The sequence below is a fragment of the Roseateles sp. genome (assembly GCF_039929605.1).
GTDB lineage: Bacteria > Pseudomonadota > Gammaproteobacteria > Burkholderiales > Burkholderiaceae_C > Pelomonas.
Map to the genome: position 1 here is coordinate 56578 of NZ_JBDSQX010000019.1, position 48411 is coordinate 104988.

General features: G+C 67.4%; 47 protein-coding genes and 4 pseudogenes (1 of these 51 only partly in view). 20 read left to right on the forward strand and 31 right to left on the reverse strand.

The window, feature by feature from the left end; all coding sequences use genetic code 11:
• From ABIS05_RS03150 to ABIS05_RS03190, 9 genes and pseudogenes are all read right to left on the reverse strand, one after another.
• Window positions 1-433: the 5' end (the start) of an N-6 DNA methylase gene (locus tag ABIS05_RS03150; protein ID WP_348011226.1), read on the reverse strand. It extends 2573 nt beyond the left edge of the window; only the first 433 of its 3006 coding nucleotides appear in the window; it begins with the start codon at window positions 431-433; its stop codon lies beyond the left edge, outside the window.
• A complete protein-coding gene (locus ABIS05_RS03155) occupies window positions 414-707 on the reverse strand; it encodes a hypothetical protein (protein ID WP_348011228.1) in 294 nt (97 codons plus the stop codon). The genes ABIS05_RS03150 and ABIS05_RS03155 overlap by 20 nt, the downstream gene beginning before the upstream one ends.
• A 594-nt stretch (window positions 708-1301) precedes the next feature.
• Window positions 1302-1532 carry a DUF433 domain-containing protein gene (locus ABIS05_RS03160; protein ID WP_348011229.1) on the reverse strand — a complete coding sequence of 77 codons (231 nt, stop codon included), beginning with the start codon at window positions 1530-1532 and terminating at the stop codon, window positions 1302-1304.
• Between the two features lie 478 nt (window positions 1533-2010).
• Window positions 2011-3681 (reverse strand): annotated as a pseudogene (locus ABIS05_RS03165) (GH39 family glycosyl hydrolase).
• Between the two features lie 4 nt (window positions 3682-3685).
• A complete protein-coding gene (locus tag ABIS05_RS03170; RefSeq protein WP_348011230.1) occupies window positions 3686-3826 on the reverse strand; it encodes a hypothetical protein in 141 nt (46 codons plus the stop codon).
• A gap of 128 nt (window positions 3827-3954) precedes the next feature.
• Entirely contained in the window at window positions 3955-5622 is a 1668-nt protein-coding gene (locus tag ABIS05_RS03175) for a glycoside hydrolase family 5 protein (RefSeq protein ID WP_348011231.1), read from the reverse strand.
• 72 nt (window positions 5623-5694) lie between these two features.
• Entirely contained in the window at window positions 5695-5835 is a 141-nt protein-coding gene (locus ABIS05_RS03180; RefSeq protein ID WP_348011232.1) for a hypothetical protein, read from the reverse strand.
• A gap of 8 nt (window positions 5836-5843) precedes the next feature.
• Complete coding sequence (locus tag ABIS05_RS03185) at window positions 5844-7451, reverse strand: glycoside hydrolase 43 family protein (RefSeq protein WP_348011233.1); 1608 nt, start codon at window positions 7449-7451, stop codon at window positions 5844-5846.
• 74 nt (window positions 7452-7525) lie between these two features.
• On the reverse strand, window positions 7526-9100 hold the full coding sequence (locus ABIS05_RS03190) for a glycoside hydrolase family 43 protein (RefSeq protein ID WP_348011234.1): 1575 nt from the start codon (window positions 9098-9100) through the stop codon (window positions 7526-7528).
• Between the two features lie 884 nt (window positions 9101-9984).
• On the opposite strand from ABIS05_RS03190, the gene ABIS05_RS03195 reads away from it, so the two are divergent.
• The gene (locus ABIS05_RS03195) at window positions 9985-10512 is read left to right on the forward strand and encodes a hypothetical protein (protein ID WP_348011235.1); all 528 of its coding nucleotides are present in this window, start codon (window positions 9985-9987) and stop codon (window positions 10510-10512) included.
• A 62-nt stretch (window positions 10513-10574) separates the two neighbouring features.
• Here the strand turns inward: ABIS05_RS03195 and ABIS05_RS03200 are convergent, their stop codons facing one another.
• The 3 genes from ABIS05_RS03200 to ABIS05_RS03210 are packed head-to-tail and all read right to left on the reverse strand — an operon-like array spanning window position 10575 to window position 13721.
• Complete coding sequence (locus ABIS05_RS03200) at window positions 10575-12962, reverse strand: glycoside hydrolase family 3 N-terminal domain-containing protein (RefSeq protein ID WP_348011236.1); 2388 nt, start codon at window positions 12960-12962, stop codon at window positions 10575-10577.
• 58 nt (window positions 12963-13020) lie between these two features.
• On the reverse strand, window positions 13021-13293 hold the full coding sequence (locus ABIS05_RS03205) for a DUF2164 domain-containing protein (RefSeq protein WP_348011237.1): 273 nt from the start codon (window positions 13291-13293) through the stop codon (window positions 13021-13023).
• Window positions 13294-13298: 5 nt separating this feature from the next.
• Window positions 13299-13721 carry a hypothetical protein gene (locus tag ABIS05_RS03210; protein ID WP_348011238.1) on the reverse strand — a complete coding sequence of 141 codons (423 nt, stop codon included), beginning with the start codon at window positions 13719-13721 and terminating at the stop codon, window positions 13299-13301.
• A gap of 11 nt (window positions 13722-13732) precedes the next feature.
• Here ABIS05_RS03210 and ABIS05_RS03215 point away from each other — a divergent pair, with 11 nt between their 5' ends.
• On the forward strand, window positions 13733-14059 hold the full coding sequence (locus tag ABIS05_RS03215; RefSeq protein ID WP_348011239.1) for a hypothetical protein: 327 nt from the start codon (window positions 13733-13735) through the stop codon (window positions 14057-14059).
• Here ABIS05_RS03215 and ABIS05_RS03220 read toward each other — a convergent pair.
• Window positions 14047-14325: a DUF2277 domain-containing protein gene (locus ABIS05_RS03220; RefSeq protein ID WP_348011240.1), complete on the reverse strand. Its 279-nt coding sequence runs from the start codon at window positions 14323-14325 to the stop codon at window positions 14047-14049. The two genes, ABIS05_RS03215 and ABIS05_RS03220, sit on opposite strands and share 13 nt — an antisense overlap.
• A gap of 14 nt (window positions 14326-14339) precedes the next feature.
• The gene (locus tag ABIS05_RS03225; protein ID WP_348011241.1) at window positions 14340-14513 is read right to left on the reverse strand and encodes an oxidoreductase-like domain-containing protein; all 174 of its coding nucleotides are present in this window, start codon (window positions 14511-14513) and stop codon (window positions 14340-14342) included.
• A 35-nt stretch (window positions 14514-14548) separates the two neighbouring features.
• Between ABIS05_RS03225 and ABIS05_RS03230 the strand changes: the two genes are divergently transcribed.
• On the forward strand, window positions 14549-15004 hold the full coding sequence (locus ABIS05_RS03230; RefSeq protein WP_348011242.1) for a hypothetical protein: 456 nt from the start codon (window positions 14549-14551) through the stop codon (window positions 15002-15004).
• Window positions 15005-15030: 26 nt separating this feature from the next.
• Window positions 15031-16737 (forward strand): GH39 family glycosyl hydrolase, encoded by a 1707-nt coding sequence (locus ABIS05_RS03235; protein WP_348063212.1) that lies wholly within the window; start codon window positions 15031-15033, stop codon window positions 16735-16737.
• Here ABIS05_RS03235 and ABIS05_RS03240 read toward each other — a convergent pair.
• Window positions 16727-17101: a hypothetical protein gene (locus ABIS05_RS03240; protein WP_348011244.1), complete on the reverse strand. Its 375-nt coding sequence runs from the start codon at window positions 17099-17101 to the stop codon at window positions 16727-16729. The two genes, ABIS05_RS03235 and ABIS05_RS03240, sit on opposite strands and share 11 nt — an antisense overlap.
• 82 nt (window positions 17102-17183) lie before the next feature.
• Here ABIS05_RS03240 and ABIS05_RS03245 point away from each other — a divergent pair, with 82 nt between their 5' ends.
• The 7 genes and pseudogenes from ABIS05_RS03245 (at window position 17184) to ABIS05_RS03275 (ending at window position 22527) form a co-directional block, all read left to right on the forward strand.
• A complete protein-coding gene (locus ABIS05_RS03245; protein ID WP_348011245.1) occupies window positions 17184-18413 on the forward strand; it encodes a helix-turn-helix domain-containing protein in 1230 nt (409 codons plus the stop codon).
• A 47-nt stretch (window positions 18414-18460) separates the two neighbouring features.
• Window positions 18461-19108, forward strand: a pseudogene (locus ABIS05_RS03250) (hypothetical protein).
• Between the two features lie 76 nt (window positions 19109-19184).
• Window positions 19185-19376: pseudogene (locus ABIS05_RS03255) on the forward strand (DUF899 family protein); the annotation flags it as partial.
• Window positions 19377-19494: 118 nt separating this feature from the next.
• Window positions 19495-19710, forward strand: a complete 216-nt coding sequence (locus ABIS05_RS03260) for a hypothetical protein (protein WP_348011273.1) — start codon at window positions 19495-19497, stop codon at window positions 19708-19710.
• Window positions 19711-19797: 87 nt separating this feature from the next.
• Complete coding sequence (locus ABIS05_RS03265; protein ID WP_348011246.1) at window positions 19798-20964, forward strand: patatin-like phospholipase family protein; 1167 nt, start codon at window positions 19798-19800, stop codon at window positions 20962-20964.
• Window positions 20961-21698 carry an acetoacetate decarboxylase gene (locus ABIS05_RS03270; RefSeq protein ID WP_348011247.1) on the forward strand — a complete coding sequence of 246 codons (738 nt, stop codon included), beginning with the start codon at window positions 20961-20963 and terminating at the stop codon, window positions 21696-21698. Before ABIS05_RS03265 ends, ABIS05_RS03270 begins: the two co-directional genes overlap by 4 nt.
• Before the next feature lie 46 nt (window positions 21699-21744).
• On the forward strand, window positions 21745-22527 hold the full coding sequence (locus ABIS05_RS03275; RefSeq protein ID WP_348011248.1) for a 3-hydroxybutyrate dehydrogenase: 783 nt from the start codon (window positions 21745-21747) through the stop codon (window positions 22525-22527).
• Between the two features lie 538 nt (window positions 22528-23065).
• Here ABIS05_RS03275 and ABIS05_RS03280 read toward each other — a convergent pair.
• On the reverse strand, window positions 23066-23752 hold the full coding sequence (locus ABIS05_RS03280) for a glutathione S-transferase family protein (RefSeq protein WP_348011249.1): 687 nt from the start codon (window positions 23750-23752) through the stop codon (window positions 23066-23068).
• A 366-nt stretch (window positions 23753-24118) separates the two neighbouring features.
• Between ABIS05_RS03280 and ABIS05_RS03285 the strand changes: the two genes are divergently transcribed.
• Window positions 24119-24958: a hypothetical protein gene (locus tag ABIS05_RS03285; protein ID WP_348011250.1), complete on the forward strand. Its 840-nt coding sequence runs from the start codon at window positions 24119-24121 to the stop codon at window positions 24956-24958.
• A gap of 250 nt (window positions 24959-25208) precedes the next feature.
• Here ABIS05_RS03285 and ABIS05_RS03290 read toward each other — a convergent pair whose 3' ends face one another.
• The 3 genes from ABIS05_RS03290 to ABIS05_RS03300 form a co-directional block, all read right to left on the reverse strand.
• Window positions 25209-25541 (reverse strand): DUF86 domain-containing protein, encoded by a 333-nt coding sequence (locus ABIS05_RS03290; RefSeq protein WP_348011251.1) that lies wholly within the window; start codon window positions 25539-25541, stop codon window positions 25209-25211.
• 23 nt (window positions 25542-25564) lie between these two features.
• The gene (locus ABIS05_RS03295) at window positions 25565-25849 is read right to left on the reverse strand and encodes a nucleotidyltransferase family protein (RefSeq protein WP_348011252.1); all 285 of its coding nucleotides are present in this window, start codon (window positions 25847-25849) and stop codon (window positions 25565-25567) included.
• Between the two features lie 183 nt (window positions 25850-26032).
• A complete protein-coding gene (locus ABIS05_RS03300) occupies window positions 26033-29659 on the reverse strand; it encodes an L-glutamate gamma-semialdehyde dehydrogenase (protein ID WP_407074856.1) in 3627 nt (1208 codons plus the stop codon).
• 87 nt (window positions 29660-29746) lie between these two features.
• Between ABIS05_RS03300 and ABIS05_RS03305 the strand changes: the two genes are divergently transcribed.
• Window positions 29747-30217, forward strand: a complete 471-nt coding sequence (locus tag ABIS05_RS03305; RefSeq protein WP_348011253.1) for an Lrp/AsnC ligand binding domain-containing protein — start codon at window positions 29747-29749, stop codon at window positions 30215-30217.
• Window positions 30218-30331: 114 nt separating this feature from the next.
• Window positions 30332-31426, forward strand: coding sequence for a protein adenylyltransferase Fic (gene fic, locus ABIS05_RS03310; protein ID WP_348011254.1), 1095 nt, complete (start codon window positions 30332-30334; stop codon window positions 31424-31426).
• A gap of 33 nt (window positions 31427-31459) precedes the next feature.
• Here the strand turns inward: fic and ABIS05_RS03315 are convergent.
• A pseudogene (locus ABIS05_RS03315) lies at window positions 31460-32050 on the reverse strand (dienelactone hydrolase family protein); the annotation flags it as partial.
• A 192-nt stretch (window positions 32051-32242) separates the two neighbouring features.
• Between ABIS05_RS03315 and ribA the strand changes: the two are divergent.
• Window positions 32243-32851, forward strand: a complete 609-nt coding sequence (ribA, locus tag ABIS05_RS03320; protein ID WP_348011256.1) for a GTP cyclohydrolase II — start codon at window positions 32243-32245, stop codon at window positions 32849-32851.
• Window positions 32852-32861: 10 nt separating this feature from the next.
• On the opposite strand, the gene ABIS05_RS03325 is transcribed toward ribA, so the two are convergent.
• Both ABIS05_RS03325 and ABIS05_RS03330 read right to left on the reverse strand, forming a co-directional pair.
• On the reverse strand, window positions 32862-33257 hold the full coding sequence (locus ABIS05_RS03325; RefSeq protein WP_348011257.1) for a VOC family protein: 396 nt from the start codon (window positions 33255-33257) through the stop codon (window positions 32862-32864).
• A gap of 10 nt (window positions 33258-33267) precedes the next feature.
• Entirely contained in the window at window positions 33268-33789 is a 522-nt protein-coding gene (locus ABIS05_RS03330) for a DUF1697 domain-containing protein (protein ID WP_348011258.1), read from the reverse strand.
• A 136-nt stretch (window positions 33790-33925) separates the two neighbouring features.
• Here ABIS05_RS03330 and ABIS05_RS03335 point away from each other — a divergent pair, with 136 nt between their 5' ends.
• Window positions 33926-34174, forward strand: a complete 249-nt coding sequence (locus ABIS05_RS03335; RefSeq protein WP_348011259.1) for a hypothetical protein — start codon at window positions 33926-33928, stop codon at window positions 34172-34174.
• A 66-nt stretch (window positions 34175-34240) separates the two neighbouring features.
• A complete protein-coding gene (locus ABIS05_RS03340) occupies window positions 34241-35056 on the forward strand; it encodes a tRNA-uridine aminocarboxypropyltransferase (RefSeq protein WP_348011260.1) in 816 nt (271 codons plus the stop codon).
• On the opposite strand, the gene ABIS05_RS03345 is transcribed toward ABIS05_RS03340, so the two are convergent.
• Window positions 34977-35756 (reverse strand): helix-turn-helix transcriptional regulator, encoded by a 780-nt coding sequence (locus ABIS05_RS03345; protein WP_348011261.1) that lies wholly within the window; start codon window positions 35754-35756, stop codon window positions 34977-34979. The genes ABIS05_RS03340 and ABIS05_RS03345 overlap by 80 nt on opposite strands.
• A gap of 111 nt (window positions 35757-35867) precedes the next feature.
• Here ABIS05_RS03345 and ABIS05_RS03350 point away from each other — a divergent pair, with 111 nt between their 5' ends.
• Window positions 35868-36188, forward strand: a complete 321-nt coding sequence (locus ABIS05_RS03350; protein WP_348011262.1) for a DUF2834 domain-containing protein — start codon at window positions 35868-35870, stop codon at window positions 36186-36188.
• Between the two features lie 21 nt (window positions 36189-36209).
• On the opposite strand, the gene ABIS05_RS03355 is transcribed toward ABIS05_RS03350, so the two are convergent.
• The 3 genes from ABIS05_RS03355 to ABIS05_RS03365 form a co-directional block, all read right to left on the reverse strand.
• Window positions 36210-36362 (reverse strand): hypothetical protein, encoded by a 153-nt coding sequence (locus tag ABIS05_RS03355; RefSeq protein WP_348011263.1) that lies wholly within the window; start codon window positions 36360-36362, stop codon window positions 36210-36212.
• 81 nt (window positions 36363-36443) lie between these two features.
• Window positions 36444-37856, reverse strand: a complete 1413-nt coding sequence (gene dacB, locus ABIS05_RS03360) for a D-alanyl-D-alanine carboxypeptidase/D-alanyl-D-alanine-endopeptidase (RefSeq protein ID WP_348011264.1) — start codon at window positions 37854-37856, stop codon at window positions 36444-36446.
• Window positions 37857-37972: 116 nt separating this feature from the next.
• The gene (locus tag ABIS05_RS03365) at window positions 37973-38905 is read right to left on the reverse strand and encodes an ornithine cyclodeaminase family protein (RefSeq protein WP_348011265.1); all 933 of its coding nucleotides are present in this window, start codon (window positions 38903-38905) and stop codon (window positions 37973-37975) included.
• 214 nt (window positions 38906-39119) lie between these two features.
• Between ABIS05_RS03365 and ABIS05_RS03370 the strand changes: the two genes are divergently transcribed.
• A complete protein-coding gene (locus ABIS05_RS03370; RefSeq protein WP_348011266.1) occupies window positions 39120-41981 on the forward strand; it encodes a TonB-dependent receptor domain-containing protein in 2862 nt (953 codons plus the stop codon).
• Between the two features lie 71 nt (window positions 41982-42052).
• Here ABIS05_RS03370 and ABIS05_RS03375 read toward each other — a convergent pair whose 3' ends face one another.
• The 4 genes from ABIS05_RS03375 to ABIS05_RS03390 form a co-directional block, all read right to left on the reverse strand.
• Window positions 42053-43189, reverse strand: coding sequence for a hypothetical protein (locus tag ABIS05_RS03375; RefSeq protein ID WP_348011267.1), 1137 nt, complete (start codon window positions 43187-43189; stop codon window positions 42053-42055).
• The gene (locus ABIS05_RS03380; protein ID WP_348011268.1) at window positions 43186-44448 is read right to left on the reverse strand and encodes a D-amino acid dehydrogenase; all 1263 of its coding nucleotides are present in this window, start codon (window positions 44446-44448) and stop codon (window positions 43186-43188) included. Before ABIS05_RS03380 ends, ABIS05_RS03375 begins: the two co-directional genes overlap by 4 nt.
• Window positions 44449-44557: 109 nt before the next feature.
• Window positions 44558-45751, reverse strand: coding sequence for an amino acid aminotransferase (locus ABIS05_RS03385; protein ID WP_348011269.1), 1194 nt, complete (start codon window positions 45749-45751; stop codon window positions 44558-44560).
• Window positions 45752-45807: 56 nt separating this feature from the next.
• The gene (locus ABIS05_RS03390) at window positions 45808-46917 is read right to left on the reverse strand and encodes a DUF2332 domain-containing protein (RefSeq protein WP_348011270.1); all 1110 of its coding nucleotides are present in this window, start codon (window positions 46915-46917) and stop codon (window positions 45808-45810) included.
• A 57-nt stretch (window positions 46918-46974) separates the two neighbouring features.
• On the opposite strand from ABIS05_RS03390, the gene ABIS05_RS03395 reads away from it, so the two are divergent.
• Window positions 46975-47658 (forward strand): Crp/Fnr family transcriptional regulator, encoded by a 684-nt coding sequence (locus ABIS05_RS03395; protein WP_348011271.1) that lies wholly within the window; start codon window positions 46975-46977, stop codon window positions 47656-47658.
• Here the strand turns inward: ABIS05_RS03395 and ABIS05_RS03400 are convergent, their stop codons facing one another.
• On the reverse strand, window positions 47659-48147 hold the full coding sequence (locus ABIS05_RS03400; RefSeq protein WP_348011272.1) for a glutathione peroxidase: 489 nt from the start codon (window positions 48145-48147) through the stop codon (window positions 47659-47661).
• Between the last annotated feature and the right edge of the window lie 264 nt (window positions 48148-48411).

Sequence of the window (48411 nt, forward strand, 5' to 3'; positions counted from 1 at the left end):
GCGGCGTCAGTTCGCGCCCGCCATTGAGGAGCTTGCGCACGCTCAAGGGATCCTCGCCGTCAATCACCGCATCCACAGTGGGCGCCTGCCCCTCGGCATAGAAGCCCACGCGATAAACAGTCATCGTCCCGGGGCGAACGACAGCTAAGTGACCTGCATCGGCACGGCAGGCCAGCGACCGCATCAGCTGGACGATAGACGCGTCCGCACCCTGCGGTGCCGGAACGCTGCTTCGCACCACGTACAGGGCGGCCTTACCCGAGACTTCGACTACGCCTTCCAGCGAAGCCCTTCCATCGCCGGTGGGATCTTGCGACGCGGACAGCAGGTCCATGTACCGCAAATGACGTGCGGACGGACTCTCCTGGAAATCTACGAACGCCTCGGCGGGAACGCCAAGACGCTCTGCTGCGCTAACTTGCGCGGCGGCCACGGATGGGGTCCCTTACAGGCAGTTGGTTCACGGACACCAGCCCCAGCGCGAGCTCGCGCTGCACGGGCATCTGCAGGCCGATGAACGCGTAAACATCCTTCCAAACTGGCTCGGGATCAATCGAGATGGATACGCCTCCTGCAGGCTCGATGGCGGCCTCCCAGACGCCTTCGTTGACCCGATTCAAGAAGAGTCGCGCGGCGGGCGAGTTGAGAGATGAAGGTCGGTTCACGTGGTCGTACAGCGATGCAGAGAAACGCGCGATCGTGGTCACCGGCAAACCCATGCCTCGGTGTAACAGTGCGACCAAGCTAAAAAATGCCAAGTCCGTGATAGCGAACCGTCGTGCAGTGCGCGCTTGCGTGAGCGCTTGATCGAAGGGCGGGAGCACGCTCAACCAACGCTGCAAGTCCGTCCGGGTCAAGCCGATAAGGCTCCGGACGTGCATTGCGGTGAACTGAAGCCCTGCCATCCGGGCATTCTAGGCAGAGCTGCATCTAGTTTGAAGCAGCTCTGAGCGCTTTAACGTGTAATGTCGTGCGGCAAGAGGGGGTCTACGTCGGTTCTGGCGCGGGCGTTTTTTGGTTCATGACGAGCCGCCAGTGGTCGCTTGAACTTCGGTTCTGGGGTGACGGAGCTCTGGGCAAGGACATCAGCAACGGGCCGGACTGAGCCACTCACCCTCTCCCGCGAGCGATGGTTGGTAGGCCGCAAACCCCGCCGACCAAGTCGAAGGACTGCTCTCGATGCTGGGCAGTCGGTCTATGCCTTCATCGCCGACGGGAGGTGAAGGCTGCAGCGGCCGTTCCGGCCGAGGCCCGCGAACGTCTGAATTCAGCCTCAAAACGGTGGTTCTAGTGCAGGAGCTTCACGCCCCAGCCGGCAGGCGCAACTCCCGGCTCTCGCGCTCGGCCGCATAGGCCAAGCAGGCCAGGATGTCCGCCGTGGTCAGCTCCGGGTAGTCGCTGACGATCTGCTCGGGCGTCTGGCCCAGGGCAAGCCAGCCGAGCACGTCACCAACTGCGATACGCAACTCGCGGACACAGGGCCGCCCTCCACGGCGTTGGGCGTCGATGGTGATCAAAGGGTCTGCAGCCATGGCGCCAATGCTCGCACAAGCGCCCGGGGTCCGCATCAATTCACCGCTGCTGCGGCTTGGCTGCGACCGCCTGAGAGCCACTCGTTGCCGCCGCCACCGTGCCAGTTTCCGGTGCGAAGCAGTCGGGCCGTGCTGCCAGTGTCCACCGACAGGTTTTCATGGCTGCGGTCGTTCGAGCCCCCCACCGCGAACGTCTCAGATCAGCCTGACGCTGCGTCGCACGGCTTTCTCTGACAGGCCTCTGATGCTTCGACTCAAGCGCTAAGACAACGCTGAACAAGTCCCTCGCGCGCAGCGCATCGCGGGGACTTATTCGGCGTCGCCCTAGCGCCAAGACCCCGCCCCCCTAACGATCAAACCGTGCGGGCCATCGGCAGACACGGCCAGGGCGTGGGTCTCTTCGCTCAAGACGCCCAGGGGAGTGGTCGCCAGCACTGGAAGTTCCTGGGGAGCTTCGTGATGCAAGCGGCACAGTGGTTCAGCGTTTGCCCGGGTCTAGCGTCAGCAGGACGATGTCGTTGCTGCGCATCGGCACAGTGAAGTTCAGCAGGCCGTTCTTGCCGATGTTGACGGTACGCTTTACTTCGGGAAGGTCGCGGGTCAGTGACTGCAGCTTGGCAAGCTGCGCCGCATCGAGGTTGACGGGCGAACCCATCTCGAGGTAAGCGGTGTAGGCGTCGTTGGTCTTGTAGCCGACGCGGCGCAGCTCGAGCCGATAAGCGCCCGGCTTCAGGTTTCGCAGCGCAAGCTTGAGCGCCGGCGCCGGGCCGTTGGGCACCGGCTTGGCGAAGAACACACCGTTAGCGGTGGTCTTCTGGTCGGGATGCTGCCAGTCCCATGCCACGACGGCCGTTTTGTCGCCGTCGACCGTGGCCAGTACCTTGTCGTCGGCGCTTGGGATCTCGGTGCCGCGCAACGCGTTGAGGTACTTGTATGCGAACCAAGTCGCCTTGCGCAGGCCATCGCGTGTCATCAAGCCGAAGCCGCCATGGAAGGCGCGGGGCGGCGGGCCTGGCTCCTCGAACAGGTCGCTGTAGGTCCAGTAGCTCATCGCCTGCGCATAGCCTCGCGTGGCGCGCAGCTTGGTCAGGATCCACGGCGCGCTGATGTAGCTGTCGTGCACCTTGTCGTACGGGTTGTAGCTGGTGCTCCACTCGGTGAGGTACAGCGGAATGCCGGGGAACGGCGAGGCTTCGATCTCTTTGCGATTGCGGCGCACGTCGCCGACGATCGCATCCGGGTTCGGATCCAGGATGCGGTCCGACTTGCCGAACTCGTCGAGGAAGCCTTCCGTGACACCGTAGGTGTGGGTGGTGACGAAGTCGACCGGCACGCCTTCCTGTTTGGCATAGGCCAGCAGCTCGGGCACCCAGAAAGCGCCGGCCGTGGCAGGGCCACCGACCTTCAGTTCGGCGTCCACCTTCTTGAGCGTGCGCGCAGTGTTGGCGTACAGCTCGAAATAGGCCTTCTGGTCGGCCTTTTCCCAGAAGCCGTCGAGGTTGGGCTCGTTCCACACTTCGAACGGCCACTTGCGCACTTCTTCGATGCCATAGCGCTGGATGAGGTGGCGCGCGAAGGCGTCGATCAACTCAGTCCAGGGCCCCGGCTGCGGGTGCGAGGTGTTGCCCTTCTAGTAGAAGATCTTCAGGTCGGAGGTCTTCATCACGGCGGGTGTGAAGCCGAGCTCGATGAAGGGCTTGACGCCACTGGCCAGCAGGCCGTCGTAGAGCTTGTCGATGCCGGTCCAATCGAACAGCAGCTTGTCGCCGTCCTTCTTCACCGTGCCGTAGACGTCGTGAAAGATGTCGTGGAAGCGCACGTAGCGAAAGCCCAGTTCGTCCGCCGCCGTCTTGAGTTGCGCGATGTTTTCGGGGCGGCCGGTGGTGCCCGGGTAGTCCGCGCCCACAGAAAGGTCGAAGAAGCGGTCCATGGGCTGGGTGGCTGCCGCGCGGTCCAGCGTCACCGCGCGAGCGGCGGGCGGTGCGGCGAGACTCGCGGTGCTCAGGCTGAGCGAAAGGAGCGTCGCCGCGAGGCTGACAACGCTTCGGGGCAGGGAAAGGGATGTGTTCATTGGAGGATTTCGGAGGACTTCGGAAGAGAGGGGCGGCAGGCCCGGCGCCAGAAGCTGGACGCCAGCCTGCCGAACCATGCGCTCAGTTGCTGTAGAGGAAACCGCGGCCGTTGCCGCTGATGTAGATGCGTCCGTAGATACCGACGGTGATGTCCGTGGAAGCGAGCCCGTCGGACTCGACGCGCAGGACGAGCGCGCCCGTCTGGCCCGCGCGACTGCGCACGCCTGATAGGAACCATGATCATGAAATCATCAACCGCAAGCAACGTGCCCACCCCGGTCCGGAATCGGCCAAGGAATTCAAAAAGAAGGCCCGCCAGGCGGCGGGCCTTCGGACCCACTCAAAGGGAATTACAGACCCGAAATCGGAGCAAGCTCGGAATTGCCTAGCACGGAGTCAAGCAGGTACCAGTCCAGGACCTCACCGGTCGTCTCGTGGAAGAGGTCGTGTTGGATTACCCAGGCCGTGCCACTGAACCCAAGGCTGGCGATCTTATTCTGCACGTACTTGTTCCAGTGCGTGGTTGACCGGTAGTTCTGGTCCTTGTATGAGCCGGTCAGGCCGAGGCTCGCCGGCTTTACCCCAGCGCGATATTCGCCGATCAGCACGGGGATACCCCGGTCCGTGAAATACTTCATCTTGGCGAGCTGAGTATCAATGAGGCTTTCGTCACTTCCCGCCTTGACATTGCGATTCGTGAACTGGTTGCTCACTTTATAGTTATATCCCCAGAAGGCGCTCCAAGTCCCCCACGACTCATCTGTATCCATCAAGGTGTAGTCAAAGGGATCATAAAAGTGCACTTCGACCACCCGCTTATTCGCCGGATCCGTAGGTAGATTCTTTCCAAAGTTAAGCGTGTTATCGATATTGGTGTTCGGCCCTTGGATGACCAGCCAGCGAACAGCATTGCCGCCGCCGTTGGCGCGCATCGCGTTGATCCAATTCTGCTGGTATTGGTAGAGCACATTGGTCTTCGCCTGGGTTGGCGCGTCAGGTTCGTTGGCAACAGCGAAGGCCAATTTGTCGCTGTCGTACCATTTGAAGGTGTTCGCAACCTGGGTCCACATGTTGATCAACTTGGCGTTGATCGCAGAGTCGTAGGAGTTGAAGCCGTTGCGTTCGAACCAGCCAAGGTCATAGTGGTCGTTGATGATGACGTACAGGCCATCGGCAAGGGCCCAGTCGACCGTCTGCTTGACCTGGGCCATGAACGCGGGATCGATCGTTCCGTTGGTGGAATGGATATCCCACCCAACTGGTATGCGCAGGGTCTTGAACCCCCTATCCCTGATGGAGTCGATCAGCGCTTTGGTCGGCGCCGCCGCTCCTGGCCAGAATGCTTCGAGGGTGTTTCCCAGGTTGATACCGGGATTCGGAAAGACTTGGGTCTGCGCGCTGGGCACGGTGATCACGAACGCCTGGGTGGTCTTGGCGCCGCAGGCGTTGGTGTAAGTGGCGGTGGCCGTGCAGCTGGCGGCGGGCGTGATCAACTGCTCGCGGGCCGAACCCGACGTGCCGCAGCCGCTCCAGCTCCACGAGCCGCCGTTGATCGGCTGCGGGCCGAGGATGGCGGAGTTGCCGGCAGTGACCGTGGCCGATGACGTCTGCGTCCAGGAGCCGTTGGCGCTGATCCACGGCGACACAGCGGTCGGCGCGCAACTGGTGCCGCGTGTGGCGCTGGCCGAGCCGGAGTTGTAGCTGCCGGCGCTGGTCGTGAACTTGACCCAGTACCAGTAGGGCGTGCCGGTGTTGGCCGCGGCGTCGGCGTAGGTCCTGGCGCTGGTGGCTGGCACGGCGATGCGGGTGCGGCCGGCGGGGTCAGCGTCGGTGTCGCGGTAGACCTCCAGGCGCGTGACGGTGCCGTTCACGGTCCAGTTGAGCTGGTTGTTGTTGGCCGAGCCGCTGGCGCTCAGGCAGACGGTGGCGCCGCCGCCGCTGCCGCAGCTTTGCGCCTGCGCGAGTGTGCCTGCGCTTGCTCCGAAAGCAAGGAGCAGTGCTGGTATCAAGGTTCTCATGTTCTACCTTTCTAGGTGAAGGTGCTCGGCCGGTTGTCTCCTCCGGACTCGAGCGTTATGGAAGGACGCAGCTCAGTACATGGGCTTACATCCCGACAACTCGATGGATTGGGGTGGCAGCTTCAGCACCAGGCCTTGCGGGCCGGGCTTCGCGGAGAACAGTGCCGGCACGACGGCCTGCGGCTGCTGGAATATGTTGTGGGTGAGGCGCACGGTGAAGATCAGCGGGAGCTTCCGGTTGGCCCGATGCGGTAGTAGTCAAAGTCCACACGGCCGCCGGCGGTCTTGGTCGAATAGAAGAAGAGGCCGTAGCGATAACCCATGAAGTGCGTTGGGTAGGAATAGGTCAAGCGCGAGGGGCGTCCGATGGGTGTCCAGGATTTGCCGTCGAGGCTGTAGGAGAAGCGGGCGACCTCGGGTGCGGGATCAAACTCGCTTTCGACCTTGAGGTGAACGGTTTTGCCAGACAGGGGAATGGACGCGATTTCCTCTGGCTTATCGGAGTCGGCGCTCACCATGACGAGCGACCTGACGCCGTCGGTCATCCTGACGCCGACAAAACCGTACTGTTTCTGGAAGACCGTGAGGCCGGCCACATCGCCGTTTTTCATGCCGCTCACATCGATGCTTGTCGTGGCGGAACTGGCAGGGCCAAAGGTGCGCTGGGTGAGGGTATTCGTCGCCTCGGGCAGCGTGGAAACGATTCGGCTGGTCATGAGGCTCAGGTAGCCCGGACGCTTGGTGAGCGACCAGTCATTGGGCCGCGGGTTGTGATTCCATTGCCAGGCGAGGGGCAGTGCAGGGTCGCCGGGCTGGCGGTCGAATTCGTCAGAGGCGACGATGCCCGAGGCGCCGGAGACGCCCTGCACGCCTGCGGGAATGTCGAGCGTCATGGGCACTTTGCCGTTGTCGCCGAGCACCGGCCAGCCGTCCTTCCAGGTCACGGGGACGAGGTAGGGAATGCGACCGACGGCACCGTTGCCCTTGAAGAGATAGGCAAACCATTTGCCGTCCGGGGTGTCGATGAGGCCGCCCTGGGCGATACCGCGGTCATCGAGCGCGATGCGACCCTCGTAGGGCCCGTCGATGGTGTCGGCGCGGTGGACGATGACGCTGGGCGCCCAGCGGCTCCCGGGCGAGGCGATGTTGAAGAGGTAGTAGCGGCCGTTGATCTTGGAAAGATGCGAGCCCTCGCCATTGAGCCCGCCCAGGTCGGAGCCGAAGATGGTGTTGACGTTTTCGATGAGGACCTTGTTCACACCGCCCGGCTTGATGCCGGAGAGATCGGATTTCAGTTCGACGAGCGTGATGCGACCGCCGCCGTAAACCATGTAGACGCGACCGTCGTCGTCGAAGAACAGGCTGTGGTCATGCAGCACGGGCTCGAAACTCGTCTCTTTCCACGGGCCGCGCTCGGGATCGCGCGTGCTGAAGATATGGGTGCGTCCGCTCGTGTAGGAGAAGGTCGAGGCATAGAACACGCCGTCGTGGTAACGCAGGCTGGGGGCCCAGGAGCCGGCAGCGTAGGCGTTCTTGCCGTTTTCCAGGCGCAGAGCGTCGTTGTCGGCAAGGGTGTCATAGGCGTAGGAGGCCATGCGCCAGTTGACGAGGTCCGTCGACTTCATGATCGGCAGGCCCGGGCTCATGTGCATCGTCGTGCTGCTCATGTAGTAGGTTTTTCCTACTCGGATGATGGCGATGTCCGGGACGTCGGCCCAGATCAGAGGGTTGTGGGCAAGGCCCACCTGCGCCTCCTGGCGGGCCGGTGCCGCAGAAACGGGCTCTGACATGACGGCGGTGAGGACGAGGGCGATCAGGAGGGAAAACATCGAGCGGCTCATGGGGCGGGCGGGTCCGGCTGTCCGGGTTTGGGTTCCAAGTTGCTTGTCTGCGGAAGTCATGCTTAGCGCGCGTAGAGCGCAAACGCGAAGTCCGCAGGGCGGCCGCTTTCCTTGTCCTTCAGCGGCCGGTCATCGAGGGTCGCCTCGCCGTCGGCATAGACGTCGCTGCGGCTGGCGCGCAGGTTGATCGTCAGCGCGTCTTTCTGGCCCTGCAGCGCCAAGGCGTAGCGGCGACCGGCCTGCAGCACGACGGACGGATGGGCGTTGAAGTCGAAGCTCAGCAGCCCGGCGCCTTGCGGCCGGTAGGCGATGGCCAGGCCCTCGCCGGCGCCGAGCAATTCGGTGCCCGCCTCCACGTCTCGCAGCGACAGGCGCAACGTGTGCGTGGCGTCTGTACCGTGGCCGTCACCGGCGTACAGGCTGAGCCGGCCCAGCGGGATGTCGGCGCGCGGTACGAAGGTTTGCACCAGGCGGCTGGCGCCGCCGTCGCGGTTGAAGCCGATGGGCTCAGGTGTCTGATCGAAAGGCCGGGTGACCGAGGCCAGCGCCGGGCTGCCCGGCCAGGTCTCGGGATAGCCCTGGGCGAACTGCTGGACGGCCACGCGCGGGTCGGAGCGGCCTGGGTCCGCCGGCGCCGGTACCTTGCCCTTGGGCGGCTGGGGCGGCTTGCTGATGCCCGCCTCGGTCTGCGTGACGGGCCACATGCGGCCGTCGGCGTCGTAGTGGAGGTACTCCATCGCCACGGAGCGGCGGGAGGTGGCGCCGGTCTCGCCGTCCAGGCTCAGCGCGGCATTGTGATAAACGAGATAGGACTGGCCCTTGAAGTCGTCGATGACGCCCGCGTGGATGGTGAAGCTGTTGGGTACCGAGCCGGTCAGCAGGCCCTGGTAGGTCCACGGGCCGCGCGGGCTGGGCGCTGTGGCATAGGACAGGTGCTCAAAGAGACCCTGGTGCGCCATGGACGCGTAGGTCATGTAGTACGTGCCCTTGCGCTTGGACAGCCACGGTCCCTCGGTGTAGTTGGGCAGTGCAATCTTCTCGATGGGGCCGTCCAGCTCGGTCATGTTCGATTTGAGCTTCGCCAGGTAGAGCACCGGGTTGCCCCAGGCGAGCCAGGCGGTGCCGTCGTCGTCGATGAAGACGGTCGGATCGATGTCGCTCCAACCGTAAGGGCTGGGCGTTGACGCATCGGTAATCAACGCCGAGCCGCGCGCATCCTTGAACGGGCCCAGCGGGTTGTCGGCCACCGCCACGCCAATGGCCTTGCCTTGGTTGGTGTTGTCGTGCTGCACGGTGGCGTAGAAGTAGAAGCGGCCGTTGCGCTGCACCACCTGCGCGGCCCAGGCATCGCTCACCGCCCACTTGAAATCGGTGGGCTTCATGAAGGCGCCGTGGGCGGTCCAGTGGCGCAGGTCCTTGGACGAATAGGCCAACCACTCCTTCATGAGGAAGAAGTCGTTGCCCTTGGCCTCGTCATGGCCTACGTAAAGGTAAACCGTGTCGCCCACGACCAGCGGTGCGGGGTCGGCGGTGAAGCGGTCGCGCAGCACGGGATTGGCGCCTGGCGCCGGTGCGGCGGCGCACGTGGCGGCCGCGCAGTAAAGAACCGTGTGTTGGAGCAGTCTGGCGAGGCGCATGGCTAAGTGAGAACCTTCAATTCGGTTGTTTGCGGGTGCGCACCGGGGGATTCATGGGAATGGCGGCGACGTTCATCGCATGGCAGGGAAATGCAGAGCCAGGGCACGGCCCTGGTAGTCGGGGGCCAGAGCCTGTGCGACCAAGTGCAGCGGTCGCAACTTCCCGGCGGCATTGAGCGCCGACGGGTGTTGCGCGGCTTGGCGCGTCGGCAACGTGAGCGTGCTTGCTGAAGTGCAGGACCCGCAAGTTGATCGCGTGATGGACATGACGGTCGGATGCTCGCTAATTGATTCGGCGCCGAATCAACGGTTCAAAATGAATGCGGTCTTACCGCTGAGGGCAATCTTAGATTGTTCGACAAACGAACAATCTAGGGAAACACCTAGCAACCGCCGCACCGACCGCTCACGGGACGCTCGGCGGCGCACCTCCGAGCCCCGACAGGGTCCGCCCGGAAACGGTTTCGACGGGCAGAACAACGTCGCGAGGAGCTGGGTAACGATCCAGGCAGAGCGCCACGGGACACCTTCTCAGGCCGCTCGTGACAACGTTCGCTCCGACGTCTCGACGGCAGGGACCTTGCCAGCAATTTGCAGATCCACCTCCGACCACCCGGCGGCGGACGGCGGATCGGTTCTTGGTTTTCCCTAATTAGTCCGAGCGTCGAACAATCTACGATGCTGGCGCGGCACAGCCGCAATCATTTTTCTCAAATGATTCGGCGTCAAATCAAAGGCTTACCCGTAGGCGTTCTATGTCCTCATCCAGCTTGAAAACGATTTTCTCTGCGGCGGAAGCCCCCATGCCGCCAATGGGCCGGAGCGGCTGGCACTGCCTTGGCCCCGCAACGACCGAAGCAGGATGCTTGGCGAATGCGAAGCTTATGGCTGAGCGCCTCTTGCCGTTTGGCTACGACATCGCCATGGTCGGGCCCCAGTGGTATGTATCGCAGGCGTCAGCTTCGGGCTGCCGACTGTTTGCAGCGTTGGAACTGGATGCCCATGGCCGACCGCAGCCCGCAGCAGACCGGTTCCCCAGCGCAATGGAAGGGCTCGGCTTCGCTCCGCTCGCATCTCAGGTCCACCGTCTCGGCTTGCGTTTCGGTGTGCACTTGATGCGCGGTATCCCCCGCCAAGCGGTCGGGCGAGGTCTGCCGATCGCTGGCAGCCCATGGCGTTGCGATGAGATCGCCAACCCAGCCTCGGCCTGCTCCTGGACCACCGACATGTGCGGCATCAAGCCCGAACACCCGGGCGCTTTTGATTGGTACCGCGCCTGGTTCGCTCAGCTCGCAGCATGCGGCGTAGACGCGGTCATCGTCGACGACCTTGCGTCATCGAGCGGACAGGCTGAAGAAGCCTTGATCCGCCGCGCGATCGACGCCATCGGCCGCCGCATCGAATTGGCCTAGTCGCTCAGCCCATCGTCGTCGTATCCAGCGGCTGCTGGGCCTGCTAACTCATGAATTCGCCATCAGGCCGCCACCGTCAGCGTGACGTGCTTGAGATCAACGCTGTTGGGGCCGACCATCATGGTGAAGGTTCCCGGCTCGACGATGCGCTTCATGTCCAGGCCGTAGAACTGGAGTTCTGCTGGCGTGATCGTGAAGGTCACGGTCCGCTTCTCGCCAGGCGCCAGCGTCACGCGGGCGAAGCCCTTGAGTTCCTTGACGGGGCGAGTCACCGATGAAATGTCATCGCGGATGTAGAGCTGGACGACCTCGTCGCCCGCGCGCTTGCCGGTGTTGGTGACGTCCACAGAGACCGTCACGCTGTCGGCCGGCCCGATGGTCGCCTTCGACAGGCGCGGCTCTGACAGCGCGAACGCGGTGTAGCTGAGGCCGAAGCCGAAGGGATAGAGCGGCGTGTTGTCGCTGCCGAGGTAGCCGCGGTTGGCCGTCGGCTTGGCGTTGTAGTACACGGGCAGCTGCCCCACATGGCGAGCGATGCTGATCGGCAGCTTGCCACCAGGATTGGCGCGCCCGAACAGGATGTCAGCGGCCGCGTGGCCGGTCTCCTGCCCGAGATACCAGCCCTCGATGATGGCGTTGGCCTTGGCGTGCAGCAGGTTGATAGCCAGCGGTTTGCCGTTGAGCAGGAAGACGACCGTCGGCTTGTTCAACGCAAAGATGGCGGCGGCCAGGTCGTTCTGCTGGCCGATGAGCTCCAGCGAGTCCCGGTCGCCCAGGTGGGTGTCCGACCACGCCTCGCGGGTGGTCTGCTCGTTGTCGCCCAACACCATCACGATCGTGTCTGCCGTCTTGGCCGCCTCGACCGCCTCGGCAATGAGGCGGGCATTGACCGCCGGGTCGATGAAGCGCACCTCGTCCGTCTCCCACTCGCGCTTCTCGGTCAATCGAACCGCTTCGCGGTATTCGAAGGCGAAGCCCTGGGACTTCGCTTCGCCGGCCAGCGCGTCGTGGATCGACACCACGTGGCGGGGAATGTCGGAGTAGCCGCCGATGGGCGTGTCTTTGGCGTGCGTTCCGAGGAGCAGAAGCTTGCCGACTCGTCCGGCATCCAGCGGCAGCACCCCGTCGTTCTTCAGCAGCACGACCGATCGCACCGCCGCTTCGCGCGCCAGCGCTACCGCGTCGGGTGTGGCGGTCAGGCCGTCCGCCTTGCTGGCATCGACGTAGGGGTCTTCGAACAGTCCGGCGAGGAACTTGAGCTCCAGGATGCGCCGCACGACCACGTCGATCTCGGCCTCTTTGATGCGACCGGCCTTCACCAGATTGACGAGCTCGGGGAAGCCGCCGGCGTCCGGGGTTTCGATGTCGACGCCAGCCGTGAAGGCGCGGTAGGCCGCCTCCGTCATGTCAGGCACCAGCCGGTGGCGCGCCACCAACTCCCTGATCGCGAAGTAGTCCGAGACCGTGACGCCCTTGAAGCCCCATTCATCGCGCAGGATGGTCTTCAGCAGCCACGGGTTGGCATGTGAAGGGACGCCGTCAATCTCGTTGTACGAGGGCATGACGGCGGCGATCGGCGTCTCGCGGATGATCTTCTCGAACGGCGGGAAGAAGACTTCGCGCAACACCCGCTCCGAGATCTGCGCCGGCGCGGTATTGATGCCGCGCTCGGGCTGGCCGTGCCCCGTCATGTGCTTGAGCGTCGCCAGCACCTTGCCCGGTGCGAGCTTGCGCTCGGTGCCGGAGAAGCCGGTGACGGCCGCCTTGCCCAGCACGCCCATCAGGTAGGGGTCTTCGCCGAAGGTCTCCTCCACGCGGCCCCAGCGCGGATCGCGGCAGACATCGACCACCGGCGCCAAGGCGAGGTTGGCCCCTCGCGCCCGCATCTCCCGGGCGCAGACCGAATAGACCCTTTCGAGCAGCGCCGGGTCGAAGGAGGAGGCCAGGCCGATCGCCTGCGGGAAGCAGGTCGCGCCGCGCGCCGCGTAGCCATGCAGGCTTTCCTCGTGCATGAACAGCGGAATGCCCAGACGCGTACCTTGCACGGCCCAGGCCTGCGCGGCATTGACGTAGGCCGCCGTCTCGGCCGCTGTGCGGTTGGCCTGGGCGGCATCTGCGCCGGCATTCGTATTGCCCACGCCCTTGCGGTCACTCGGGCGGGCAAGCATGCCCAAACCGTGCGGCAGGGCCTGCGCGGCCCGCGCCGCGTCGAAGTCGCCGTGTTCGTTCTGCACACGGTTCTTGCCGATCCAGATGCACATCATCTGGGCCACCTTCTCCTGCAGCGTCATGCGGGAGAGCAGGTCGTTCACGCGCAGCTCCACCGCTGCGGCAGCTCGCTTGTAGAGCGGCTGATCGGGCGGGGCCGCCACCGCATGGCCTGCCGTGGTGAGGCCGACAGCACCGACACCTTGGACAAAATTGCGACGCGTCATACCGGCAGTACTCATGGGGATCTTTCGTGGCTGTTCAGTCTGGGCGCGCACCAGCGCCCGGAGCCGCATCAGTTCACCGCCGCTGCGGCTTGGCTGCGCGCCGGCTCCAGTACTGGAAGGCGCCCTCATGCACTTCCACGTCCACCTCGGCGACCCGCTGGCCGAGCCGCTCCTGCACCTCGGCCACGGCCTGGTTGTAGACCAGTGGCGCGATCTCTTCGAGGAAGAAGCCGAGCAACGCGCCGGCCGCGAGGTTGCCGACATGCTCGTCCAACTCGGCCTCCAGGTAGCGCTGCAGCGACGCGACAGCCTGCTCGCGTTCGGGCCGTTCCAGCTCGATGGCCATGGCGCTTACTGACTGGCAGCGGAAGCCGGGGGGGTGGGCACGGGCACCACGACGCCGGGCGACAACGAGATCTCGTCGACCAGCGTGACGCCGGTGACGAAGTAGCGCGTCTCGCCGAAGCAGGAGCCGGGCAGGCCGACCTTCTCTTCGTAGTGCAGGTTCACGCGCCGGCCCATGAGCTTGTTGATGGCCTGGGCCGTGGCCTCGTCGTGCACGGTGAAGAAGAACTTCTCCACGCTGGCCGTGCCGGGCAGCGACACCAACGCCTGTTCGCCCTCCCAGGTCTTGCAGACCCAGCCCTTGCGCGAGAACTTCTGCACCCAGCCGGCGCGCTCGCCATCGGAATAGCTCCAACGCCAGGCAAAGACGAACCAGGCCGTGACGAGCAGCAGCAGTGCGACCGGGGACAGGGCAATCTTCAGGCGCATGACGGTGTGGGTTGAGCGAAGGCGCGGCGATTGTGCGCGACGGCACGGGCACTATCGCCATCGCATTCACACAAAAAATGAATGCGCACAGCCAAAGGGGAACCATGACTATCACGTTGTCGGTTGACGAACCGGTGGCTGACCAGGCTGGACCCGCAGCGTCCGCCATGGGCAAAAGCCTGAACCCAGCAGTGCGGAACTCCCTGGAAACGCTGGCGGGTGCCGAACAGCGGGCGGCTGAGCTGCGCGAGTTCGAAGCCTCGGCGCTGGCCACGCCGGGTCGCCTGGGCGGCTGGCGCTTCAATCACGACCAGGCCAATGCGCCTCAGCTGTCCTGACGGCCGAAGCGCTCCGCCGATCTCGCCTTGGCCCTGGCGGCCTCGACCTCGCGGTTCTTGGGTTCGGCCGCCGTCACCAGCGACGCGATCAGCGCGCGCGCCTCGTCGGCGATGGCCGCCACCGCATGGTCGAACGCCGCCGCGTTGGCTTGCGACGGCACGTTGAAGCCGCTGAGTTTGCGCACGAGCTGCAGCGCCGCGTCGCGGATCTCCAGCTCTGTCGCAGGTGGCTCGAAGTTGAAGAGGGTGCGGATGTTGCGGCACATGGTGCTGGCCTTTCTCAGCGGGCTTCGGGGTGCCGCTCCCGCCACGCCCGCAGCGCGCGGCGGTACTCGTCCATCGCCAGGTCGTGCAGGTCGAAGATGCAGGGGTCGCAGCCGTTGCCGCAGCAGGCATCCAGGTCGGGCTGGTGCGGCGGCTGGGGCATGGGGTCGAGTTCGGGCGCGGCAGTCATCGGTGTGGATTTTCAACGCAGCGAAGATGGCGGCCATGACGTTTGCCATCAAGGCCGAAATCCTCGACCCGCAGGCCACACACTTCGACTTCCCCGCGCAGAAGACGATGTACGGCGGCAAGCGCATTGCCGTGGGCGACGTGGTCTACCTGTTCGCCAGCGAGAACGAGGGCGGCGCGGGGCTGGTGGCACGTGGTGTCGTCACATCGGCTGAAGCCACGCCGCGCAAGCCCGGCCCGGAGCGGCAGACGCCGCGCGTCAGCATCACCGTGAAGCGCACGACGCTCGCGAAACACCGCCTCGGCCGCGCGGAACTCAAGCCGTTTGCCGACTGGAAAAACTGGGAGAGCGACCGCCCCGAGACGGAGTTGAACTTCAAGTTCTACCGCCAGGCGACGAACAAGATCGTCGGCCTGTCGGCGGCGGCAGCGGCCTTCCTGGAGCTGCGCTCATTCGCTTCAGTGAATGGCTGCGCGCCCGCCGCGACGTGAATGCCGTTCCTAAACTCGGCCGCCCCTTGCTTACCCTCAACGCCATGACGCTCAAGCCACTGCCCCGCACACTCGCCCTCGTCATGGCCGGCCTGATGACCGCTGCCGCTCAGGCCCAAACGATGGAGCCATTCCCGGTGCACATCGATGTGGATGCCGGCCGCACCGTGGGCGAGCTCAAGCCCATTTGGCGCTTCTTCGGCGCCGACGAGCCCAACTACGCGACGATGAAGGACGGCCGCAAGCTGATGAAGCGGCTGGGCGATCTGAAGCCGGGCGCCGTCTACTTCCGCACCCACAACCTGCTGAACACCGGCGACGGCACGGCGGCCTTCAAGTGGGGCAGCTCGAATGCCTACACCGAAGACAAGGACGGCCGGCCCATCTACGACTGGACCGTCACCGACCGCATCCTCGACAGCTACCTCGAACGCGGCGTGCGGCCCTACCTGCAAATTGGCTTCATGCCGCAGGCCTTGTCCAGCGCCCCGGGCGGCACGCCCTACCAGCACAGCTGGCGGCCGGGCTTTGCCTACGACCTGATCGCCGGTGGCTGGAACGCCCCGCCGAAGGACTATGCCAAGTGGGGCGAGCTGGTCTATCAGTGGACCAAGCACTGCGTGGAGCGCTATGGCCGCGAGGAAGTGCTGCGCTGGTACTTCGAAGTCTGGAACGAGCCCAACGGCCCGGCCTACTGGACCGGCACGCAAGACGAGTTCAACAAGCTGCACGACCACGCCATCGCTGCCGTGCGCCGCGCCCTGCCAGAAGCCCGCGTGGGCGGGCCGGACGTGGCGGGGTCGGGCGGCGCCTTCATGGACGCCTTCCTGAAGCACATCGTCAGCGGCACCAATCACGCGACGGGGCAGATCGGCACGCCGACCGACTTCCTCGCCTTCCACGCCAAGGGCAGCCCGCGCTTTGTCGACGGCCGTGTGCAGATGGGCATGGCGACCCAACTGAACGGTGTCGCCAACGGCTTCAAGAAGATCGCCGCGGTGCCCGAGCTGAAGGGCAAACCCATCGTCATCGGCGAGAACGACCCCGAAGGCTGCGCCGCCTGCCCCGGCCCTCAGAACGCCTACCGCAACGGCACCATGTACTCCAGCTACACGGCGGCCAGCTACAAGCGCATCTGGCAGCTCGCCGAGCGCCACCAGGTGAACCTGGAGGGCGCACTGACCTGGGCCTTCACGTTCGAAGACCAGCCCTGGTTTGCCGGCTACCGCCAGCTCGCCACCAACGGCGTCGACCTGCCGGTGCTGCAGGTGTTCCGCATGTACGCGGCGTTAGGGCCGACGCAGGTGCAGGCCACGAGCGACGCCGAAATGCCGCTGGACGAGCTGCTGGCCAACGGCGTGCGCGGCCGCCCCGACGTCGGCGTGCTGGCCACTCGCACGCCCGACGGCAAGGTCGCGGTGATGGCCTGGCATTACCACGACGACGACGCCGACGGCCCGGACGCGGCGGTCAGCCTGCAACTGTCGGGGCTCGGGCCGCAGGCGACGCGCACGGTGACGCAGCTGCGCGTCGACAAGACCCATGCGAACGCCTTCACCGCCTGGCAGGCGATGGGCTCGCCTCAGGCGCCGGACGCGAAGCAGTACGCGCAGCTGGAGGCGGCTGCGGTGATGGCGCCGGCCAGGCTGCCCGCATTGGCCGTGGCCAATGGCAGCGCGGCGCTGAACTTCATGCTGCCGCGTCAGGGTGTGACGCTGATCGTCATCGAATAGCCACTGACCGGCGGCGGCGCAGCACGTCCGCGCGGGCTTCCAGCGTACGCAGCTCGCGCTCGTATTCGTCTTCCTTGATCGCCTCGATGCGCGCGTGGATCTTGCGCAGTTCATCGAGCGGCTTGGACGCCGCCTGCACCTCGGCCGGCTGGCGTTCGGCCAGCTCAAGCAGCAGCTTGGTGATGACGCCGAGCTGGTCGCCGTAGCTGGCCACGTCGAAGGCCTGGGCCTCGATGCGCGCGTTGCCGGAGCGGGGTTTGATGCCCGCAAAAAACAGGTCGAGGCTGGGCTCGATGTCCTGCGCCACGTCGCCGCTGAAGGGCAAGCGCACCTGCGGCGCCCAGAACCAGAAAATCGGAAACATCGTCTTCTCCCTGCACGCCGAACAGCAGGCATGTGGGGGCATGGTGGCCGAGGCTTGTTGCGGCAGCAAGTTAGCCTTGGGGATGGACTCGCTGATCTCCGCCGCTGCCCGGGCGCTTGCCGCCGGCGATGCACTGCAGGCGCTCAAGCGCGTGGCGCTGCGTGACGACCCGCCCGCGTTGGCCTTGCGCGGCATTGCGATGGCGCAGCTGGGCGAGCTGGCACGGGCGCGCGAGCTGCTGCTGCGGGCAGCACGCGGCTTTGGTGCGCAGGAGGCGATGGCGCGGGCGCGTTGCGTGGTGGCCGAGGCCGAAGTGGCGTTGGCCATGCGTGACTTTGCCGAGTCGCCAAGCGCACTGGACGCCGCCCGCGCCACGCTGGAGGCGCGCGGCGACCGGGCCAATGCGCTGCAGGCGCGCTTGATTGCGGCGCGGCGCTGGCTGCTGCTGGGCCGGCTGGACGAAGCCGCCGCGTTGCTCAACGGCATCGACACGCAAGGCCTGCCCGCGCTGCCGACAGCCGTGGCCGCGCTCGCCCAGGCCGAGCTGGCGCTGCGCTCGCTGCGCATGGCCGATGCGCAGGCCGCGCTTGACACCGCCGAAGCGGCGGCCCGCGTCGCCGGCATCCCGGCGCTGCAGGCCGAGGCCGCGCAGGCCCGTGCCGTGCTGGACCAGCCGGCCGCACGCCGCGTCGGCAACGGCGAGCCGCAGGCGCTGCGCCTGCACGAGGTGGCGGCGCTGCTGGACTCGGGCGCCCTCGTCGTCGACGCCTGCCGCCACGCGCTGCGTGCGGGCGACACCCGGCTGCCGTTGGCCACGCGGCCCATCCTGTTCACGCTGCTGCGCGCACTGGCCGAGGCCTGGCCGGGCGACGCGGGCCGCGACGAACTGATCGCCCGCGCCTTCCGCCTGCGTCATCCGCAGGACCTTGATGAGACGCACCGCGCCCGGCTGCGCGTGGAAATCGGCCGGCTGCGTGCGCTGCTGAAAGGCCTGGCCGACATCGAGGCCACGCCGCGCGGCTTTGCGCTGCGGCCGGGGAGCGGGCGCGAAGTCGCCGTGCTGGCGCCGCCCATGGACGGCGATCAAGGCGAGCTGCTGGCGCTGCTGGCCGACGGCGCGGCGTGGTCCACCTCGGCGCTGGCGCTGGCTTTGGGTGCCAGCCAGCGCACCGTGCAGCGCGAACTCGCCGAGCTGGACGCGTCGGGCCGTGTGCGTGCCATCGGCCAGACGCGGGCGCGCCGCTGGCTGGCGCCGCCTCTGACTGGTTTCACGACGATCTTGTTACTCCCCGCTGCGCTGCCGCTTGCGTAGATTTGCGGTCATGCGCTGAACCCGGCGCGCTTTAACGGAGCCCCGCAATGAACCCCAAGACCCAGCCTGCCGAGATCGTCCGCGAGTACGGCCCCTTCGACGGCGTCGACAAGATCGCCGGCGTGACGCACGACGGCGAACGCGTCTGGATGGCCACCGGCGCGGCCCTCGTCGCCTTCGACCCGGTCAGCGGCGAGCCCCGGCAGCGCATCCCGCGCGCCGCCGACGCCGGCACCGCCTTCGATGGCCGCTACCTGTACCAGATCGCCGAGGCCCGCATCGACAAGATCGACCCGGCCAGTGGCAAGGTCGTCGCCTCCATCCCGTCGCCCGGCCAGGGCGGCGACTCGGGCCTGGCCTGGGCCGAGGGCAGCCTGTGGGTGGGCCAGCACCGCGAACGCAAGATTCATCAGATCGACCCCGAGACCGGCGCCATCCGCCGCACCATCGAATCCAACCGCTTCGTCACCGGCGTGACCTGGGTGGACGGCGAGCTCTGGCACGGCACCTAAAAAGGCGACGACAGCGAGATCCGCCGCATCGACCCGGCCAGCGGCGCCGTGCTGCAGAGCCTGGAGATGCCGGCCGGCACCAACGTCAGCGGCCTCGAATCCGACGGCGCTGAGTTGTTCTACGCCGGTGGCGGCGGCAGCGGCAAGGTCCGCGCCGTGCGCCGCCCGAAGCGCGCAGTCTGAGTTTTCCCTAATGCGACGACCGCCCGGTACCCGGGTGGAGCCGCCGCATGCCTGTCTCTCAACCCAAGGAGCACCGATGACCACCACCACCACTCACCCCGTCGTGACCCGCGACCGCTGGATCGCCGACCGCAAGCACCTGCTCGCCCACGAGAAGGACCTCACCGCCCGGCAGGACCGCCTCGCCGCCGAGCGCCGCGCCCTGCCCTGGGTGCGCATGGACACCGACTACATCTTCGACACCGTCGACGGCCCGCGCCGCCTGAGCGAGCTGTTCCAGGGCCGCCGCCAGCTGCTGGTCCAGCACTTCATGCGTCAATGGCCGCGCCACCATCACGGTAGATGCCGCCTTGCTCGCGCCCAGCGCCGTCGAAGGCAAACCGCCGTTGCTGGGCCTGATCATCGACATCGACGAGGCCTACACGCAATGCTCCAAGGCCTTGCTGCGCTCGCAGCTGTGGGATCCGGCGCGCTTTGTCGACCCCGCCACGATGCCGACGGGCGGCCAGGTATTTCGTGCCTTGCAGGGCGAGGCGTTTGACGCTGAGGCATACGACCGCGAACGTGCGCAACGCTATGCGCGGCGGGCGGGGTTCTATTGACGGTGGCGTTGGGTGGCGCGGGGGAACTCAGGCATTGCGTCTGCCCATAATCCCTTGGCACGCTTCTGCCACCTCTGAGCCGACACCATGAAATCAAACCCCGTACCACCCACGGTGCGCCGCACCGAAGAATGCATCCTCGTCCTGCAGGGCGGCGGCGCACTCGGCGCCTACCAGGCGGGCGTGTACGAGGCCATGCGCTCCATGTACGGTTTGTTTGATTGGGTGGCCGGCATTTCCATCGGCGCCATCAACGCGGCGCTGATCGCCGGCAACCCCTTCGAGCACCGAGTGGCGCGTTTGCGCGAGTTTTGGGAGCTGGTGAGTTCGATGCCTGGCGCGCCAGCCTACGGGCCGTCGATCGTCGGCCGCGAATTCCTGAACGACGCCGTGGCCAACCAGGCCATGCTCTTCGGCGTGCCGGGCTTCTTTTCACCGCGAGTCCCGCCGACGCCGTTCCAACCGAACGGCACGCCTGGGGCTATCAGCTTCTATGACACCACACCGCTGCGCCGCACGCTGGAGCGGCTGGTCGATTTCGACTTGCTGAACTCAGGAGCCACGCGCCTGTCGGTCGGCGCCGTGAACGTGCGCACCGGCAATTTCGAATACTTCGACACCGCACACCAGCGCCTGGACGTGCGCCACATCATGGCCAGCGGCGCGCTGCCGCCGGGCTTCGCGCCGGTGGAGATCGACGGTGAGCACTATTGGGACGGCGGCATCGTCTCCAACACGCCGCTGCAGTACGTGCTCGACCAGCCGGGCAAGAAGAACCGCGTCGTGTTCCAGGTCGACTTGTTCTCCGCCCGCGGCGCCTTGCCGACCAACATGTCGGAGGTGACGGAACGCGAGAAGGACATCCGCTTCTCCAGCCGCACGCGCATGAACACCACCGTGCAGCTCGACCGCCAGGTCATCGCCCAGGCGGCGCGGCGGTTGATCGCGAAGCTGCCCGCCGAACTGCGCCGCGACCCCGACGCGCTCAAGCTCGCCGGCCTGCGCTGCGAAGCGGCCGTCGACGTGGTGCACCTCATCTACCGCAGCAAGCACTACGAAGGCCAGTCCAAGGACTACGAGTTCTCGCGCCAGTCGATGCAAGAGCACTGGGATTCGGGCAAGGCGGACATGGCACACACCTTGCACGACGTGCGCTGGCTGGAGCACCCGCCGCACACGCATGAGGACACCGGCGTCCATGTGTTCGACCTGACCTCGGACAGCCCGTCCGCCTACACAAAGCCCGCGCCATGAACATTGCCGACGTGAAACGCAACGCCTTCGCGATGCCGCTGACCAACCCGGCGTTCCCGCCCGGGCCCTATCGCTTTGTCAACCGCGAATTCCTGATCGTCACCTACCGCACCGACCCCGAGGCGCTGCGCGCGGTCGTGCCCGAGCCGCTGCAGATCGACCAGGCCATCGTCAAGTACGAGTTCATCCGCATGCCCGACTCCACCGGCTTCGGCGACTACACCGAGTCCGGCCAGGTCATACCCGTCACCCTCGATGGCGTGCACGGCGGCTACGTGCACTCGATGTACCTGAACGACGAGGCGCCCATTGCCGGCGGCCGCGAGCTGTGGGGTTTCCCGAAGAAGCTCGCTGCGCCGTCGCTGACGGTCGAGCGCGACACGCTGCTGGGCACGCTCGACTACGGCCCGGTGCGCGTGGCCACCGCGACCATGGGCTACAAGCACCGCACGCTCGACCCGGTTGCGGTGCGCGAGAGCCTGCTCGCGCCCAACTTCCTGCTCAAGATCATTCCTCACGTCGATGGCTCGCCGCGCATCTGCGAGCTGGTGCGCTACTTCCTGGAAGACGTGACCGTCAAAGGCGCATGGACCGGCCCGGCCGCGCTTGAACTTGCCCACCACGCACTCGCGCCGGTGGCCATGTTGCCGGTGCTCGAAGTGATCTCCGGCACCCACATCCTCACCGACATGAGTTTGGGCATGGGCAGCGTTGCGTTCGACTACCTCGCCTGAGCCTCTCCCTCTCGCCCCTCCCCCACACAGCACACGAAAGCCACCCATGAAACTCAAGGACAAGGTCTGCATCGTCACCGGCGCCGCCAGCGGCATCGGCAAGGAAATCGCCCTCACCTTCGCCCGCGAAGGCGGCAAGGTCGTGATCGCCGACTTGAACAAGGATGCGGCACAGGCCGCAGCCAGCGAGATCACCGCCGCTGGCGGCACTGCGATGGCAGTGGCGATGGACGTGACCAACGAAGAGCAGGTCAACGCTGCCGTGGCCGAGGTCGTCGCGGCCTACGGCGGCGTGGACGTGCTGGTCAGCAACGCCGGCATCCAGATCGTCCACCCCATCGAGGAATTCCCATTCGCCGACTGGAAGAAGATGCTGGCCATTCACCTGGACGGCGCCTTCCTCACCACCAAGGCTTGCATGCCGCACATGCAGAAGTCGGGCAACGGCGGCAGCATCATCTACATGGGCTCGGTGCACTCGAAGGAAGCCTCGGTGCTCAAGTCGGCCTACGTCACCGCCAAGCACGGCCTGATCGGGCTGTGCAAGACGGTTGCGAAGGAAGGCGGCAAGTACAAGATCCGCGCCAATGTGATCTGCCCTGGCTTCGTGCGCACGCCGCTGGTCGAGAAGCAAATTCCCGAGCAGGCCAAGGCACTGGGCATCAGCGAAGCCGACGTGATCTCGAAGGTCATGCTGAAGGAAACCGTCGACGGCGAATTCACCACCGTTCAGGACGTGGCCGAGGTTGCATTGCTGTTCGCTGGTTTCGAGACCAATGCGCTTAGCGGCCAGTCTCTGGTAGTGAGCCACGGCTGGTTCATGCAGTAGCCAATTCAGGATTCCCGGATTCCCGGATTCCGGCGCGGTTCCTTCCTGAGGGTCTTGTTGCGACGCGGCTTGCCGGCGCCCAGCGCCATCGAGGGCAAGCCGCCGTTGCTGGGCCTGCTCATCGACATCGACGAGGCGTACACGCAATGCCCCAAGGCTTTGCGGTCGCAGCTTTGGGACCCGGCGCGCTTTTGTGGACCCTGCCTCAATGCCGACGGGCGGCCAGGTGTTTCGTGCCATGCAGAGCCAGGCGTTTGACGCCGAGGCGTAAGACCGAGAGCGTGCGGAACGGTACACGCGGCGAGTCAGCCGGCTTTGGGCGGCGCTTGGGTACGGCGGCAACCGGCGGCAGTTGACGGTCGCGGCGGTCCGCTTTGTTTACTTCATCGGGTTCACCGGTCGTTTCGGTCGATGTGTGGCGATGAGCGCGTAGACGTACTCATCGGCTACTGGGCGGAGGCCGGCGCGGCACACGCACTGCCCGTTGAGCATGCGGGAGCTGGCCGCCGCGTGCGACGGGGTCATGGTGTTCTCCGGCTCAGTGGGCGGGCCAGGGATCGGCCCAAGCCGGGATGGTCATCAAGCCATCTAGCCAGCGCACGATATGGGTGAACTGATCCATCGGCATCTCGGCCTCGCGCCAGTAGCGAGCCATCGAGCCCAATTGAAAGTCTGCGATAGTGAGACGGCCACAGGCTACGTGGCTGCGGCCTTTCAGGTGGGCGTCGAGCACGGTGGCGAATGTGACGAAGGGGTCGACGCTGGCCTTGAGCAGTTCTTGGTTGACCGTCCCGAAGCGAAACGTCGTCTTCACGATGTGCTCGAAGTAGAAGGGAGACACCACCGGCGCCCAGTGGCAGTCATTCCACGACAGCCAGCGCAGCACTTCTACCTGCTCAGCCGGCTTTTGCGCGGGCCACATATCCGAGCCCTGCTTGATGCACAGGTAGGCCATGATGGCCGCCGACTCCCACAACACAACATCCCCATCGACCAACAGCGGCGCCTTCTTGTTGGGGTTTAGCGCTGCGTATTCCGGCGTCTTGAGCTGCGCGGCGATGAACTCGGCCGGCACGCCGAGGTGCTTGGCGAGCGCAAGTACGCGCAGCGGGGCTTGCGCCTCGATCCAATGAATCTTCATGAGGGTCTCCGTTCGGTGGGCACGCTCAATCGACGAACAAAGGGCCTTCAGATCGACATCCGCTTGAAACTTTTTGAACGGCAAAACCCTAAGTCGCCGCACATGAGTCCAGGGAATCGTGCGGATTCGGCCAGCTCACGCCGAGGTAGGCACAGCGGCTCTGCTAAAAGCGATGTGACGCCTGCTTGGAAGTCAGTTGCCGGCCAAAAGCTGCCGCCCGTGAGAGTCGGCTATCAGGCGGTGTAGCTTGCCGAGCTTCGACTGTGACATGCTCAGACGTTGAGCAGCGATCGTTGACGATCAGCTCTCGGCACTACGAACATCGGAATCCATCCTATGACTTGCCCCTTGTGTGAGAACGCTTCAGCTGTCGTCGGACCAGATGCTTCAGGTCGGGGCGCCACTCTTATCAACTGCCCGCACTGCGGGAAATTCGGCCTCACGGGGACCTTGACAGCAACCCTGGCGAGCTTGCTCCTTTCAAGGGATGCCGCGCCGAAGTTAAGCCATGTCGTGCGCAAGGCGCATGAGGCAGAACAGCAACTGCTGCTGAACTCGTACACCGCTGAGGCCATTCTTCAAAATCCATTGCCGCGTCCTCGAGAACAGGCTGACTTACTCATTCAATGGGTGGCACGCCACTCTCCCGGACCAGGCGAGCCCGTTGAGCTCAGCCATGACCTGCAAGGCGCAGTTGTCGGCTCAAAGTCCCATGCAGGCTTCTCGATGCTCGTAGAGCATCTGAAAAACACTGGTCTAGTCGCTGGCCCGCATGAAACATATCTCTCCGGAGAGTCCGTCGCTCATGTGGCGCTCACCTTTTCCGGTTGGGACTACTACGAATCGCTGCGGTCCGGAAACGCAACGTATCGAAAGGCTTTCATGGCAATGCGGTTCGGAGACCCGACTTTGAACTCGCTGCTTGATCTCGTACTCAAGCCTGCAGCAAAGCGTGCTGGATTCGATCTCTTCAAGCTAGACGATCGACCTGTGGCGGGCCTCATCGATGACCGTATGCGCGTAGAGATTCGAGCCTCCGACTTCGTGATCGCTGACTTGTCGCACGACAACCTCGGCGCCTATTGGGAGGCCGGCTACGCCGAAGGACTTGGCAAGCCCGTGATCTACACGTGCGAGCGTGCCAAGTTTCAGACGGCAAAAACCCACTTCGATACGAACCACCATCTGACGATCGTGTGGGATTCAGCTTTGCCAGAGGAGGCTGGGCAACAGCTTGTGGCGACCATTCGCGCAACGCTTCCACATTTGGCGAAGCTCACCGATGCGTGACTCACGTAACGAGCTGCCAGACGCTGCAACGGACCCTGAGACACCTGCTGTAGTGCCAGTCGCTGCATCAGCAGGCAGCCCGGTAGGTTGGGGTAAACGCAGTGAACCCCAACGCATCCAGCAACGCAGCGACGGCCGACCAGCGTTACTGCCAATGTTGGGGTTCGAAGTCTCAGCCCAACCTACCTGCTATTGACGGCGGCAACCGCCTATCAGCCGCAGCTCGGCCCGCAGGGACATTGACTTCGCGTCAGGGATAAGGGGTATCCAGGCGCGCGGCCATGCGGCTCAACGCGTCGGCCAACGCTGGAAGGTCCTGTTCGACGACCAACCACACCGCCTGCAGATCAACGCCCAGGTAACCATGAACGATCACGTTGCGGAAGCCGGAGAGATCGCGCCACGGGGTCTCGGGCTCGGTGGCCTTGATGCCGCCTGACAAGCGTTGGCTCGATTCCGTCAGCGTCTGCAGGTTGCGGATGACTGCATCCTGCACAAGCCGCGAAGCGTCGAAGCGGGCGCGCTCACCACCCGTGTATTCGTGAATGCGCTTCAGGCACTCGCGCATGTGCGCCAGCAGCACCCGATCAGCGTCGGGCCCGGGCGTCACAGCGCAACGGCGTCGGCCAGCACGCGCTCCCGCAGGCCCGGGTGCAGGCTCGCTTCGGTGACCACATCGACGCGCCGGCCCAGCAACTCCTGCGCATCGAGCAACAGCCCGCCCAAGGCGAGGGCGCTGATCCCCGGCGTTAGCGTGACCAGCAGGTCAACGTCACTGCTGTCGGTCGCGTCATCACGGCTCATCGAGCCAAACACTCGCACGCCCGTCACACCACGACGCTGGGCCAGCGTGACGAGCGCGGTGCGGTGGGCTTCGATCAGCGGATGCATGGCCAGGAGTTTAGCGACGCGCACCTTGCCGCGAAGGCGCGCTCAGCGAGAACACCGCCTGAAGGCAGTGTTGTGGCCGGCGTCGCGGAGGGCGCCGGAATTCCAGCCGCGCCTCCAGCGGCATCGGCCAGCAGCGCCGCAGGAGGTTGACGCCGAGTTTCTGCATTGCTAAGCCGCGCAGGCTCAATGCCCGCCCGCCAACAACGCCGCATTCCCCCCCGCCGCTGCCGTGTTGACCGTCAACGTCTGCTCCGCCGTGAACCGGTAGAGCTGGCGCACGTGGCCGGCCGCAACGACCAGCGGCAGGATGGCGCCGGGGCGGGCGGCGAGGGCCAGGGACAGGGTGTGGGCGGCGGCCGGGTCTGACGAGGCCAGCGCGACGCCGGCCAATTGCGGCGCGGCGAGCAGGCCGGGCAGGGCGGAGTCGGGCAGCAGCGTCAGCGCGTTGACGGGCAGGCCGGCGCGCAGCAGGGCCTGGCGGGCGCGTTCGTCGTCGCTGAGCCAGATGGCGCTGTTGCCGGCCAGCAGGGCGCTGACCGCCGCCGCCAGGCCGGCGTCGCCCCGGCCCAGCACGGCGAAGGCGCCGCGGGCGTGGTGGCGCAGCGTGTTGCTCTCGCCGGTGGGGCCGGGCAGCACGATGTCGGCGAAGGCCGCCTGCGCCGCCGTGAAGAGGCCGCGAACCGCCATCGCCACGGGCGCGTCCAGCGTGTCGGCGGCGCGGCGCAGCGTGGCGATGCGGTCGTGCAGCGGGGTGTTGCGCCAGGTGGCGTCGGCGGCCACGGCGAGGGCGTCGGCGCGGGCGTCCAGCGCCAGCAGCGGTGCTGGCGCGTCGAGCACCGGCTCGGTGCAGAAGCGGCGCAGATAGTCGGGCCCGCCGGCTTTCGGGCCGGTGCCGGACAGGCCTTCGCCGCCGAAGGGCTGCACGCCGACGACGGCGCCGATGATGTTGCGGTTGACGTAGACGTTGCCGATGCGCGCCTCGTCAGCAAGGCGCTGGGCACGGCTGTCGATGCGGGTCTGGATGCCGAGCGTGAGGCCGTAGCCCAGCGCGTTGATGTCGGCGATGACTTCGTCGACCGAGGTCTCGAAGCGCACGACGTGCAGCACGGGGCCGAAGATCTCTTCGCCAAGGTGGGCGATGCGCGGCAGCTCGAAGGCGACGGGGCGGATCTGGCGCGGCATGGGCTCGGTCACCGGTGCTTCGGCGATGAGCTTGGCGTCGCGCTTGAGGCGCTCGACGTGGCGGCTGATGCCGGCGTGGGCTTCGTCGTCGATGACGGGGCCGACATCGGTGGCGAGGTTGGCCGGCTGGCCGACGTGCAGCTGTTGCAGTGCGCCCTTCAGCATCTCGATGACGCCGTCGGCGATGCTGGATTGCACGCACAGCAAGCGCAGCGCCGAGCAGCGTTGGCCGGCGGAGCGGAAGGCGCTTTGCACGACGGCGTCGATGACTTGCTCGGGCAGGGCGGTCGAGTCGACCACCATCGCGTTCAGCCCACCAGTCTCCGCAATCAGCGGAATAGGAGAGTTAGGTTTGGCGGCCAGCGCCTTGTTGATGATCTGCGCCACCACCGTGGAGCCGGTGAAACAGACGCCGGCCGTGTGCGCATGGGCTACGAGGCCGGCACCGACCGTCTCGCCGGGGCCGTGCAGTAGCGCCAGCGCATCGGCGGGCACACCGGCCTGATGCAGCAGCTCGACGAACTGCAGCGCGACGAACGGCGTCTGCTCGGCCGGCTTGGCGGCAACGGCATTGCCGGCCACCAGCGCGGCGACGACTTGGCCCGCAAAGATCGCGAGCGGGAAGTTCCACGGGCTGATGCAGACGAAGACGCCGCGGCCTTGCATCGCGGTCGGATCGGCTTCGGCCTGGTCGGCGTAATAGCGCAGGAAGTCCACGGCCTCGCGCACTTCGGCGACGCAGTCGGCTTGGGTCTTGAAGGCTTCCTTGATGAGCAGCGCGCAGAACTCGGGCAGGCGGGCGTCGAGGTCGTCGGCGGCGCGGCGCAGGATGCCGGCGCGGGCGGGCACGGGGCGCTCGTTCCAGGGTGTGAAGCCGGCGTGCAGGCGCTGCATCGCGGCGTGCACCTCGGCAGCCGTCGCCTCGGGCACGGCGCGCACGGCGGTGCTCTGCAATGCGGCCTGCAACGGCAGGCGGTGAGCGAGCACGGTGAGGTCGGCGCCGGTGGAGTTGCTGCGGCCCTGGCCTTGGTCATCCAGGTAGAGCGCGGGTGGCAGCGGCAGGGCGCTGGCGTCGCGCACGTCGAGCAGCGGCGAGCCGAGCAGTTCGGGCACCTGCACGCTGGGGTCGGCCAGTTGGTGGACGAAGGACGAGTTGGCGCCGTTCTCCAGCAGGCGGCGCACGAGGTAGGCCAGCAGGTCGCGGTGCTCGCCGACGGGGGCGTAGATCCGAACTGGCACGTCGTGGGTCGTCAGGCCCCCCGCTTGAGCGGGGGGAGCGGGGGGTGTGGTCGACATTGCCCCCGAAGGGGAGTGCCGCGAGAACTCGCGGTACACCCCCTCACCCATGCCGTGCAGCCGTTGCATTTCAAAAGCGGCGCCCGTTGCCCGGGCCATCTGCACGATGGCCGCGATGGTGCCGGCGTTGTGCGTGGCGAACTGCGGGTAGATGACGTCGGCATGCTGGATGAGCGCGCGGGCGCAGGCCAGGTAGCTCACGTCGGTGTGCTGCTTGTGCGTGAACACGGGGTAGTGCGTCAGACCCAACTCCTGCGCGCGCTTGATCTCGCCGTCCCAGTAGGCGCCCTTCACCAGCCGCACCATGAAGCGCAGGCCGTGCTTGCGGGCGATGGCCGCCACTTCGTCGACGACGGCGAGCGCCCGGCTCTGGTAGGCCTGCACGGCCAGGCCAAATCCCCGCCACGCGCGCCACTGCGGGTGCTGGGCGATGCGCGCGGCCAGCGTGTCCAGCACGTCCAGCGACAGCTCCAGGCGGTCGACTTCCTCGGCGTCGATGGTCAGGTTGATGTTGGCGTTAGCGGCCAGCTCGATCAGCTCCCACACGCGCGGCAGCAGTTCGGCAAAGACGCGCTCGCGCTGCAGCACCTCGTAGCGGCTGAAGAGGGCGCTGAGCTTGATGGAGATGCCGTCGGAGGCTTCCGGTGAATCGGCGCGCGCGCCTGCGGCAATGGCCTTGATGGCGCCGACGTAGGCCGCCAGGTAGCGCCGCGCGTCGTTCTCGGTGCGCGCTCCCTCGCCGAGCATGTCGTAGCTGAAGCGCAGCTGCTTTTGTGCCTTGCGCGCATCGTCCGCCTCGCTCATGGCCTCGCCGATGTTGCGGCCCAGCACGAACTGCCGGCCCAGCAGCTGGATGGCGCGCACCGTGGCGGCCACCACCGTCTGCGCGCCCAGGCGCTTGAACACGCCGTTGTCGTCTTCCGCGCCGGGCAGGAAACGCTTAGACATGGAAATGGCCGAAGCCGACAGCGCCGCCAACATCTTGTGCGGGCTGCCCGCGCTGGCGCCGTCAAAGTCCGCGCGGCCGAGCTGGTCGGCCGTCAGCGCGATGGCGGTGGGCGCGTCCGGCACGCGCAGCAGGGCTTCGGCCAGGCGCATCAGGGCCAGGCCCTCGGCGCTGGTGATGGGGTACTCGCGCAGCAGCGATTCCATCGCCCAGAACGGCGCGGGGTTGCGCCGCACCTGCTCCACCCAGGGCGCGGCCATGGCGATGACGCCGGGCCAGCCCAATGCCTCGCCCAGGCGTTCGGCCAGGGCCTGCACGGCGCCGGTTTCGGCCCGGTAGGGGTCGGGCAGGCGGGGCTGTTCGGGCGGGGCGGTGAAGGTGGGCACGGCTTACTCCTGGTGAGATCAGCAATGTATTCAGAGCCGTCTTGAATTAAATTCCAAGGATCGGTTGATCGACCGAAGAAAATCCATATGGATGCAGACACCAGACTCGACAAGACAGACGCCCGCATCTTGCGCGCCTTGCAGGCGGTTGGCCGCATTTCCAATCTCAAGCTGGCCGAGGAAGTGCACCTATCGCCCACCGCCGTGCTGGAGCGCGTGAAGCGGCTGACGCGCGACGGCTACATCCTGGGCTACGAGGCGCGGCTGAACCCGGCCAAGCTGGGCGCGGCCATGCTCGTCTTCATCGAGATCCACCTGGACCGCACGGTGCAGGACGTGATGGACACCTTCAAGGCAGCCGTCCAGGCCCGCCCCGAGATCCTGGAATGCCACCTGGTGGCCGGCGGCTTCGACTACCTGCTCAAGACCCGTGTGCGCGACATGGGCGCCTACCGCGAGTTCATCGGCAGCGTGATCTGGACGCTGCCGGGTGTGCGGGAGACGCGGACGTATGCCGTCATGGAGGAGGTGAAGGCGACGAATGCGTTGGCGTTTTGAAGGCCGATCTTGATCATGTCGATTTTCATGCCTTAAATCAACACGTCATGGGATCATGTCGATTGGCTAGACACATCGTCTCGCCGTGTCGATTACTTCAAGCTTCGTCGACAAATGACATACGACCCCCAGCAGCCGTACAACGCCCTGCCTGCACTGCCGCCGCAGGCAGACGTGGAGTCGCGCGCGGTGTTGAAAGCCTGCATTGCCGCCCGCGCGGCCGTCGCCGAGTTGAAGGCCGCCGGGCAGCTGATTCCAAACCAGGGCGTGCTGATCAACTCGATCCCCCTGCTTGAAGCGCAGGCCAGCAGCGAGATCGAGAACATCGTGACCACCACGGACCAGATGTTCCTGTTCGACGGCAGCAGCGAAGCCGAGGCCGACCCCGCCACCAAGGAGGCCCTGCGCTACCGCACCGCGCTGTGGGAGGGTTTCCAAGCGCTGGCCAGTCGGCCCTTGAGCACCAACACCGCCGTTCAGATCTGTCGGTCCATCAAAGGTGTCGACATGGACATCCGCCGCACGCCCGGCACGACGCTGAGCAACGACCTCACCGGCCAGGTGATCTACACCCCGCCCGAGGGTGAAGCCTTGCTGCGCGAGAAGCTCGCCAACTGGGAGCGCTGGATGCACGGCACCTTGGCCGGCACCGAGGACGTGGACCCCTTGGTGCGGATGGCTGTGGGCCACTACCAGTTCGAGGCGATCCATCCGTTCACCGACGGCAACGGCCGTACCGGACGGGTGCTCAACCTGCTCTACCTGGTGGAGCAAGGCCTGCTGGACATTCCCGTGCTCTACCTGAGCCGCCACATCCTGCGCAACAAGTCCGCCTACTACAGCGGGCTGCAGGCTGTGACGGCCTCGGGCGCCTGGGAACCCTGGCTGCTGTACATGCTCCAAGGCGTGACTGAGACCGCGACCTGGACCATGAACAAGGTGGTGGCGTTGCGGCATCTTCTGAACGACACCGCCGAACGGATGCGCAAAGAAGCCAGCAGCATCTACTCGCGCGAACTGGCTGAGCTGGTGTTCGTGCGGCCTTACTGCCGCATCGCCCACGTGGTGGACGCCGGCCTGGCCAAACGCCAGACAGCCAGCGCCTACCTCAAGGAACTCGCCGCCATCGGCATCCTGCGTGAGCACAAGGTGGGCCGCGAGAAGATCTTCCTGAACCCGGCGTTCATCGAACTGCTCAAGCGCGACTAGCGGCCGGGGGTCTCGAACTGGCTGCGCCCGGCTTCAACCCAGCGTCTTGCCAAAAAACCGCATCGCCCGATCCCACGCCTGCTGCGCCCAGGCCGCGTCGTACTGCGTCTTGGCAATGCGGCCCGGCCCCTGCGCCTCTTCGTTGGCGAAGGCATGGTGGGCGAGGTAGCGGTGGCCTTCGTAGTTGACGCCGACGTCCGCGAACTTGGCTTCCAGCGCGTCCACGCCGGCAATCGCGAAGAACTCGTCCTGCGTGGCCCAGTGCGCCTGCAGCGGGATGTTGACCTTGCTGGCGTCCACATATTCCAACGGCGGCATGCCGTACCAGATCACGGCCGCGTCGGCCTCGGGCACCAGCGTCGACGCCAGCACCGTCAGCGCGCCGCCCATGCAGTAGCCCGTCACGCCGACCTTGCCGCTGCCGAGCCCCAAGCTCTTCAGATAGTTCACCGCACCGCGCACGTCCTGCGCGGCGGCGTCGCCGAAGTTCAGGTCGGTCATCAGGTGGTGGGCCTCCTCGGCCTCGACGGTGCTCTTGCCCCGGTACAGGTCGGGCACCAGTGCCGTGAAACCGGCCGACGCGAAGCGCTCGGCCACGCCGCGGATCTGGTCGTTCAGGCCCCACCATTCCTGGATGACGACGACGGCGCCGAGCGGCTGCGCGGCCTCGGCGAGATAGCCGGACACGGCCACGCCATCGGGGCGTTGGAACTGGATCGTCTGGGGCATGCCGGTCTCCTGCAAAAGGGCTGGAAGCCGCAGCCTAACCTGGGCGACACCGGGTTATCCCCGGCCCGGCGAGAATGCCGGCTGACCATGAAGATCGACCGCATCGTTTCCACCCGCCTGCCCACGCCGTATGGCGAGTTCGCCATCCACGGCTTCCGCGAGAGCGACAGCGGGCAGGAGCATGTCGTGCTGAGCATGGGCGACCTGGCCGGCCAACCCGGCGACGAGCCGCCGCTGGTGCGCGTGCATTCCGAGTGCGTGACGGGCGAGGTCTTCGGCTCGCTGCGCTGCGACTGCCGGCCCCAGCTGGAAAGCGCCATGCAGCGCATTGCAGCGGTCGGCCGTGGCGCCATCGTCTACATGCGCGGCCACGAGGGGCGCGGCATCGGCCTGGTGCAGAAGCTGCGCGCCTACGCCGAGCAGGACGCCGGCGCCGACACCATCCAGGCCAACACCCAGCTCGGCCTGCCCATCGACGCCCGCCGCTACGACGCCGCCGCCTGCATGCTGCGCTCGCTGGGCGTGAACCGCGTCAAGCTGCTGACCAACAACCCGCTGAAGATGGCGGCGCTGGCCGAGTTCGGCATCGAGGTGGTAGAGCGCGAGGCCTCGCTCACGGCGCCGGGCCCGGAGAACGAGCGCTACCTGCGCACCAAGCAGGATCAGATGGGCCACCTGGCCGACTGGTTCGACTGAACCCGTTGGGCTAAGGCTGGCGCGCATAGCTCTGCGTCAACGCCTCCCAGGCGTGCCCATCGGGCTCGCGCCAGTAGGCGATGCGGCCGCCCACCGAGGTGTTCACCTGGAAGTCGTCCGGCCCCATCGGCATGCTGCGCCAGGCGATGCCCAGGGCTTGCAACCGGGCCAACAGCGCATCGAACTCCGCCTCGCTGACGCGGAAGGCGTAGTGCAGCGGCGTCACTGTGGCGCCGGCCTCCACTTCATCGAAGTCCAGCGTCAGGTCGCTCGACACGTAGACCGCGCTGAACGGCCCCACCGCAGCCTGGGCTGACCAGGGCACGCCGAGGATGGCCGCCAGGCGCTCGGCGGCGGCGCGGCGGTCACGGGCGGGGACGAGCAGGTGATCGAGGACGGCGGGCATGGTGAACCTCTCAGGCCTGGGCGCACTTGGTGACGGTGTCCCAGGTGCGAGTGGTGACGTCCTGGCCGAAGGTCTTCTCCAGCAGTTGCATGAAGACCGGGCCCTTCTCGTTGGGCACGTAGACGGACAGCACCTCGCTGCCCACCCGCGTCAGGATGCAGGCGTCGTGCCGGGAGATGGGCAGCTCCACCTCCGCCACCGCGCCGGGGTTGCGCAGAAAGGTCACGATGCGCTTGCCGCCTTCCGGCAGGTCGAACTCGGCGAAGGGGTCGGCCTGGATGAGCTGCTGCAGGTGGGCGCTGGGGCGCACGAGGGTCGCGAAGCTGCGGCCCAGGCCGTCCTTCATGGCCTTCTCCACGCGCTTCTGCAGCACCGCAGCCGGCAAGGTCCGCGCAATGGTGAAGGCCACGTTGCCGCTGCTCAGCAGCGTCTTCACATCGGCAAAGCCGGCGCCCTCCAGGCTGCGCTTGAGTTCGGACATGCTGCAGTTCATCGGGCTGACGCCTCGGAGCAGGGCGACGTAACGGGGCATGGGTCGAGGCGTGAGGTGGACGAGCCGGCAACGATAGCGCGAAGGACGCCGGTCCGGGCTGGGTGGCTGGGCGGCGGCATTGGCCGATGCAAAGTCGATCCGGGCCTATGCTGCCCCCAACCAACGGAGACATCACGTGGTCAACAACACCTTCAAAGCCGCGTTCCTGAATTCGCTCATGACGTCCGGAGCGAATCTCGAACTTCCGTACAACGACCTGGCCTCGCATGCCAACGACCGGATGATTGCGGCGCTGGAACTGGCGAAGCACGCCAAGGAAACGCAGCGGCACCTCAAGTTCACGGCGATCAGCGCCGGCATGTCGGGCATCAAGCACCTGGCTGAGGAGGGTGCCGGTTACGTCACCTTCTCGCTCGTGTACTGACGCTCACAGCCGCAGCGCCATGCCGGCGCGCAAGCCGGGCCGTTCGGGGGCTCTGACAATCGGCGCATGCCTTTTGCCGCGCCTCATGCTGTGTCTCTTCTGCGCGCCGCGCGTCTGGCGAGCGCCACCAAGCCGTTCTCGGCTCGCGGTGGCTTCAAGCGCGAACGCTGCGAGGGCTGCCGGCTGGTGCCGACGCACTGCATGTGCGCCTTGCGCGCCTCGGTGAACACGCGCGCTGCGGTGTGCCTGCTGATGGCCGACATCGAGCCGCTGAAGCCGACCAACACCGGTTGGTTGATCGCGGACATGGTCGCCGACACCTTCGCGTTCGGCTGGTCGCGAACCGAGCCCGATCCTGCGCTGCTCGCCCTGTTGAGCGACCCGACCTGGGATTGCTACGTCGTGTTCCCAGGCCAGTACGCCGCGCCGGAACGGGTGGTGCACGCCATTCAGCCGCGCGCCGCAGGCCCTGGCGGCACGATCAAGCGCCCGCTGTTCATCCTGCTGGACGGCACCTGGTCCGAGGCGCGCAAGATGTTCAGCCGAAGCCCCTACCTGAACCACATGCCGGTGCTCAGCCTGGAGCCCGCCGGGGCCTCGCAGTACCGGCTGCGCCGCTCACGTTGCGACGACCATTTCTGCACGAGCGAGGTTGCCGCGCAATGCCTGAACCTTGCGGGCGACAAGGCCGCCGAGAAGGCCCTGGAAGCCTACCTGGGCGTCTTCACGCATCACTACCTTCAGGCGAAGAACCAGTTGCCCATCGCCTGGGAAGGCGCGGCGCATCAGCGCTTGCGAGACGCTATTGCGTCGCCGCTTCACCCAGCGCAGCCAACGCCATCCGCGTCTGCTCATCCGTCGGAAACAGATGCTCCACCTTGAGTGACGCCAGCGTGATGTCCAGCGGCGTGCCGAAGCTGGTGATGGTGGAGAAGAAGCTCAAGGTCCGCCCGTCCGCCGCGCGCAGGCGGAAGGCGAGCACGGGCAGGTGGCTGGCGGTCTCGGCGGTGGTCCACGGTTCGAGCGTCGGGCGGAGCTCGTCGAGCAGCGCGCGCAGGCGCGGCAGGTGCTCGGCCTCGCGGCTGGCGCGGGCCCACATCTCGGTGCACAGCCAGGCCTCGTCCACGCACAGCGCGCGCAGGCCGCCGGGCGCGAACACGGCGCGCAGCAGGTTCAGCGGCTGGGCCAGCATGGCCTGCGCCGGCAGGCCGAGCAGCACGAGCAGCCGCGCGAGGCCGTCGTTGGCCATCACCACGTTGTAGTCGCCGTCCAGCACCAGCGCGGGCGCCGCGCCGTTGGCGTGGATGAGCTGCTCCAGCGCCGCGCGCACGGGCGCCATCTCGGGCGCGTCCAGCGCACGCTCGGTGTGGGCGGGCGCGTAGCCGGCGGCGAGCAGGGCCTGGTTGCGTTCCTCCAGCGACGCGCCGAGGGCGTCGAGCAGCGCGAGGAGCGTCTCGCGGCCGGCGCGGGCGCGGCCGGTCTCGATGCAGCTGAGGTGGCGTTGCGAGACACCGGTGCGCAGCGACAGCTCCAGCTGGCTGACGCGGCGCGACTTGCGCAGGGCGGCGAAGGTGGCGGTCATGCGGCGCATTCTGCGGCGGGCGCCGTCGTCGCCGCGATGACCTCCGGGGTCATTGCGACGGCGCGCGCCGCTGCCGACGATGGCGCCACTTTCAACCCACCGGAGATCGCCATGCGCACTGCCCTCATCCTCATCACCGCCGCCTTTGGTGCCTTCTCGCTGTACGCGATGTGGCAGGTCGGCTTCATCGGCCTCTGGCAAGGCGGCCTGGCCAACATCGGCGCCCAGCAGATCACGCTGGACCTGATCGTCAGCAGCCTGCTGCTGATCGGTTTCGTCGCCCGCGACTGCCGCGCGCAGGGCCGGCCCTGGTGGCCATGGGCGCTGCTGACGCTGGCGGCCGGCAGCTTCGGCACGCTGGCCTACCTGCTGCTCGCCGCGCCGCGCCAGCACCGCGCGCGCATGCCTGCGTCGGCCTCGGCCTCGGCCTGAAGGGCTCAGCCTACCGCCGCGTCAAGCCGCGCAGCGCTGGATGGCTTCGGCCAGATTGCGCCGCGCGGGCTCATCCAGGCGGGCGTGCAAGGCCTTGCAGCCGTACAGCCGTGGCCGCGCGAGAAAGCCGGCCAGGATCTGGCCGCGCTTCTCGTTGAACAACGCCCGCAGCACATGCGCGTACTCGACGCGGATCTGCGCCTCGTACTCGGCAAAGCTGCGGCTAGCTGTCGCTCGCAGCCGGCCGCCATTGATTCAACGCTGCCCAGCCACCCAGTCCACCAACGCATCCAGCACCGGCCGCCCCTTGGCCGCAGCCTCGGGGTGGTTGAGCAGCGCGACAAACACCCAGGTCTTGCCGCTCGCATCCGGCACGAAACCGGCCAGGCCCACGGCGTCGTGCAGCGTGCCGGTCTTGAGGCGTGCCTTGCCCGCCGCCGGGGTGTCCTTCAGGCGGCGCGACATGGTGCCGTCCAGGCCCGCCACCGGCAGCACGGCCAGCAGCTCGGGCGCCTGGGCGCCGGCCTGGCTCGCGCGCAGCAGGCCGGCGAGCTGTGCCGGGCTGATGCGCTCGCTGCGCGACAGGCCCGAGCCGTTGTCCAGCACCAGGCCGCGGTCGTCGATGCGGTGCGCGGCGAACCAGGCGCGGACGGTGCGTTCGGCGGCGGGCAAGGTGGGTTCGTCGGGCTGAACGGCCTGGGCGCCGAGCTGCAGGTAGGTGAGCCGCGCCAGCGCGTTGTCGCTGCTCTTCATGACGCCACGCAGCACCTCGGCCAGCGGCCGGCCGCGGTGCGTGGCGAGCACCACGGCGTCAGCCGGCGCGGCAGCCTCCACGTCGCCCGGCGCCATGGTGCCGCCCAGCTCGGCCCAGAGCTGGCGCACGGCATGCGTCACCAGCCATTGGCGGTCGACCAGCTGCAGCGGCGCGCGCTGGCTGCAGCCAGCCGGAAAGGCGCCCTGCAGCTTCAGCGTCCAGCCGTCGCCGGTGGGCTGCACGATGGCGGGCTTCCAGACCTCGTCCCAGTCCTTGCAGAGCCGCGTGGAGGGCTGCATCGCGCTGGCATCCAGCACCAGCCCGGCCAGCGCGGGCAGGCTGCGCGCCGACGCGCCAGCGGGCGTGGCCTGCAGTTCGAAGTCGATGACGCTGCCGTTGAAGTGCAGCGCGTCGGGGATGACGTTGTAGCCAAACTCGGGCGCGTCGTCGAAAGGCGGCAAGCCCACGTCCAGGCGCGTCGGGTTGAACAGCGTGCGGTCGACGACGAGGCCGCCGCGAATCTCGCGCACACCGCTCTCGCGCAACTGGCGCAGCAGCCACCAAAGGGCCGGCCAGTCGAGATCGGGGTCGGCACCGCCGCGCAGGATGAGCGGGCCATCGATGGTGCCGCCGACCGGCGCCGAGGCCGCCAGCAACTCGGTGCGACCACGGTGGTTGATGCCCAGCTTGTCCAGCGCCACGGTGGCCGTGACGAGCTTCATCGTCGAGGCCGGTGCCATGGCATCGTCGGCGCGGCGGGTCAGCGCGGCGCGCGAGCCGTCCAGCGGCTGCAGCACATAGCCCAGGCTGTCGGCCGGCAGACCCGCCTTGGCCAGCGCGGCCTGCACGGGGTCGGGCACGGATGTGGTGGCGCAGCCGGCCAGCAGCAGTGCGAGGCCTGAGGCAAGCGCCAACCACCAAGATGATGAGTTTCCCGGGCCGAGCGCCGGGCCGCTCCCAAGCCGGCCCGTCGGGCGATGTGCTTGCTCGAGTTCAGCGGCGCGAGACCGGAGGAGGGGCTGATTCATTTTCAACATGCGCCCAGCCGATGCGCGACGACACGGGCCAGCGCCACGTCTTCCAGGCCGATGCCGACGCTCTTGTAGACGACGATGTCCTGCGCCGCGCGTGGGCGCGAGTTGACGATCAGCTCACCCAACTCGACGAGGCGCTCGGGCGCGATGACACCCGGCGCGGCCTGCACGATGTCGCCGGCCTCCTGGCGCGCGGCCTCATGCCACTCGACGACGACCAACGCCGCACGCGCCAGCAACGTGTCGTCCAGCTCGCGGGCGGCGCGGGTGCTAGAGCCGACTGCCGCGATGAAGGCGCCTGGCCTGACGAGCGCGCCGTCGAACAGCGGCGCAGCCGAGCGCGTGGCCGTGACGATGACATCGGCCTGGCTCGCCGCAGCGGCCGCGTCGACGGCCTGCACGGGCAGGTCGAGCGCCGCCGCCAACTCGGCCGCGAAGGCCTCGCCGCCAGAGCGCGCGCAGACGAGCACGCGCTCAAAGCGGCGCACGCGCGTCAATGCCTCGGCATGTGCCCGCGCCTGGATGCCGGCGCCAAAGACGGCCAGCGTCTTCGCATCCGGCAGCGCCAGCAGGTCCGCCGCCACCGCGCTGGCCGCCGCCGTGCGTAGCCGCGTGAACTCGTTGGCTTCCAGTGTCGCAATGGCTGCGCCGGTGGCCGCCGAGAACAGGCTGACGAGGAAGTTGTACTGGCCATTGCGTGCCGAATAGACCTTGGTGCCGAGCACGGCGGGCAGGTCACCGTCGGCCTCCAGGATGGCGCCCATTGCGCTGATGGCGAGCGCTGCGCCGCCCTGCGTGGCAGTGGCGCGGTGGCGCGCCAGCACCTGGGCTTGGCCGCGGCCGTGCTGGGCGAAGGCGGCGTGCAGCGCGGCAACGGCGCTGTCGGGGTCGAGCACGGCCGCGACTTCGGCTTCGGTGATCAGGCGCATCAAGGTCTTTCGAAATCCTGCAAAGGGGGCAGCGCGCACTTTAGAAGGGCCGCGCGGCACCGGGGGTGTGCTTTCGCGGGTCACACATTCCCGCAGGTTATGTGCTGCGCACAAGCATTCATTGAACGGCGCGCAACACTGGGGGTGCTGCCCTCTGGGCGACCTCTCGCGCGCCCGTCAACATGGCGGCAGTCGAATCACAAAGGAGTCGTTGATGAAGTTGAATCGTCTGGTATCGCAGCTCGCAGTGATCGGTCTTGCCGCCCATGCCAGCGCGGCAATCGCGCAAACCGATGGCCAACGACTGCAGCGTGTCGAGGTGACGGGGTCGAGCATCAAGCGGCTGAAGGACGAGGGCGCGCTGCCCATTCAAGTCGTCTCCCGCAAGGACATCGAGCGGCAGGGCATCGTGTCGGCCGAGCAGCTGATCGCCACGTTGTCCGCCAACGGCAACGGGCTGGACAACCTGTCCTCCAATGCCGACGTGGTGTCCGGCCAGGCGCGGGGCAACAACGGCGCGTCGTCGGCCAACCTGCGGGGCCAGGGTGCGGCATCGACACTGGTGCTGCTCAACGGCCGGCGCGTGGCGGCCCATGGCCTGAACGGCGGCGTGGTGGATCTGAACTCCATCCCGATGTCGGCCATCGAGCGCGTGGAAATCCTGAAGGACGGCGCCTCGGCCATCTACGGCACGGACGCAATCGGCGGCGTCATCAACTTCATCCTGCGCAAGAACTACAGCGGACTCGAGGCCGAGGCGTTCGCGGACATGACCGAGGCGGGCGGCGGTGGCATTGGTCGCGTCAAACTCACCGGCGGGTTCGGCGACCTGGCGAGCGACCGGTTCAACGTGCTGGCCTCGGTGTCCTTCAGCGACGCCAAGCAGTTGCGCGGCGACCAGCGCGACTTCGTCAACACCTTCCAGCCGTCGCGCGGCCTGTCGGTCGACACGCGCGGCACGCCGTTCGCCACCGTCTTCGCCATCTCCAGCCTGTACAGCGCGCTCAGCCGCGACAACCTCACCACCGCCGGCCGCAGCACGGGCCCGATTCAGCCGGGAACCACGGTGGCCATGAACGGCATCAACGCGCTCGACGTGCCAGGCCAAGCCGGGTGCGCGTCCATCGACGGCCAGGCGCCCTACGACGAGGTGCTGTGGGCCACGCCCGCAGCCAAGTGGGGCTGCGCCTGGGACACCGGCCGCGCAGCGGTGCTGATGCAGCCGGTGAAGTCCACCAACGCCGTGCTGCGGGGCACGCTGGCACTGGGCGAACACCAGTTGGTGGCGGAGTTCGTCGGCGCCCGAGTGGTGTCCGACAAGAGCTTCTCGCCCAACCAGATTTCCAGCTCCACTTCGACGAGCAACCCCTTCTACAGCCTCGGCTACCCGAGCACCGGTGAGGCCTACAACGGCGTCTTCAACGCATTGGTGTCGCTGTTTCCCAGCATCGAGAAAAACCGCGGCCTGCCGCTGGCGCTGCGCTGGCGCTGCATGCCCTGCGGCAACCGCGAGATCGAAACCACGTCCCAGACCCAGCGCTTGCTGCTCAGCGCCGAGGGGCCGCTGTTCGGCAGCTGGGACTACCGCGCCGGCGTGTCCTCTGCCACCAGCGACACCACCTCGCTGCTCAAGCACGGCTACTTCTTCGGCAGCCCGTTCGCGGCGCTCATCAACAACGGCACGCTCAACCCCTTCCCGGCCGACGGCATCACGCAGAGCGCTGCGGCGTTGGGCGCACTGGACGGCACGCGCGCCGATGGCGTGACGTTGTACGGCGGCAAGTTCACGCTGCAGCAGGCCGACGTGACGGTGACCGGCCCCATCATGAAGCTGCCAGCGGGCGAGCTGATGGCGGCCGTGGGCGTGGACGTGCGCACCGAGAAGTACAAGTTCAACGGCAATGCGACCGACCTGGTGACGCAGGCGGCGATCTTCGGCGCGCCGTTCGACAGCGTGAACACGCTGGACACCGTCAAGCGCGATATCAAGGCCGTGTTCGCCGAGGTGCTGGTGCCGGTGTTCAAGGGACTGGAGGCTAGCGCCGCAGTGCGTCGCGACGACTACACCGGCTTCGGCGCCACCACCAACCCCAAGTTCTCGCTGCGCTACCAGCCTTTCGAGCAGTTGCTGGTGCGCGCGTCCACGAGCCGGGGCTTTCGGGTGCCCACCTTCAACCAGCTCTTCAACGGCGTGACCGAGTCCACCTACGCCGGCAAGGACCTCGTCGACCCGGTCTCCTGCGCCACCGGTCTCGTCGACCCGACCAAGCCCGGCTGCGAGACGATCACCCCCATCATCCTCACCGGCGGCAAGCCGACGCTCGGCCCGGAGAAAAGCAGGCAGTGGACCTGGGGCTTCGTCTATCAGCCGATGCCCGACGTGTCGATGGGCGCTGACTGGTGGCAGATTCGCAAGACCGGCACCATCCAGTCGATCTCGCTGTCCGAGCTCGTCAAGAACTACGCTCTCTTCCCCGAGAACTTCCTGCGCGAGGGCAACACGCTCACGGCCATCGACAACCGCAACGTCAACGCCGGCGAGACCATCACCAAGGGCGTGGACATTTCCTTGCGCGGCTCAACTGCACTCGGCGCTGGCCGGCTCACGGCGTCGCTCGAAGGCAGCTACCTGATCGACAAGCGCTCGCGTCTGCTCGCCAGCGCGGCGATGGGGCCGAGCGAGATCGGCGTCTTCACCCGCGCCGGTGACTTGGGCCTGCGTTGGAAGCACTCCATCAGCCTGGTCTACGAGGAAGGCGTGTGGGGTGTCGGCCTCGTCCAGCGCTGGCGCGCCGGCTACAAGGACGGCCAATTGCCCGGCATCGCCAACGGCAGCATCGTGCCGCCCGAGTGGAAGCCCAACGTCGGTAGATACATCACACACGACGCGAGCGTCAGCTACCGCGGCTTCAAGAACCTGGGGCTGACGTTCGGCATCAAGAACTTCACCAACGACGACCCGCCGTTCTCCGCCGCCTATGACGGCAACACCGGCGCCGGTAGCTCGTGGGAACCGCGCGTGGCCGACCCTCGCGGGCGTGCCTACACGCTCACGGCCAGCTACAAGTTCTTCTGAGCGGCTCCGATACTCCTGCCGGTTCCTGTGCCGGCGTTCACCGGCCTCGCCTCGGCGAGGCTGTTCTTTTGTCAGGCCGCAGACTCGGCCTTCAGCGCGGCGTGCACGGCGCTGCCGAGCGCCGGCAGCTTCCACGTCGTCGCTGCGTCGGGGTGCGGCACGTAGCGCGAGCCCAGGCTGGTGGTCACCGCGATCAGGTAGTGCAGATCGCCGTCGTGCACGATCCCCGCGTCGCTGCTGTAGTTCTCGGTGTTGCCGGTCTTGTGGGCGAAGCGGGCCGGCGGGGTCGGGATGCCGGGCACCCAGCCGGGCAAGGCCGTGAGCGCGCTGCTGGACAGGATCTCGTTGAGCCGCTGCTCGTCCAGCGCGCGGCGCACCGGGCCGAGGCTGTGGCCCAACAGTGGCGGCGTGCCTTGCCCGCCGCTTGGCAGCCAGGGCGCGGGCGGCGCATCGGCATCCAGCCGCCACATCAGCCGCAGCGCATCCCAGGCTGTCATCTGGATCTGGCCCACGCCCGCGCCGGCGCCATTGCCCCAGCCGCCATCGGGCTGGGTGTTGGCGAGCGCCAAGCCGGGCAGGCCTTCGGCGGCGAACAGCGCGTGCAGCTCGTTGTGCACTTCCACGCCGGCTTCACGGCGAATGGCGCCGCGCGCTTGCAGGTGCATCACCAGCGCCGACGTGGCCTCGTTGCTGCTGACGATGATCATGTCGTGCAGCCAGTCGGCCACCGGCCGGGTCACGCCGCCCCAGGTCAGCGGCAGGGCCCAGGCACTGCGGCCGGTGTCGACGAGCCGGCCCACGCCCACGGCCACCATCACCTTGAGCAGCGAGGCCGGGTAAGGCGACACGAAGCGCGGGCCGGTGCCGAACCAGGCAGGGAAGGCCATGCGCTGCCAGTCGGCGCCGGGCTGCCAGGCGCTGGAGGTGCCGGCCGCGTCCCGCACGTCGGCCTGGAAGGCGATGTTGGCGACCGCGCCGCAGGGGCCGTCGAAGCGCGCCACCAGGCCCTCGGGGTGCTCGCGCGAAAACAGCACGTTGGCGCAGACCGGCGCCAAGTCGCCCGGCCCACGCGGGAACACGGCCACCGCCAGGTCGATGCTCGGGTGCCAGCCCAGCGGCGCACCGTTCTGCAACGAGTCCGCCGTCGCCTCGAAGCGCTGCGCCAGCACGGCCGCGCGCAGCGCCTGGGCGAGGTCGTCGGCGGTCACAGGCTCAGGCCGTCCAGCGGCAAGGGGCTGGCTCGGCCAGACACCAGCTCGGCGACGATGTCGGCCGTCGCAAACGAGAAGGTGAAGCCCAGTGCGCCATGGCCCACGTTGAGCCACAGCCCCGGCACGCCGCTGGCGCCAACGATGGGTGCGCCGCTCGGGGTGGCGGGGCGCAGGCCGGCCCAGGGCACGGCGCGGTCGTAGTCCGCCGCGTTCGGGAAGGTGGCGCGCACCGAGCGCTGCAGCGAGGCGAGGCGCCCGGCGTCCAGGCTGAGGTCGTCGCCGACGAGGTCGACCATCGCGGCCACGCGCAGCTCGTTGCCGATGCGTGCGTAGAGGATCTTCTTCTCGAAGTCGGTCACGCTGACCTCGGGCGGGCGGTGGCCGGCGGCAATCGGTGCGGTCAGGCTGTAGCCCTTGAGCGGGTAGAGCGGCAGCTCCACGCCGACGCCTGCGGCCAGCGCGCGGCTGTGCAGGCCGGCGGCCAGCACGGTGGCGTCGGCCGCCACGTTGCTCTGGCTTTGGCCCTGGCTCGTGCGCACGCCGAGCACGGCGCCCCGGCCGTCCAGCATGAAGCCTTCCACCCGAGCGCCCAGCCGGCCGCGAAAGCGCTCGTGCGCCAGCAGGCGCTCATGCAGCGCGCGGCAGAAGGCGTGGCAGTCCGCCACCGCCTCGCCGGGCGTGAAGATGCCGCCGGCCAGCGTGGCTTCGCCTTCCTCAAACTGGGCCAGCGCGGGCTCCAGCGCCACGCAGTCGTCGTGCGACAGCGCCTGCTCGGCGCCACGGCTCGCGCGGGCCGCCACGCGGGCGAACTCGGCCGGCTTGCGGTAGACGACCAGCTTGCCCGGCGTGCGCAAGGCGATCACGTCGCCCAGTGCCGCCTCGTCACGCAGCCGCGCGAACGAGGCCTGGCTGAACGCACCCAGCGCCAACAGCCGCGCGGTCGTGCGCCGGTTTACGGGGCCGCGGCAGTTGCGCAGGAAGGCCAGCATCCACGACCACTGCGCCCAGCTTGCCTCGGGCTTGAAGCGCAGCGGGCCATCGGGGTCAAGCAGCCAGCGCAGCGCCTTCAGCGGCACGCCGGCGTCGGCCAGCGGCGACACGTAGCGGTAGCTCAACTGCCCGCCGTTGGCGCGGCTGGCACCTTCGGCCACCTCGGCCTCGCGCTCGATCAGCGTCACGCTGTGGCCGCGCTGCAGCAAGGCCCAAGCGGTCGTCAGGCCCACCACGCCACCGCCTATCACCACGCAATGCTTCATCCAACTTCCTGCCGCCAGCTCTGCAGGCAGGGTAAGGAAGCCCGGCACGCGTTGCCAATGAAAGCGGCGGCTGCGGCCATCACCGCGCGTTATGGCGCGGGGGCCGGAGTCAGGCGAGCACCGCCGCCATCGCCTCGGCGGTGGCCTCGACGTTGCGGGTGTTCAGCCCCGCCACGCACATGCGGCCCGAGCGCAGGATGTAGACGCCGAACTCGGCCTTCAGCCGCTCGGCCTGGTCGGCACTGAGGCCTGTGTAGCTGAACATGCCGCGCTGGGTCAGGAAGTAGCTGAAGTCGCGCCCCGGCAGCTTGGCCGCGAGCACATCGTGCAACTCGCGGCGCATGGTCTGGATGCGCTCACGCATCTCCTTCACTTCCTCTTCCCACATCGAGCGCAGCACCGGCGTGTTCAGCACCTTGGCCACGACCTGGCCGCCATGCATGGGCGGGTTGGAGTAGTTGCGGCGGATCATGAACTTCATCTGGCCCAGCACCCGCGCAGCTTGGTCGGCGTCGGGGCAAACGACGCTCAAGCCCCCGCAGCGCTCGCCGTACAGGCTCATGCTCTTGGAGAAGCTGTTGGCGATGAGGAAGGAGACGCCCTCGTCGGCCAGCAAGCGCGGCGCAAAGGCGTCTTCCTGGATGCCGTCGCCATAGCCCTGGTAGGCCAGGTCCAGGAAGGGCAGCAACTGGCGCTCGCGGATGACGGGCACCAGCGCCCGCCACTGGTCCTGCGTCAGGTCCACGCCAGTCGGGTTGTGGCAGCAGGCGTGCAGCACGACGATGCTGCGCGCGGGCAGCGTCTTGAACGTGGCCAGCAGGTCGTCGAAGCGCAGGCCGCCGGTGGCGGGGTCGTAGTAGGGGTAGGTCTCGCAGACATGGCCCGAGCCCTCGAAGACGGCGCGATGGTTGTCCCAGGTCGGGTCGGACAGATAGACCTTGCTGTCGGGGAAGTAGCGCTTCAGCAAGTCGGCGCCCACCTTGAGGCCACCGCTGGAGCCCACGCCCTGGATGGTGGCGATGCGGCCGGCAGCGATGGCCGGGTGGTCGGCACCGAACAGCAGGGCCTGCACGGCGCTGCGGAAGTTGGCGGCGCCTTCCATCGGCAGATAGGGCCGCGCACCGGCCACCTCGACGACGGCGAGTTCGGCCGCGCGCACCGAAGGCAGCAGGGGAATGCGGCCTTCGTTGTCGAAATAGATGCCGATGGACAGGTTGATCTTGTCGGCGCGGGGATCCTTCTGGAAGGCCTCGTTGAGGCTCAGGATCGGGTCGCCGGCGTAGGCGTCGACGTGCTGGAACATGGTCGGTCTCCTTTTGGAGACGGGATTATCCGAGCGGCTCCGGCAGGCCGTTTTTTTCAAAGCCAATGGATCCAGCGGCCGTGGGGGTGGCTCCAGGCCAGTGTCTGCTCGGTGAGCCGACCGGCGGCGGCGGCGTGTCGTAGCGTCCAAAGCGTCGCCGAGGAAGCCACCTCGCCGGACGGCACGATGGGCACGGGCGGGGCATCCTGCTGTTGCGCGCTCAATGCCGGCAACTCGCCGCAGATCCACGCCAGCCCGTGGCTGAGCGCCAGCCGGTCCGCCGTCGCGCGCAGCCGCACGACATCGACATCGCTCAGGTAGTACAGCACCCAGCTCGTCAGCAGCACCGGCTGCACGCCCGCCGGCAGGGTGTCGAGCCAGGGCTCGATGGCGGCGATGCAGTCGTCGGCGGGGGTCAATGTGACGGGCAACGCTTGCAGCTGGACGGCCGCACGAGCCAGGCGCTCGCGGCGGCGAGCGTCCTGCGGCCACAGGCAGGCCTGCAGCCAGCGCAGGCGGGCCGGGTCTGCGGCGTCGACCGGCGCCGGGTCCAGCCCATGGCGCGAGGCGAGGCGCCAACCGGTATCCCGCGGCAGCGGCGCCGAACCCAGCCACAGCGTTTCGATCTCGGCCGCGCGGCCATCGCGTGGCGCGCCACGTTCGTGCCAGGTGCCGTCGTCGGTCCGGTAGCGCAGGTGGTAATGATCCAGGCCCAGGTTGAGCCCGGCACTGCAGCCGAAGTCCAGCAGCGCAAGATCCCGCGCACCGGTTGCGCGGGCTGCGGCACCCAGGGCTGGCCAGATGGCGGCGCAGCGGGCGACTTCGTTGGTCTGAGTGGCGCCGTGGCGCAGGTGTTCGACAAGTACCGGCCATTCGCGCTCTAGACAGACCCGCAGCGCCTCCGCCAAGCCGCCATCAGGCGCGAGCTCGCCGCCCGCGCTCGGGTAGTACGCCGCCAGCTCGGGCGCTGCCCCGGCCAGCACGCGCTCATGCACCGCCGCCAGCAGCAGGTTGACCTTGCGTTGCTCGGGCGGTGCTTCGGCCAGCAGGGCCAGCGCGCGCTCGTCCTCGGCGGCGCTGCTGCACAGCGCGGCGTAAAGCGGTTCCTGGCTGCATTCCTCGCGGCCGAAGCGGCGCAGCAGGGTCGACAAAACATCTTTTTCCATGCGGCCGAGCATAGGCAGGCGCGCCGCCGCCTTGTGTCGGCCAGCCGACAATGGCGCATGGCCGATGACGATGCGCTGTGGCAGTTGTTTGCCGCCACCTTTCCCGGCCTGGCCCTGCCCGCGCACGTCGCCGCGCGCCTGCCGGCGTTGGTGCCGCGCCGCCGGCTGGCCGACGGGCGCAGCCTGTTCGTGCAGGGCCAGCGGACGACAGCGTTCTACGCGGTCGCGGCGGGAGAGATCGAGACGCGCCTCACCGGAATGGACGGCACGGTCTCGGTCATCGAGCACGTCGGCCCACCCCGCCTTTTCGGCCTCGCCGCCTTCGCGGCCGGCCAGCCGGCGGAATACGAGGCAGTGGCGCGTGGGGCCAGCGAGGTGCTGGTGATCGGCCGCGAGGCCTACACGCTGCTGATGGACGAGGCGCCCGGCTTTGCGCGTGCATTGCTGGCCGAGTTCGCGCGCCGCTACGACGGCACGCTGCGCCTGCTGCAGGCGGCCCGCCACCAGCGCGCGGCGGAGCGCGTCATGCTGGCACTGGCACAACTGGCCCGGGAGCGCGGCCGGGCTGCGGGCGGGGGCTGGCTGGAAGTGGCAGCCACCCAGACCGAGCTGGCGCGGCTGGCCCATCTGTCGCGCCAGACGGCCAACGAGCTGCTTTGCGCCGCCGAAGCCGCCGGCCACATCAGGCGTGGCCGGGGCCGTTGGTGGTGGCGGCCCGCGCCGGGCGTGAGCCGGGCCTGATCAGGCCTTCAGCGCCGCCTCGATGTCCCCGCGCAGCTTCTCCGGCGGGTCATTGGGCGCAAAGCGCTTGATGACCTGGCCGTCGCGGCCGACGAGGAACTTGGTGAAGTTCCACTTGATGGCCTCGGTGCCGAGGAAGCCGGGCTTCTCGCTCTTGAGGAACTTCCACAGCGGGTCGGCATCGCCGCCGTTGACCTTGATCTTGGCCATCATCGGGAAGCTGACGCCGTAATTCAGCTCACAGAAGCTGGCGATCTGGTCGTTGCCGCCCGGGTCCTGGCCGCCGAACTCGTTGCTCGGGAAGCCGACGATGACGAGGCCCTGGGGGCCGTAGTCCTGCCAGAGCTGTTCCAGGCCCTTGAACTGCGGCGTGAAGCCGCATTCGCTGGCGGTGTTGACCACCAGCAACACCTTGCCACGCTGGGAGGCCAGGTCCGCCGGCTCGCCGCGGATGGAGACGGCCTTGAAGTCGAAGACGCTTTCGCTCATGAACAAGCCTCCCTAGAAACACGCCGCCGATGCTAACGCTAAGGAGCCTGCCGGGCTTTGGGTCGGGTGCGCGCCGGGGCGAGTTGCGGGGCGAGGCAAGGCGCCGGCGAGGCGTGGGATGGGCCCCCACAACGAGTCGGCAACGCCGAATCACCCCGCAAATCGCCCCGGCCCTTCGGGTTGGGCCTGCAAGGGGGCTGATCCGTCGTTGCAAATGCTCGCTGGGCACTCGGCCCAGCTCCGCTTTGCGCCTAGGCTGAGCCC

What these genes read in the sequence shown, in the direction of transcription:
- ABIS05_RS03345 (WP_348011261.1), bottom strand. Translation starts at nt 35,756, where the DNA reads ATGACCGCCACCTTCGCCGCCCTGCGCAAGTCGCGCCGCGTCAGCCAG.
- ABIS05_RS03160 (WP_348011229.1), bottom strand. Translation starts at nt 1,532, where the DNA reads ATGGCTGCAGACCCTTTGATCACCATCGACGCCCAACGCCGTGGAGGG.
- ABIS05_RS03390 (WP_348011270.1), bottom strand. Translation starts at nt 46,917, where the DNA reads ATGGAAAAAGATGTTTTGTCGACCCTGCTGCGCCGCTTCGGCCGCGAG.
- ABIS05_RS03305 (WP_348011253.1), top strand. Translation starts at nt 29,747, where the DNA reads ATGGATGCAGACACCAGACTCGACAAGACAGACGCCCGCATCTTGCGC.
- ABIS05_RS03325 (WP_348011257.1), bottom strand. Translation starts at nt 33,257, where the DNA reads ATGCCCGCCGTCCTCGATCACCTGCTCGTCCCCGCCCGTGACCGCCGC.
- ABIS05_RS03185 (WP_348011233.1), bottom strand. Translation starts at nt 7,451, where the DNA reads ATGTTTTCCCTCCTGATCGCCCTCGTCCTCACCGCCGTCATGTCAGAG.
- ABIS05_RS03395 (WP_348011271.1), top strand. Translation starts at nt 46,975, where the DNA reads ATGGCCGATGACGATGCGCTGTGGCAGTTGTTTGCCGCCACCTTTCCC.
- ABIS05_RS03385 (WP_348011269.1), bottom strand. Translation starts at nt 45,751, where the DNA reads ATGTTCCAGCACGTCGACGCCTACGCCGGCGACCCGATCCTGAGCCTC.
- ABIS05_RS03205 (WP_348011237.1), bottom strand. Translation starts at nt 13,293, where the DNA reads ATGGCCATCGAGCTGGAACGGCCCGAACGCGAGCAGGCTGTCGCGTCG.
- ABIS05_RS03265 (WP_348011246.1), top strand. Translation starts at nt 19,798, where the DNA reads ATGAAATCAAACCCCGTACCACCCACGGTGCGCCGCACCGAAGAATGC.
- ABIS05_RS03200 (WP_348011236.1), bottom strand. Translation starts at nt 12,962, where the DNA reads ATGAGTACTGCCGGTATGACGCGTCGCAATTTTGTCCAAGGTGTCGGT.
- ABIS05_RS03400 (WP_348011272.1), bottom strand. Translation starts at nt 48,147, where the DNA reads ATGAGCGAAAGCGTCTTCGACTTCAAGGCCGTCTCCATCCGCGGCGAG.
- ABIS05_RS03240 (WP_348011244.1), bottom strand. Translation starts at nt 17,101, where the DNA reads ATGTTTCCGATTTTCTGGTTCTGGGCGCCGCAGGTGCGCTTGCCCTTC.
- ABIS05_RS03295 (WP_348011252.1), bottom strand. Translation starts at nt 25,849, where the DNA reads ATGCATCCGCTGATCGAAGCCCACCGCACCGCGCTCGTCACGCTGGCC.
- ABIS05_RS03350 (WP_348011262.1), top strand. Translation starts at nt 35,868, where the DNA reads ATGCGCACTGCCCTCATCCTCATCACCGCCGCCTTTGGTGCCTTCTCG.
- ABIS05_RS03370 (WP_348011266.1), top strand. Translation starts at nt 39,120, where the DNA reads ATGAAGTTGAATCGTCTGGTATCGCAGCTCGCAGTGATCGGTCTTGCC.
- ABIS05_RS03220 (WP_348011240.1), bottom strand. Translation starts at nt 14,325, where the DNA reads ATGTGCCGCAACATCCGCACCCTCTTCAACTTCGAGCCACCTGCGACA.
- fic (WP_348011254.1), top strand. Translation starts at nt 30,332, where the DNA reads ATGACATACGACCCCCAGCAGCCGTACAACGCCCTGCCTGCACTGCCG.
- ABIS05_RS03340 (WP_348011260.1), top strand. Translation starts at nt 34,241, where the DNA reads ATGCCTTTTGCCGCGCCTCATGCTGTGTCTCTTCTGCGCGCCGCGCGT.
- ABIS05_RS03225 (WP_348011241.1), bottom strand. Translation starts at nt 14,513, where the DNA reads ATGACTGCCGCGCCCGAACTCGACCCCATGCCCCAGCCGCCGCACCAG.
- ribA (WP_348011256.1), top strand. Translation starts at nt 32,243, where the DNA reads ATGAAGATCGACCGCATCGTTTCCACCCGCCTGCCCACGCCGTATGGC.
- ABIS05_RS03190 (WP_348011234.1), bottom strand. Translation starts at nt 9,100, where the DNA reads ATGCGCCTCGCCAGACTGCTCCAACACACGGTTCTTTACTGCGCGGCC.
- ABIS05_RS03380 (WP_348011268.1), bottom strand. Translation starts at nt 44,448, where the DNA reads ATGAAGCATTGCGTGGTGATAGGCGGTGGCGTGGTGGGCCTGACGACC.
- ABIS05_RS03245 (WP_348011245.1), top strand. Translation starts at nt 17,184, where the DNA reads ATGGACTCGCTGATCTCCGCCGCTGCCCGGGCGCTTGCCGCCGGCGAT.
- ABIS05_RS03275 (WP_348011248.1), top strand. Translation starts at nt 21,745, where the DNA reads ATGAAACTCAAGGACAAGGTCTGCATCGTCACCGGCGCCGCCAGCGGC.
- ABIS05_RS03175 (WP_348011231.1), bottom strand. Translation starts at nt 5,622, where the DNA reads ATGAGAACCTTGATACCAGCACTGCTCCTTGCTTTCGGAGCAAGCGCA.
- ABIS05_RS03195 (WP_348011235.1), top strand. Translation starts at nt 9,985, where the DNA reads ATGGCTGAGCGCCTCTTGCCGTTTGGCTACGACATCGCCATGGTCGGG.
- ABIS05_RS03270 (WP_348011247.1), top strand. Translation starts at nt 20,961, where the DNA reads ATGAACATTGCCGACGTGAAACGCAACGCCTTCGCGATGCCGCTGACC.
- ABIS05_RS03330 (WP_348011258.1), bottom strand. Translation starts at nt 33,789, where the DNA reads ATGCCCCGTTACGTCGCCCTGCTCCGAGGCGTCAGCCCGATGAACTGC.
- ABIS05_RS03230 (WP_348011242.1), top strand. Translation starts at nt 14,549, where the DNA reads ATGACGTTTGCCATCAAGGCCGAAATCCTCGACCCGCAGGCCACACAC.
- ABIS05_RS03365 (WP_348011265.1), bottom strand. Translation starts at nt 38,905, where the DNA reads ATGCGCCTGATCACCGAAGCCGAAGTCGCGGCCGTGCTCGACCCCGAC.
- ABIS05_RS03210 (WP_348011238.1), bottom strand. Translation starts at nt 13,721, where the DNA reads ATGCGCCTGAAGATTGCCCTGTCCCCGGTCGCACTGCTGCTGCTCGTC.